The sequence below is a fragment of the Anaerostipes rhamnosivorans genome, from assembly GCF_005280655.1.
Lineage (GTDB): Bacteria > Bacillota > Clostridia > Lachnospirales > Lachnospiraceae > Anaerostipes > Anaerostipes rhamnosivorans.
Genome location: NZ_CP040058.1, coordinates 17,501 through 75,171, shown reverse-complemented (window position 1 = coordinate 75,171; position 57,671 = coordinate 17,501). Strand labels below are relative to the sequence as shown.

Below are 57,671 nucleotides of genomic sequence, written 5' to 3'. Positions count from 1 at the left end.
TGGGCATCCAGGTCAATGGATGTATGGATCTGATATCCCGCACTGTACAAGGTTCTCTTACATTCAGCGTAAGCCTTGTTATATTTCTCATCGTAATCCTGTTTATCCTCATCGGAATCAAACACATAGCGGAACTCGAATCCCTGCTTTTCCATCAGTGCTTTGGTAGCGCTGTGGATGACATAAGTTTCAATATAATTTCGTTTCTGTTCTGTTTTTTTCTTTTTCAGAGTGATCGTTTCTTTTAATGCTTCATCTCTCTGGGACTTCGTGATCAGCTTCTGCTTATACATATCTTTCAAAATCTTGTCACGCCTGGTCATCGTCTTGTCCTTATGGTGATAAGGCTCATACATATTCGGCGCATTTGGGACAGCACACAAAAATGCTGCTTCTGACATAGTCAGGTCTTTGGCATCCTTGTCAAAGTATCCTTTGCTGGCAGCCTGGATTCCGTAATAGCCGTTAGCAAAGTAAACATTGTTCAGATAAAATTCCATGATCTGGTCCTTGGAATACTGCTTTTCCAAATCCCAGGCTACAAACATCTCTTTGACCTTACGCTGCCAGGAGACCTCTCTGGTCAGAAAGACACCTCTTGCCAGTTGCTGGGTAATGGTACTTCCGCCCTGGGTCACCGATCCCTTATTCGTGACAAAAGACACCGCAGCTCTGGCGATCCCTCTGAAATCCACTCCATTATGTTTGTAAAAGTTATTGTCCTCCACGGAAATCATCGCCGCCACCGCATAGACAGGTAAATCCTTATACTTCAGATAGTAGACATCCTTTTCCCCCTTCAGCTTGGTGATCACCTTGCCGTTGGTGTCATAGACAACACTTGTCTGGGTTGCCTTAAATGTCTGTTCTGAAGCGTTGGCCACCAGATCTTTTGCTTCTGATCTCAGTTTCATGACTTTGATTCCTACGGTGAACCATCCGACCACGACCAGAAAAAGAAAAACAATAGAGATCTTCAACAGGATCTTTCTTTTCTTTTTCTTCTTCTTGGGCTTTTTCTCTTTGGAAATGACTTTTTTTGTCTCTTTTGTTTCTTCAGCCATATTCTTCACCTTTCATTATTCTCTGGATTCCTCAAGGGAGATCCAGTGGATTTTCTGATTCCTCCGGTCCAACTGATGAAACAGTTCCTTTTTGCATGTAAACAAAATCAGCTGCCTTCCGGAATGCCGGCTCAGATACTCAAGAGCCCTGCGTGTCCGTTCATCATCAAAGTTGCCGAAAATATCGTCCATCAGAACCGGAACCGGCTCCTTTGGATATAGAATCTCTCCCGCGGCGAGCCTCACAGCCAGGCAAATCTGCTCTACGGTTCCCGCGCTTAAATATTTCAGATCAATAAACCTGTTTTTATATTTTACCATAAAAGACAGTGATTCATCAATTTTTACTTTTTCGTACACTCCTCCCGTAAGATAACTGACGATTTCACTGACCTTTTCATTAAATTGTTCTCCGAGATGTTCCCGGAACTCCTTTGCGGCATCCATCACAGCCTGAATGGCCGCATCTGCCTGATTTATATTATATTCTGTCCGTTCCGCCTGTTCTTTAAGAATTTGGTACTCTCTTCTTAATTCTTCCTTAAAATCAGCCTGCTCCGTCTTCTCCCGCTGTCCAGACTGAAGAGACAAGAAACTCAGGACTAAAAATACAGCGCAGCCTGCAAAAAATCCAGGATGGACAAATCCTGCAGCCGCAAACACCACTGCTGCCAAAAGAAATAAATATACAGACCTGGGCTGTCTGTCTTTCTTTTCCGGTTCCGGAGCTTTTAGATAGCGTTCTCTTTTTTCAGATAGAAGAACCGCTTCCTCCCTGTTTTTGCGCCGGAGTACACTCTTTTCTTCTTTTAAAGCTTTCAGGGCCAGGTCAATCTTAACATCCGCTGTATTGCTGCCTGTCAGATTGGATGTATAGTTCATAAGTTCCATTGATAGATTTCCTGACGGAGGAATGTCCCCTTCCTGAATGCAGAAGGTGTCCGTATAAGCACCAAGGCTTAAGGAGAGCAAACTGGAAAGAGGGATCTCTTCTCCTGTTTCTTTACCATACACTTCACAGGACTTCTCACCTGTGCGGAAACTTCTCTCGAGCAGATAAGCATGTCCATCTGATTCGATCTCCATGATGCCCCCGTAATTTCCTCCATAAACCGGCATATAAATAGTATATGCATCAGATCTCGCCGCAATGCCTCTGGATTTCTCTAATCCAAACAGCATATGCATGAGAAACCGTTTGACCGTTGTCTTTCCACTCTCATTGGGGCCGTAGACAATGTTCAGTCCCGGCTCAAAGGAAATCTCTTTCCCACAGAACTTTCCAAACCCATCAATGTGGATATTCCTGATAGAAAAACTCCTTTTTTCTTCCTGCTCCTGAGTCCGGCGCCGCTGTTTCAGCCCTCTGGATGCCTGCTCAAATGCCGTCTGCGCATATCTCTCTGCCTCTGGCATGCCTTCCAGCCTGCGTAAAACCGCACCGATAATATTGTCTTTATTATCCTCCAGCAATGATTCAGTATCAGTTTCGTTCTGCGTCTGGTCGACAATATCTACAATGTGATATTTTGCGCAAAGCAGATCAAAATCGGGCTGGATGCCTTCTGCTTTTTCTCCCCGGAGCACCAGGGTAAACATCTGGTTTTCTCCCTGCATTTTAATTTCTTCTTCCGCCGCTGAGAGTATCTCATCTTCATCCATCTGGGCCGTTAAATCCACCTGTACATCCACATAGCTTTTTTGATTTACCGGAAGAAAATGGACCACCTTTTTTTCCTCAGTGATCTCACCTAAAAAGACTCCTCTCCGTCCTGTCTCTGTACGGTTTAAGGGTTCCAGACTTCCTCCGTAGGCGATCAGATCTTCTGCGACCATCTCCGGTTTGTGGATATGCCCCAAGGCAGCATAATCAAATCCCGACCATTTCAGACTGTGAAAATCAATGGGGATATGGGTACTGTCCCCGCCGTGCCCGAGAAGGATGTGAATCCCATATTCTGTACCCGGCTTCATGCCGTCATAAAGCGGCTCTGTGATCTCCCTGCTGTGATAGCTAAACCCATAGATATAAGTGTTCTGTTTTTCCTCATACACCCTTTCCGGATCACTGCCCAAAAATAAATGTACGTCAGCAGAAAAACGGTACTTGAGGTATGCCGAATTTTTGTCTATAAAATCGTGGTTTCCCGCAATCATAAACACCTTGGTGCAGACCAGCTGGGAAAGAAACGAATCTAAATATTTAAGATCCCGCAATGCCGGTCTCTTATGAAAAATATCGCCGCAGAGAAATAAAAAATCTGCCTGTTCTTCATTTGCCAGGGCAATGACCTGGCTTAAACTCTGTTCAATATCTTTCTTCCGTTCTGTCTCCCATCCCCTCTCTGTTTCCGGACAGGCTCCGAAATGGAGGTCTCCAACGTGTATAAACTTCATGTCTCACCTTCTTTATTTGGCATAGCTGTAAAATACACTTCCTGCCTTTTTAAATTCCTTTTCCATAGAGGACCGGTCTGCCTGGACAGATTCCTCCTTTAACGGGTCGTAATATCTGATCTTTGTATTGTTATAGCTGATCACCAAAATATATGTGCCGTTGGCCCGTTTCGCGATGACCGGGCGTCCCTTGCTGATGCAATAGAGCACATCTTCAAACTTACATCCTGTATAATCCGCCGCCATCTTATCCATAGATTCATAGAGCATGCCGTAAACGTCCTTTTTGCTGCGTTTCAGCTGTCCGTAAGTGACATCTTTTCCTTCTGAATCTGTAATCATCTTGACACAGGCAATTCCGGTCTCGTCTTTGGATTCCGCTTTCACGATTGGTATATTAGCCACCTTGCCGTAGCTTTTCATGACACCCTTTTCCCAAAGGTAAAGCTGGCTTGAATTAACCACCACTCCCGCGTTCTTTTCTGCTTCCTTCACAGCTTGCGCCATATCTGTATAAGTTCCTTTGAGTGAACCTCCCGCATAAACATATGCATTCTTATATCTCTGGTCATTTTCTGCAAAGGTTATGCTGCATTCTTTTTCCGTCTGGCTCATTGCCGCTGACAGATACTTGGGTACCGTCTGCACATAGACATAATCAGGAAAAGAGAGATATACCTGATTCAGACGGTCGCTTGTATATCCATATTCAAGGGATGCTTTATCCTCGGTTTTATCTTTGTAGCGGATATAGTCTTCTTTTATAGTCTTGTACCCGGACCCTGAACGTTTGGCTGTGCTTAGGACTACGACAGTACCGTCTACTCTGGCATCCGTTACATAAATTCCGCTCTTTTCAAACTTTGCAAGTTCCTGATTCTTTTCATTCACAATGGATACTTTTTTCATCGGGAACTGAAGGGAACCATCTTTCTTTTTCTTTACATCCCCAGCATCTGCGACACCGTAGACAAGATCTTCTTTTACAAAACCTATAGGCTTAATCTTCTCCCCCTTTTCACAGCTGATCTTGTGTTCCTTATTATTTTCCAGATCTATGATCCGTATGGTCATTTCATTCTCCGTAATCGCAAGCATTCCCGTACCGGAAACCGCTACCATTCCATTACTGATATTTTTGGCGATGGTCTTTGACTCTCTGTTATCTAAGTCTACCTGATAATAAGCTCCATCCAACTCAAAATAGAACTTTCCGCTGTCGCTTAAGTATGCACCTTTTTCAATCTCATCCTTAAGATTTTCATATTGGATTTTTACGGGTATAAATGCTTTTTCATCTACCTTGCCGCTGTCCGCATCATACTCATAAACACCAATACCGTTCTTTCCTTCATGTTCTCCACGGTTCATATATCCATAGACAATAAATTTGATATTCCCGCTTTTATCCATCTCCATCACATGAATGCCATGCTGAGGATAATTGTTTCTGGACTCTCTGTAGTCCTCTCCTACGAATGAGAACACTCTAGTCATTGAGGCATTCTTGTAATCGTAATACCAAAGCTCATTCTCCTGGACAAAGGCTGCCTTGCGCCCGCTGTTTCTACTGACCAACTCTTCAGGATTCATCTGAGTGATGCCCATCAAGATCCTGTTGTTAGAGCGGTCCAGTGCGTCATATCGAAAATAAGCATTTTGGGTTCGCTCATAGTTGAGTAGATACATCCTGTCTTTGGAGTACCGAACACGAAAATACTCTTTTACCTGATAATACTGCTTGATTCCTTTGCTGTTTTCCGCAGATAGAATAAATCTGTACTCAAGCGACGTTACATTGGAGCTGGCCTCTTTAATCACCGGCGCATACATGCGTTCTACTTTTGGTTTCAGAGATGCATAGCAGACAGCCTCCTGATTGGAAGATATATCTACAGAAGAAAGGTCATTTGCCGTTGTCCCTTCCTTTGCCTCCAAATATTTTTTTACATACTCTGAATTTCCATCTGACAGTGTGGCATCGTGGAATTCTTTTGCAAACCTCAAACACTCTGTAAAATGCAGATCTGTCCCATAGATGATTCTTGTATAGTAGGTAATGCTATCTCCATCATTCTCCAGTGTCAGAGCCAGCAGATATGTCTTTCCGGAATCCAGACGGCTTTTGAGTTTGATATCTGCCTCTGTTCCTTTTTTTGTCTGCTTAAAAGAAACCACTCCTTTTTCCAGAGTGGAACGGTTATTTTCTTTATATATCTTGTAATTCAGCGCTTCAATGGAGCTATTTCCATTTTTCATAATTACCTGGAACTGATCTCCCTTGAGGGGCGTGATAGAGTCTCTCATCAAAGACGCATCCACAGTCTCTCTGAATCCGTGCAATTCATTGATGTCCTCTCCTCCGGTGTTTACTGTCAAAACCGGCAGGGAGGCCTGGCTAGTCTCGCTGACTCCCTGATTATTTTTTCCTATCAATACATAATTCCATATCCCAAGAGCAAGAATAAAAATCAGCCCGAAGGCTGCTGCTGGTATGGCTTTTTCCCGCTTCATAAGCTCCTCCTAACATTCTCTCTGTCCTATCTGTATATTTTATCCGTTTTTCTGGGGAAACACAACAAATTTAAGGAAAGTTTAAGAGCGGCGCAGAGGGATCTCTTATATACGCTGCTTTTTGTTATGTTCATTAGTATATTTTGGGTTTTTAATTTTTAAATAAAAATGGTAAGATAATGATGATGAATATAATTTCAGCAAACACAAGAAGGAGGGCGGAAAGCATATGCTTGATCCTATCGTTATTGCTGCATAGCAAAGGCTAATGCAGCCAGTCTGAATGGCCTTTGCTGTTCCTATGTACTATTTTTCATTTAGGAGAGCAATATGAGCTATAAGAAGGCAGAACAAATACTACCCGCAGGTCTTTTGAAAGAAGTCCAGAAATATGCGGAAGGTGAATATATCTACATACCTAAAAATCCCAGCAGCAAATGTGCCTGGGGCGCCGCTAGCGGAACACGGCAGTATTTAAAAAGACGGAACAGAGAAATATATAGGGAATACCTTGCAGGACAGAGACCGGATGCTCTGTCTGAAGAATATTTTCTGTCTCTGAAAAGTATTCAGAGAATTATCCGTCAGGAAAAACGAAATCAATGACTTGAAAGACATGAGCCTATACGGAATGATACCGTATAGGCTCATGTTCTTTTTAGAAAAGAATATGAGGTTTCGGATACAGATTCCCCATGCTACAATTTTTTCATCCACAAAGAGTCAGGAGGTGTCTGTATGAAAAAATTATTTGAAAATCCGCCTTTTTCTTTTTCCTATTCTAACTAGAACAGGAGTGAGTATGTATGGAGAATAAAACCCGCACGATAAAGGTCTGGGAGGTAGAACTTTTATCTCCGCCTCCCGCAGTGCGGCATTGTAAAAAATGCGGGAAAAAAACTGAATTTCTTAGTTCCGGGCTGTTCAGAATAAATGCCCAGAGAAAATATCTGGACATATGGCTGATCTATAAGTGTTCAAACTGCCAGACCACATGGAATCTGCCAATCTTTTCACGGATCAGCCCTAAATCCTTAGATCCAGAACTTTTAGATAAATTTCATAACAATGACATAACACTTGCCAAACAATATGCCTTGGATTTTGACCTTCTGCGCCGGAACGGGGCTGCTATCGGTTCATACGACTACAGGGTAACCGGAGACAGTTTCTTTAACGGCCCTGTTGAACTGCATATAAGAAGCATCGGTTCTGCTCATCTCAAAGTATCAGCGGTCTTACGGAAAAAACTGAATCTGTCCAGAAAAGAACTGGAAGAAAAGATTTCTGACGGCAGAATTCAGAGTAAAACAGGACAAGATATCATGAGGTGCAGAATGACGGATGAGATTGTATTAATTGTTTTATAGTTGTTTATCATAGATTATTACATTATTTGACATCTGAGTATGTTTATTGTAAAATTATAGGTGATATTGAAAAAACTTTCCATATATGATAAGCTGAAGGAGACAACAGAAGATGAAGAAAGCAAATACGATCTCATTAAAAAATGACTATGCCTTTACTCAAATCATGAAACAGCCTAAAGTACTCCGTGGATTCTTAAGCAGCATTCTGGATATTCCCCCGGAGACAATCGGAAAGATCCATGTAAAAGACCGCTATCTTTCTAAGGATTTTCTGGAGGGGAAGCTATCCATACTTGATCTATACACCATAGTCGAGGACACTGGTAAGATCAATATTGAGATGCAGCTGCTTCCCTACACATACTGGGACAGACGGGCTTTGTCTTATTTGGCAAAGGTCTATACACAGGATTTAAAGTCCGGAGATACTTATGGGAGCTGTGTTAAAACCATTCACATCAGTATCCTGGGCTTTAATCAGTTGAATGACACCGATTATTTCTATTCCTCCTTTCACATGAGGGAGGATAACAGACACAGCCTATACAGCGACCAATGGGAGATTCATGTGATAGAATTAAGAAAACTGCGCACTTCCCAGGTAAAAAAGGAACATAAAAAGCTGTATCAATGGGCATGTTTTATTTGTGCAGAGGGAGAGGAGGAACGTGCCATGATAGAAAAAGACCCCTATATCGAGGAAGCGATCAAAGAATTAGAATTACTGGAACGCGATCCTGAGCGCATGGATGAATATCTATTCCGTCAAAAAAACCTGTCTGATTATGTTACCCAGATGGAATCCAGCAGAGAAGAAGGACTGAAAGCAGGTTTACAACTGAAACTAATCGGACAAGTTCAAAAGAAACTCCAAAAAGGCCTGTCCGAAAAGGAGATCGCTGAAGCTTTGGAAGAACCCCAGGAGACGATCGCCGGTATCTGCCGTCTGATCAAACTTCATCCTTCAGCCCCAAAAGAAGAACTTCTTAAGATATTAAAAAAAAGTTCCTAAAAGAGATGCCGCAAACCAATCAACGATAAGAATTGGTTTGCGGCATCTCTGTTTTTTTAGCTGGAACGTTCCCGCGGAATAACCTCTTAATCTGAGAACATTCCTCTTTTTCTCCTGTAACGACAACGGCGGTGATAGAGTTCCCCGCCCAGCAATGTGCAGACCATCTGATAGAGAAGACGGTCCTTTTTAATACAGTCTTCTTTGTCCTTTTCCTTGATCTTGTCATAGATATGGTCGGCAAGAACAAGCATTCCGGTCCGGTCCATATACTGGTCGAACATCATGCTTCCATTATACTCTAGTTGGTCACATGCATCCTCAATATGCTCAAGTACTTCTCTTGCAACCGGTCCGTACATCCTCGTAATGTACTGGTAATCATCCTCATCCTGCTCATCCATCATTACCATAGGTTTTCTGGACAGAGTATCCATATCGAATGTAGGCAGATCACCTAAGCCTTCACGATCCATCATTTACGCTGCTCCTTTTCTCTACTGATAATATACTATGAGAAAGAAAAGGAAAAAGGTACATTTTTTTAAAGTTCTTCCCGCATATCATCCTGCTTCAGGCTGTGAATCTCCTCATTGATGGCCAGCATCTTGCTGTCCAGGAAGCTGATCATTTCTGCACACTCACGTAGTTCTGTTCGGATATACTCAGGAGCATGTCCGTCATATTTATAATAAATCTTATGCTCCAAAGATGCCCAGAAGTCCATCGCCACTGTACGAATCTGAATCTCCACTCTCGTGGGAACGACTGTATCGGAGAGGAAAATCGGGACCTTTACAATCATATGGTAGCTCCTGTACCCGCTTGGTTTTGGGTTTACCATATAATCCTTGGTCCTCACTACCTCAATATCATCCTGATTGGAGATCATGTCTACGATCCTATAAATATCCGGTGTAAAGGAACAGATAACCCGGATGCCTGCCACATCGTCTATATATCTCTCAATATTTTCTACCGTGATATCCTGTCCCTTTTTCATAAGCTTGCGGACAATACTCTCCTCACTTTTCATACGGGATTCAATATGTTCAATGGGATTATATTTGTGTACAAACTTAAATTCATCGTTCAGGATCTCAAGCTTTGTCCCGATCTCTTTCAGCGCTGACTGATACAATAACTGCATTTTCCGGTATTCTAGAAAAATATCCTTTACATCAGGTAATTCAATCTTTGCCATAGAATTCACACCTCTTTCTGTATTATTGATCGCTGGCACACTGATGATCACCAGCTCTAAAGAATATTTTATCACGTCATAGACAAGCTTTCAAACTTACAAGTGTGAAATTTTTGTAACCGTTTTAGCACATCAGCATCCCGCCTGTGGCATCAAATGTAGTGCCTGTGAAATAAGATGCCCGCTCTGATACAAGAAATGCAGCTGCGTAAGCTACTTCTTTCGGGTCTGCAATCCTGCCTATGGGTATTTTTTTATTCTGTTCCTCTTCGTCCTTTTTGTCTTTAAAAGATTTCATCAACATCTCTGTCCTCATATAACCCGGTGCAATGGCATTTACCGTGATCCCATGCTCCGCAGTCTCCATAGCAAGAGATTTGGTGAGGCCGATAAGCCCGGCCTTAGAGGAGGCATAATGGGAGTGATTCCTTTTGGATCCCATAATTCCTGCCTTAGATACCACGTTCAGAATGCTGCCCTTTTTTCCGTTCTCCATGAGATGGCTGATCAGCTTCCTGGATAAAAGGAACGGGACGGTCAGATTCATCTCAAGTATTCTTCGGAAATCTTCTTCTGGCATGTCCGCTGCCATAGCCGTAGTCCATGCTGCTGCATTATTTACAAGGATATCTGCCCCTCCAAATACTTCACAAGCAGCTTTAAAAAGCCCTTCCCTGTCTGCTTCCTCCATTATATCCCCCTGGAATCCGTAGATGCTCCCCGGACACTCCTGATTCATCCTGCTGATCATAGATTCTGCTTCGTCCTTTCCAGACCGGTAATTCAAGACCACATTGGCGCCCTCCTCTGCCAGAACCTGGCAGAGGGCTCTGCCGAAGCCTTTTCCGCCTCCGGTGACAATGGCCGTTTTTCCCACTAACCCTAACTCCATGTGTACCTCCCTTTTAACCGCCGATATCTCCGGAACGCCACTATGGCGTCCCGGAGATATAAGATCCAAACTTATTCAGTTACTTGAAACTTCTTCCATGGTATATCAAGCATTGATCCATGCTGTAGAATATCGTCGATATGGAGGATCAGAGGATAATCCTCTTTACGGACTTTACCGTTTTCGGACAGTATCCTTATGGCCTTTGCTGCTCTTTTTGCAATCACTACGGATTCCAGAGTTACACCTTTCAGTTCTTCCATAGCTTTGTCATATGGCATGCCCGCTCCAAGTCTTTTTCCAATCTCCTTTGAGCGCCCGCCCATCACGGTCACATACAGATCACCGATCCCGTGAATGGAGTTTTCGACGTTCCCTCCCATGTACTGGACATATTTCATGATTTCATAAGAACTCTGTCCAAAGAGTGCAGACTGGGTATTACACATGTACTTCTGCTGTTTTTCTTCCAGACCAATCCCAAGGCTGACACCAAGTGCATATGCATTTTTTAAAGCTACTGCGATCTCCAGGCCGGCTACATCCTGTGTTAAGTCAATGTGATAATAATCCCTCTCTAAAAGTTTCTTAAAGAACTTAAGAACTTCCATATTCCTTCCGCAGAATGCAACTCTTGTATCGTCATGGTCCGCCAATTCATAACACCTGCACGGTCCACCGATTGCACAGAACTCGTGGCTCTTTCCATTCTCCACCTTTGATTCAAACAGTTCAGGGAAGGTCTGGATCGTTCCGTCATCATAAACCTCAACTCCCTTTGTCACTGCAATCACCGGAATCTTATCAGGAATCTTCGCAAGGGCATTTTCAATAAACCAATCCACCCCAAAACTACTGACTCCCAGGATCACCGCATCACAGCCATCCAGTGCCGCATCCAGCTCTTCGATCTGATATGCTTTTACCCCCTCCGGCAGCGTTCTTTTTAATGTGGGATGATAGCGGTTATCCTTTACCGATTCAATAATCTCCCTGTCCAGCGGCGTACCTGTAAGACGCATCTCATTTCCATTTTCCATAGCAGGAAAAGAAAGGCTGGAAGCCATCACCCCTGCTCCAATCACCGTAATTGTACTCATAAAGGCCCTCCATTTCAAACACAACAAATACAAACATAATTATACCTTATCGCGCAAAGCGCGCCAAGCCCGAAGGGCATAAAATGCGGGATGCCCTTTTGGGTATACCTTATCGCGCGAAGCGCGCCAAGCCCGTTTCTCCCCTAAGGGATAATTGCGTATTTGATGCCTTCCTGCCTGCCGATGCTTTCCAGGGCATCGATGGCTTTTTCTAATGGATAGTGTCCTGTGATAAACAGGCTTCCGTCGATTTGTCCGTTGGAAAGCAGCTTCAGAGCCAGCTGTACATGATATGGTGTGTGATGATATACGGCTTTCAATGTGATTTCTTCATAGTGGAATTTCTGGCAGTCTAGGGTAATGCTTGTGCCTGCCTTAGTTCCTCCGAATGCAAGAACCGTTCCTCCCGGTCTGACCATGTTGACGGCATTTTCCCAGACCTCAGGGAATCCAGTAGCTTCCACGACTACATCAGCTCCCTGCCCATTGCAGAGATCTCTCACTTCTTTTATATGTTCTTCTCCAGAAGCATTGACGGTTTCCCATACACCAAATTTCTTAGACTGCTCAAGACGGTAATCTGAGAGATCTACGGCAATGACTCTGCAGCCTTTCAGGCTTAAAAGCTTCATAAACATAAGTCCGATCGGACCTGCCCCGATAACGGCAACCGTATCTCCAACTTTAGCTGGTATCCTGTCGCTTCCGTGAACCGCGCATGCCAGAGGCTCCAGCAATGCCGCCTGTTCAAACGGCAGATGATCTGGTACACGATAAAAGTTATATTTCAGGATGTGTGCCGGCACCGCCACATACTCAGAGTAAGCGCCGTTCAGATACTGCAGATTTTCACAAAGGCTGTATCTCTTATTTTTACAATGCTCACACTCAAAACATGGGGCTGTATTAGCTCCTACGATTCGGTCTCCTACCTTAAATTTTGTAACGTCTTTTCCTGCCTCCACGACCACTCCAGAAAATTCATGCCCGAATGTGGAAGGAACGGAAGTGATGATCGTCGGATGTCCCCTCCTGTATGTTTTCAGGTCTGTGCCGCAGGTCAATGCCGCTTTTACCTGTACTAACACTTCATCATCTTTAATCTGAGGAATGTCTGTCTCCTCAAACCTTACATCTCCTGGTGCATAAAACATCTGTGCTTTCATTTTCCCCTGCATGTTACCATCCTCCTAAATCTTATTTCTGTCCATAGTTTTGATCTGTATCTTCTTTCAAGAATTTACACATCTGGTCTTCCAGCGTGTTGACATTCCCCATCTGGTAAGCCAGATATGCCACCTTGGCACTCTCCTCCAGAACAATTGCGTCATTGTATGCCTTATCAATCGTCTCATCGATGCAGATTGCCCCGTGATTTCCCATCAGGACTGCTTTGTCATCTCCGATCGCCTCTGAGGTCACTTCTGCCAGTTCATCGCTTCCAGGCGGTACAAAAGCGGCACAGCGGATATTTCCGCCAACCAGTCCTGCTGCCTCTGAGGTAATACACGGCATTCCTCCGTCCACACAGGCCCACGCTGTACAATAGGTTGAGTGGGTATGGACCACTCCGAACACATCCGGCCGTCTCCGGTACATGGCGGTGTGAAGCGGCATTTCAATGGATGGACGGCGTTCTCCGTCTATAATCTGGTTATCTATGCTCACAACTACAATGTCGGAAGGATGCAGGGTCTCATAGGGCATCCCGCTGGGAGTAATGCACACATACCCTGTCTCTGGGTCCCTCAGGCTGAAGTTTCCGAAAGTAAGAGGGATCAGCTTCTCCTTCTGTATCTTAAGTGCAATCTCGATAACCTTGGTTCTTTCTTTTTCTAATAACATATTGCCTCCTTATGTGAAAAGATTAAAACAGCATTTGGAAAAATTCTGCAATCTTATAAATAATGTACGGTACCAAATGTGCTCCTGTATCCAGGGAAGAAATTGCTTTTGCCCCCGCCGGGAATGTAAAGTCTGTTGACTGTGCGATCAGTGTGGCAGTTCCTGCCAAGTTGGTAGCGATATATAAGATTGCCACCATCATCAGCGTTCCTGTGATCAGTGAACGGAACAGGTTTCCTTTGGAAGCCACTACAGGCCAGATCATAAAGAACGGAAGTGTCGCAAGATCTACCAGCGGAAGCACTCTGTTTCCAGGAAGAATTACTGCCAACAGCAGTGTAACAGGGATCATGATCAGGGCAGCTGAAATAACCATAGGAGATCCTGTTGCAATCGCTGCGTCCATACCGATGTTGACTTCTTTTCCCGGGAACTTCTTCGCCAAGAATTTTTTTGCGTCTTCACTTAAAGGCATCAGGCCTTCCATAAGAATCCGCACCATCCTCGGCAGGATAAACATAACTGCAGCCATATTGACTCCGAGGGTGATAATCTTATTCGGCTCATATCCTGCCAAGGCTCCAAGGCCTGCTCCAAGGATCAGTCCTAAGACCATCGGTTCCCCGATAATTCCGAATCTCTTCTGAATCGTTTCTCCATCGAAATGAATTTTATTAAAGCCAGGTATTTTATCATAAACCTTATCCAGTAAAATACATATCGGCGCCCAGCTTACGGTCTCTGTATGAGGCAGAGAAACTCCCGGAAGCCCAAAATAATCCTGTACTCTTGGTGCAGAGTAGTCTGCAAGTTTCATGATAATGATAAATGTGATACCAGACGCGATCACTCCTGCCACCATGCTTCCAGTCAAAAACTGTACTAATGCTCCAGTCAGAATGAAATGCCAATAGTTCCAGATATCAATATTCAGTGTCTTTGTAGTATTGGTTGCCAGCATAATGATATTTAAGACAAAACAGACAAGGAACACAAACGGTACGATCTGTGTACCGAAGGCAATGGATGCGCTGACCGGCCATCCAACGTCAATCACTGACAGGTTCATTCCAAACCTTTGTGTCATCGCCTGCGCGGCTGGGCTTACGAAATCCCCCATCAGTCCGATGACAAGATTGATTCCTATAAATCCGATTCCAATAGTCATACCGGATCTGAATGCCTTGGAGAATTTCTGTCCCAAGATCAGGCCGAGAATGGTTATGATCAATGGCATGACTACAGATGAACCTAAATCCAAGATGTATTGTAAAACGCTCATAGTTTTCCTCCCTTTCTAACTCAATTACTCTAATGATTTCAGATATTCAGAGATTTCATCAGCTTTTTCTTCTGCCCCGAACCCCGTGATAAATTCTAGTGTACGGTATGTCTGGTATCCTTTCAGTTCATTCACCGGTATTTCTGCAGTATGAATGATCACATCGGGATTAAATATTTCAGCTCTCCCCACTACTTCCAGGGCCTTACATTCTGAGATGTCCACTGATGGGATTCCCCGTTCTGCTAAAAGCCGTTTGCACGTCTCAGATGCCACCGTTGATGTTGCGATCCCTGTTCCGCAGGCTGATAAGATTCTGTAAGTCCTCATAATGACTCCTCCTTATTTTGAATAATTTGAATGATCTCTTTCGGATTCTTGGCTTCCACAAGCTTTCTCAGAACCTCTGCATCCTGAATTAAAAGAATTGCTTTCTGAAGCACTTCCAAATGCTGTTTTCCCGCAATTGCCAACATCATGACAAACTTCACCGGGACCTTCACATTTTCTTTCGGGTTTGTTCCCATATGGAAAAATGACACCGGCTCTTTCAGTACAGCAATAGCAATTCCGGTTGTCTCTACATAACACGGATCCGTGTGTGGGATCGCCACTCCGATATCCCCGGCCATGACTCCAGTGGGATAAACCTTTTCCCTCTCGTTTAATGCCTCCACATAACTTTCTTTGCAATATCCTTCCTGAACTAATACACCTCCTAACTGTTCAAATACTTCCTGTTCACTTTCTGCCTTCATATCTGTCTTTACTAATGTGTCTTTTAAGTTTTCCCAGATCATGCTGTCCTCCGATCCAAAAACGTGTTTTTCAAAACTGTTATGTTAAGTTCATTATAGATACCCATGAACGTCCTATAAAGGCCAAGAGATGTCTCAGGAGAGCGCACAAAATTGTACTAACATATATACAATCAGCATGCATATCCAAAGTACTGTTCAAATATAATGATCTAAAACGAAAAAGACAGAACCTTTCTGGTATGATAAGGTTCTGTCTTCTTCTCTTTATGATAGACTCATCAGCAATATTGGTGTTCTAATCTTCGAATCGTGTTAATGAGTTCCTCCGGTGTCTCCTGTGCTTCCATCTGACGTTTTGCTTCCTCCTGCCCAAACATCCTGACCAAGTTGTATATGGCGCAATTAATGCTGTTGGAATTTAATATGCTCAGACCGATAATGTAAGAAACCGGATCATTTTCACTGTTACCGAAAACTACAGGGGTTTTCAGCCTGACAAGGCTGGCTGCCTCCCTGATGGCCCCCTTTTCCTGCTCAGCGTGTGGTATGGCAATACCGGGATAGATCACCACATAGGATCCATTTACGCGGATATTTTCTACCATTGCATCGATATACTCATAAGACACAGCACCGGAATCATAGAGCAGCTGTCCGGCAGCTCTGACTCCTTCTTCCCAGTCTCTGGCTTCCCTGTTGATCTCGATTCGGTCCGCTGACAGCATCTCAGCTAGAAAGTTACGCTCTGCTTTGGTCTCTGAACCGATATTGTTTCCAATTTCATCTCTGCGGCTTTCCTCAGGGATATCAGACCAGTTTTCACGGAGTTTTGTGGCCTTCCGCCTGATCCTGTATAAATCATCCTGTTCCAGCATAGGGGTAACCATAAGCAGATTGGGCAGCTCTCCTTCTTGAAATGGAACGGTAGTGATCACCAGCTGATCTTTAATCTGTTCCATATCCTTCAGTTCATGGGCTGATCTGACATCTGTCACATGGATTACATCTTCCAACTGCTTTAATTTCGCCAGCATAAGCTGCACAGTGCCTCTGCCCATGGCGCAGACGAGCACTGCCGGGACTCTCTGCTCCTTCATCCTCTCCAATTTATCTCTCTCCAGCATTGATGCAATGTACATGACCAAAAAAGAAACTTCATCTCTAGGCACCTTCACTTCCAGATAGTCTTCCAGCGGTCTCAGACACTCCTCCACCACTGAAAATACCTCCGGGTAACCCTTCTCGATTTCTGAACGGAAAGGATTCTCCAGCACTTCCCCGGAAGCCATACGGTAGATGGCAGACTTCATGTGGTCGACCAAAAGGTCATAGAGGGCGAAATCCAGGTAAAAGTTTATCTGAAAACGGCTGGTGATCCGGTAGATGACTTCTCCTATCAACACTGGGATCACCAGCTGGTCCACATTGTTGGTACCGCTTTTCAAATAGCTTTTTCTTCTCAGACAAAATACAAAATTCTCCACTTCCGCCTCTGGCACTTGAAATGAAAACTCTCTGCCCAGCCGGTCCAATACCGCTCTGCTCAACGGATATTTTGAGCTCTGCACCGTACTGCCCCATTCTTTCTGTCTTTCATGTTCAAGAGTCTTTCCCTTTTTGATCCTGTTCACCAATATGACAAGTTCATACACTGCCACAGAAAAGGAAAAGTCGGACAGAAAACAATCATGTCTTGTCTCTTCTTCCTTTAGGATCCTCTGAATCTGTTCGTAGCATCCCTGATACTGGATCTCTTTAAGCAAAAGATGTCCAAAGGCATGATATGCCCCCATCATGCCATATTTCTCTTCATCCAGATTCAGCTCTAAAAGCTTCAGCATGCCGGAACGGATATCCCCCTCAGAGGCATGGACCACATAACCTTTCTGAACCTGCGAGATCAGGTTCATATTATTCTTCTGAAACCAGTCTTTTAGATCATTCAGATCACTGATAATCGTATTTCTGCTGGTGCTCACATACTCCGAGATCCATGCTGCCGTCACATACTCATCTGCGTTTAAAAGTAGCATAGCCAGGATGGTCTTTCTTTCATTTTTCGATAAATGATATGTATAGAAATTATTCTCTTTTATAAATTGACGGAACTGTTCCCTGAGATCTTCCCCTCGGTCCTCCAGGCGCAGAACCCCTTCACTGTTAATGTCGATCAAAGCCAATCCGTTTGCTCTAAGCTCGTCATTCAGTTCCTTTATTTTTCTGCGTATAATACGTTCGGATACCTGGTATTGCTTGGACGCCTCTTTAAGTTCCAGTTCCCCTTCCTTTAAAAGCTGATTTAAAATCTGATTGCTTCTTTTGTCCAAATGACTTCCCTCTCTTCAACTTTGAATGTGATTCGCCGCTATTTTATCATACATATATATTATAAAAAATTTCGATCTATGCATATAGCACAAATCCTGGCAAAACCCCAGGAGGGCAATTGTACTATGCCAGAAAGAACCATAAGGCCTGCAAGATTTTATTCAGATTCAAAGAACGTTCCTTGGCGCATCATGACCGGAGGACTTATTTATTTCATAGGACGCTCTTTCCTATGAAATGAAATAAGAAAGAATCCCACTTGCGGGATTCTCCGCCTGCGGCGGGTCGCTTTAGCGACATGATTCCTTACCGCCGCAGTGCGATCCTCGCGGAGCTTTTTGTATTTCATAGGACGCACTTTCCTATGAAATAAAAAAACAGGCATCGTCTGCCTGTCTGTTTGTTCTGGATATATAATTATTAAATTCCGTGCGGCCTGTGTCGAACTCTCTTCACAGACGTTACCTCTACAGTTAACTCAGCTCAGGCACCCTTACGGCACATGAGAGGTTCTACTTAGTGCTGCTTCGTTCCCGACCTGACACGGTTCATAGATTCTCATTGCGCAAGACCCAAACATCAACGCCACTTATAAAGGGCAGCTCCACAAAGAAAAGCCCTAAACAGGCCATCACCTCTGCTATAGCGGATTGCAGATACAGGGCACCGCTGCCTCCCCGGCTGCACGGAAGCTTTTTGACGTAAAAAGTTTTATTACATGTGCAAATTTGATTATACTAAATAATGTTTACATTCGTCAACTTTTATTTTCTATTTTATTTTTTCTCTGAGAGACTATACTGAAAGGCACACCGCATTTCATATCCTTCGGATGGACGCGCTTCGCGCGATAAGGTATAATTGTAAAGATGAAAGAAGGTGAATCCATGGTTTACTCCATACAGAACAACACCGCAGAGCTGCTTACGACTGAACAATATTTAACAAAATATCCGTTCCTCTGCCCCTATCAGCCGTTTGTTGATACCATCAAGAACCACGGGATCAACAGCTGCAAGGCAGACATCTTTTCTGATTTTATCTGCGGTACCCTGTTGATCCCCGATAAAAGAAATCCAGCGGAAAAGGAATTTTGCCTTTCTTATTATCTTTCAAAAGATCTTCTGGTGCTAATCGAGGATAAAAAACATATAAATAACTTAGAGACAATCATAGAGCAGCGAAAAATAATGAATGTCTCGTCCCTTCCGCAGTTTTTATTTTTGTTAGCGGAATCGCTCATCAAGGATGATATGGTAAGACTTCAGGACTATGAGACACATCTGGCTGAGATAGAGGATGTCATACTGTCCGGTAAGGACTTAAATATGAACCATTCACTGATCGATGTCCGAAGAAAGCTTCTGCGCATCAACGCCTATTACCAGCAGCTTAGTGACTTTGGAAGTGAATTAGAAGAAAATGCATCGGATTTCTTTTCACCAGCTGATATCCAGCACTTTTCCGTGCTCAGCAACCGTGCAGAGCGGCTTCTTAACTATACACAGTTCCTACGGGAATATGCCCTGCAGATCCGTGAAATGTACCAGTCCCAGGTTGATATCAAACAGAATGAGACCATGAAGATCCTGACTGTCGTTACCACGATCTTTTTCCCTCTCTCCCTGATCACAGGTTGGTATGGCATGAACTTTAGAAACATGCCGGAATTGCGTTTTCCGTACAGTTATTTTATCCTCATCGGAATCTGTCTGATCATGGTTATCGCAGAGATCTGGTTCTACAAAAAGAAAAAATGGATCTGAGAATGCTTAACTCTTTTTTCTCAACTGCCTGAAAAAGTCACTCATCATCTGACTGCACTCTTCCCCCAGGATTCCGGATTCTATTTCGGCCTGGTGGTTAAATTCCTCCCTCTGGAGAATGTTCAGGATAGAGCCAGCACATCCGGCTTTGGGATTCATGGCGCCGATCACTACTTTAGGTATCCGGGCCTGGACAATGGCTCCCGCACACATCTGGCATGGCTCCAGAGTGACATACATCGTGCATTCTTCAAGCCTCCAGTCTCCGGTTTTTTTACTGGCTTTTTCAATGGCAAGAAGCTCTGCATGGGCCAGGGTGGTTTTCCTCTTATTTCTCTGGTTGTATGCCCTTGCAATGACCTTTCCTTCTGAGACGATCACACAGCCGATAGGCACGTCCCCAATGGCCGCAGCTTTTTTAGCCTGCTTTATGGCTTCTTTCATAAATTTTTCTTTTTCGTTCATTTCGTCTTCCCCCGGTCATATTTTTTCTGCCCCATTCATAGAATAAATCAAAAAGAGAGTATCACATTGGCTGAATATCAACGAATCGTTTCATATCTATACGAATATAGCAATGGCATGAAAGGCGAAAATGCAGGGTTTGCCAAGATTGAAAAACGCCAGAAGCAGCTTCGGTTATACTTCCATGTCAAAACAAATGATGAGGCATTAACTTACAAAATCTATTTTTATAGGTTCCGCCATGGAACCATGGAAGGCATCCTGCTGGATTCATTCCAGCGCAATGACACCATCATTGAGTTTAAGAATACTTATCCTCTGGTCGTAGACTTAGACCAGGTGGACGGCTTTTTGATTTATCACTCCAACAGCCACTTCTTTGGTTCTGAATGGAATGATAAACCGATCACGATCCGCAACTTCCTGCCTGCAGATGATACATCAGGGCCAAGTGAAGTTGTTGAAGCAGAAGAAACCAGGCCCCCGGAACCGGCTCCTGAAGAAAGTCCTGTTCCTGAGGAGACAACACAGCCTGAGACGGCTCCAATGAAAACAGAGCGTCCGCAGACGACCCAGAGAGATCGAATTCCTGACTCTGCTCATGCACGGACTTCCACTTCTACAGTGACAGAACGTCCACAGCCAGCTCAAGGAGAACGTATTCCTGGAACTCCTCCTGCCCAGACAGCAACTCCTGCGGTGACAGAACGTCCGCAGCCAGCTCAGGGAGAACGCATTCCTGGAACTCCTCCTGCTCAAACAGCAACTCCTATGGTCTCAGAACGGCCTGAACCAGCTCAAGGGGAACGCATTCCTGGAACCTCTACAACACAGCCCGCTGCTCCTGCGGCCTCAGAACGTCCGCAGCCAGCTCAAGGAGAAAGTGTCCCCGGCAATGCTCCCGCACAGAATCCTGTTCCGATGGTCACAGCAGAACCATATGAGGATGAGGAAGAACCGCCGGCCAGCGCTCCAGATCCGCCTCCTGTCAGGGATCCTTTTGATGAACTCCCGCAGGAAATTCCAATCCCGGAGGGAACCCCTGATACGGAATCCACAGTGCCGGAGCCGGCACCTGTTCCGGCAGGAACGCCTCCCCGGGTCTATGTAGAACCAGACATTCCAGAACCGGAGCCTATGAATGCCGAGTCTGTGGCCGAAGAGGAACCGCCAAAAGAAGAAAGTTCTGCTGACGCTAATTCAAAGCTGGCAGAATATATTGAGGCCCTTCAACTTGAAAAGAACGCCAAAGAACAGGGAATATCAGGCACTCCCGGTCTCTTTGACTGGAAGGAGTATCCCACCTTGCCCTTACCTCCTTCTTATATGCTGGATCCTAGCATCAAACTCAAAGTAGATGACCTGCAGAATATTCCAGATGTGCCAGAGAATCTAAAGACCAACGGATTTCTTCTGCTCAACTATGGCAACTACGGACATTTGATGCTCTGCCAGAATAAACGCACCAAAATGCTTTACCTGGGAATTCCAGGAGTTTTTGATAATGAGAAGAACTTCATTGCTAAGTTATTTGGATTTAAGAACTTTTTGACAGTGCCCGAAGCCCGTCAGAAGACAGGAAATTTCGGTTATTGGATCTTAGCCCTTTAATTCTTCCAGCAGGTCGCTGAGCCTTGCAAACTGTTCAAGGCTCAGTGCCTCTCCACGGATCGTAGGTGAAAGCTCCATTTTTTCAAGGGCTTCCACCACCTGTTCCTTGGAGAAATTCAGCGAACCGCTGTTATTGATCCCGTTCTGCAGAGTCTTTCTTCTCTGGTTAAAGGAAGCCCTGATGATGGAAAACATCAGCTTTTCATTTTTTACTTTAACCGGCATCTCCTGGTATCTGGTCAGACGGATAACTGCTGAGCCGACTTTGGGACGTGGCATAAAACAGTTGGGAGGTACATTGGCTACAATATAAGGCTCTGCATAAAACTGTACTGCCAGCGACAATGCACCATAATCCTTTGTCCCAGGACCTGCCTGCATTCTCTGGGCCACTTCCTTCTGAACCATGACAGTGAGACTGTCCATGGGGACATTCTTTTCAAACAGCCCCATGATGATCGGTGTCGTGATATAGTACGGCAAATTTGCCACTACCTTGATCGGTTTTCCCTTGTTTTTCTCCTGTGCTATCTTTCCGATATCAACCTTCAGGATATCATCGTTCAGCACTTCAACATTGTCATACCCTGACAGCGTATCATGAAGGATTGGGATCAGATTATGATCGATCTCCACCGCCAAAACCGCTCCTGCATGTTCTGAAAGATACTGGGTCATCGTACCGATGCCCGGCCCGATCTCCAGTACAAAATCATCCTTTGTAATATGTGCTGCGTCTATGATCTTTTCCAGCACATGGCTGTCAATCAAAAAATTCTGTCCGAACTTCTTCTGAAAATCAAAATGATACTTCTGAATGACTTCTATCGTTCTTTTTGGGTTGCTTAATTTCTCCATCTAAACCTCTTTCATTCGATACATGATCTTGGCATTTTGTTCTGTAACCTCGATAACCTCTTTGGCACTGACTCCTTTAATTGAAGCGATCTGCTCCGCCACAAACGGCAGATTTAAAGAGGAATTCCGTTTCCCCCGGTTCGGTTCCGGTGAGAGATAGGGGCTGTCCGTTTCCAACAGAATCCTGTCCAGCGGCGCATAAGAAACTACCTCCTTTAATGTTCGGCTATTCTTAAACGTGACAACTCCTCCGATCCCAAGATAAAATCCCATATCTAAAAACTTCCTGGCCATCTCCTTTGGATAAGAGAAGCAATGGACAACTCCTCCGATTTCTTCTGCATGGACTGCACGCATCATATCTTCCGTATCCTTTGCGGCATCCCGGCTGTGGATCACCATAGGAAGATTGGTCTCCCTTGCAAGCTCCATCTGTGCTTCAAACCACTTTTTCTGTATTGGACGCTCCGGCTCATTCCAGTAGTAGTCAAGCCCTATCTCTCCTATGGCGACAATCTTGGGCAGTTCTGCATACTGCTTAAGTTCGCCAAGGTCCTCAGGCTTCATATCACCGCTGTCTGACGGATGAACTCCCACCGCTCCATAGAGAAACGGATATTTTTCTGTCGCTTTGGCTGTCCACCGGGATGTTTCCATATTGGATCCTATATTTACGATCGTACCGATACCATTCTCCTCCATAGAAGCCAGCAGTTCTTCCCGGTCTTTGTCAAACTGCTTATCATCATAATGGGCGTGGGTTTCAAATATCATAACTCTTCCTCCAAAAATTGTTTTCATGCTGATACAATTTCTCATTCATATGGTATAATAAGAATAATTCTTATTTCATTGCAAGGCTGTCTCTATAACAAAAGACAATATTTTTTATTATAACACGAAACGGAGGATTTTTATGAGTATTTTTAAATGCAGTATCTGCGGCTATGTCTATGATGATGAGGCAGAATCCGCTCCTTTTTCCCAGCTGGAAGCTGATTATACATGCCCTGTCTGCAAGGCATCCAAAGATAAGTTTGACCCAGTAGAAGACGGACCTGTTTCCTCTCCCAATAAGGACAACCCATTGGCTTACCCAGACGCCTTTTCCAAAACTGATTCCAAGGAGTTCCCGCAGATGGATGCCATTCATCAGATGGCTGTCACAGGCTCTTCTGTCGTTGATGCCATGGGAACCTTAAAACCGATCATTTCGTGGGATGATATTCTGATTATGGGGGCACAGCTAAACCCTGCCCCCCTCAATGCCAAAGATCCGGTGAACACCAAGACAGTCATCGGCAAGAAGGCGAAAAAACCTATGGAGATCTATCATCCGGTATACGTATCCCATATGTCTTTTGGGGCCTTGTCCAAAGAATTAAAAACTGCTCTGGCTAAAGGTAGTGCCATGTCTAAGACCGCCATGTGCAGCGGTGAAGGCGGGATTCTTCCCGAAGAACGTCAGGCGGCTTATAAGTACATATTTGAGTATGTTCCCAACCTGTACAGCGTCACAGACGAGAACCTCCGGAATGCGGATGCCATAGAGATTAAGATCGGCCAGGGAACCAAACCGGGCATGGGTGGACACCTTCCAGGGGATAAAGTGACACCAGAGATCGCAAGAATCAGAAATAAACCCCTGGGTGAGGATGTGATCAGCCCTTCCAAGTTTCCGAACGTCAATTCCAAAGAGGATTTAAAGACTATGGTAGACTGGCTTAAAGATGTCTCCGGAGGAAGACCTGTGGGTGTTAAGATCGCTGCCGGACATATTGAACAGGATCTGGAATGGATCGCTTACGCTGACGCCGACTTTGTTACCATAGACGGACGGGGCGGTGCCACGGGGGCAAGTCCCCGAACCTTAAAGGACAATACCTCCATTCCTACAATCTTTGCTTTGTCCAGAGCCAGAAAGTATCTGGACCGCCATCACATTTCCATGGATCTGGTCATCACCGGCGGGCTCAGGCTTCCTGGCGATTTCGCAAAGGCTCTTGCGATGGGAGCCGATGCTGTGGCCATAGCTTCTGCTGCTCTTGTGGCTGCTGCCTGCCAGCAGTACCGCATCTGCAACACCGGTCAATGCCCTGTAGGCGTGGCCACCCAGGATGAAGAATTGAGAAAACGGCTTCATATAGACCATTCGGCCGAGAGGCTCTGCAATTATCTAAACGTATGCAGGTCAGAGCTTGAAATGTTCGGACGCATTACCGGACATGCCGATATCCATGATCTGAGTGTCTCAGATCTAAGAACCACCAACCGTGAAATATCAGAGTTTACAGATATAGAACATGTATAAACCAAGAAAAGGCCGTCAAAAATCTGATGGCCTTTTCTTTATGTCTCAATATCAACCTGGCACATCTTAAGTGCATTTAAAGCATTTTCATGGCTCTCCGGCGTCACCCCGGCACAAAGTCCTGCGTGAACGATAAGCTTAGCTTCTGGAAGTGCAGCCTTTACCATGAGAACATTGGAGATGACACAGATGTCCGTGCATAATCCAAGGAATTCAATCTCAACTTCTTTTCCCTCGTATCTTTGCTTCAGAAGTTCACAGAGCTCAATGGAGCCAAAGGTATCCTTTCTGCAAAAATCCATGACCTCTGCCTCTGTATCAGAGATAGCATCCATAATGTCAGAATGCAGTGCCCATCCTTCTTCTCCTAAAATACAGTGGGGAACCGGAAGACTTTTGCCTTCCTGTGTGTTTAAGTAATCCTCTGTGTGGGTATCCAGCGTTCCGTATATACTGCCCTTAAATCCCCTGATCTTCTCTGCTGCCCCGTCAACGATCTCCTGGGCTTCCTTGGTGCCAAGAGAACCGTCAATAAAGTCATTCTGCATGTCTATGACAACCAATATATGTTCCATACGGCCTCCTACTGGATCCTTGCAGCCACCAGCTGGTTCACCAGCTTTCCATCTGCTTTTCCCTTGACTCTCGGCATAAGACTCTTCATGATCTTACCCTTATCTTTCCCTGTCGGAGCATCAATTCCCAGTTCATTCAGCACCGCATCAATTTCCGCGTTGATCTTCTCTTCGCTCATCTCCTCAGGAGCAAATTCTTTGATCACTGCAAGACGGATGTTGCATTCCTCAATGATGTCTGTCCGGTCCTCCGGGCAGGATTCCAGAGTTTCTTTTGTCTGTTTCAATTCCTTTGCGATGATCGTATTTTCTTCGGCCTCAGTAAGATCCTCTCTTTTATCGATCTGTGCATTTTTAAGTGCGCTTAACAGCATGGATAAGGCTTCTTTTCTCGCTTTATCCTTATTTTTCATCGCTGCTACCATTTCTTTTCTGATCTCATCAATCTTGCTCATAATATCCTCCTGATTTTTTGTTTTTATTCTATCATATATTCCAGGAGAAATCACTTCCTTCTACGGTTTCTTCCTCCGTACAGATCAGCCAGTAGTCACCGTATCTGCGCATTTCCTTGTATGGTTTCTCAAGCTTCGGAAATCCCACACTGGAAAATGCATGGACGAACATTGGAGTTTTCTCTTTCTTTTCAACAACCGTCTCCGCTGTAATATAAACACTTCCTGTGTCCAGTTTATTTCCCTTTCGCCCCAATACCTGCATTTGCTCATAGACATCGATTCCTTCTGTCATAAACAAAAACAGTTTCAGCGGATGAACCCAGATACAGTTGTTGGACTCCACAACCATGTCACACGGAATATTTCTTCCTTCAATATAATCTCTTAATCTGTGGAGATCTTTAATCTCTTCTTTTGTCTCCCCTTTTATGATCCCCATTCCTCCCAGATCTGTCATATCTGCGATGCTTCTTTCTTCCATAATCATAACAGTCTTTCCCTGCTCTTTTTGAAAATGTGCTTCCACCGCATTTTGCAGTGATGCCTCCAGATACAAAATATCTACCTGTTTATCAGTCTTTAAAATTGGGTAATATGGGAATTCTATTTTTTCCTGCCATAAGGAATGCATCAAACCACCTCTTTTTTCCTAGTATGTGTATATCCCTTCATTGTATACAAATAGTTTTTGTCAAAAATATTACCATAATTATACACAATACCGCTTCAGAGTATAGGGTTCCTAAACCTGAGACGATCATTCCTGCTTTTGAAGGTATGAATAGTACGATATTCAGCAAAACAAACTCAAAGATTCCTCAGAGAATGGAATGAACTTATAATTATGCGCTCCGTGTTGTATATTCTTGACTTTAAATATCCCCTGTGATACTATTTTTTTGATAATCAGATAATAATCTGCCACCGGGTAGTTGAATGTAGAAAGCATTTGTAAGCATATCGTTAGGTCTTAGAAGATATGTTTACGGGTGCTTTTTTGGAGGATATAATGACGAAATTAAAAACATGGATAAACTATTTTTCAAAAACCGAAATTGTATTATGGTGTTGCTCTGTTATCTTGATCGTTCTTTCATTTTGTATCTTTGACCATGAAAATTATTTTACTCTTTTAGCGTCTCTGATCGGTGTAACATCGCTTATCTTTAATGCAAAAGGCAATCCGTTGGGACAGCTGCTCATGATCATTTTTAGTTTGTTATATGGGATGATATCGTTCATGTTTTCCTATTATGGAGAAATGCTGACTTATCTTGGTATGACACTTCCTATGGCGGTATTTTCTTTTATTACGTGGCTTAAAAACCCTTATAACGGAAATAAAGCTGAGGTAGAAGTGAATGATCTAGACAAAAATGAAATCATTGTGATGTGCATGTGTACGATTCTCGTAACTATCGTATTTTATTTTATATTAGATGTTTTTCAGACGGCAAATTTAATTCCAAGTACACTTTCCGTTACAACAAGCTTTCTTGCTGTATATCTTACCTTTAAAAGAAGTTCCTTTTATGCTGCGGCATACGCTGGGAATGATATCGTGTTGATCATTTTATGGTGTCTGGCAAGCATTGACGATATGAAATATTTTTCTGTTGTTGTTTGTTTTATAGCATTTTTTATCAATGACGTATACGGTTTTGCGAACTGGCAGAAAATGAAGAAACGGCAAACAGCTAATGAAAATTAAACATTTGTCAGGAAAAGAAACATCAGAATTAATTCGGCTTTAGAAATCTTAACAAATTATCTTGATGCGAAAAAGATCCGAAATTCATAACACTGTATAGTGCTATGGATTTCAGATCTTTTAATCTTATTGATAAAATAAACCTATTACCTTAATATTCACATTTCCCCACAGTTCTCGGAAAAGGGATCACATCACGAATATTTGCCATTCCCGTCACATACATGACCATCCGTTCAAATCCAAGACCAAAACCTGAATGCCTGGTGGACCCGTATTTCCTCAAATCCATATAAAAATCATAGTCAGAAAGATTCATTTGAAGCTCTTCCATTCTCTTTTGAAGCTTTTCTAAATCATCCTCCCTCTGGCTTCCGCCGATGATCTCCCCGATTCCCGGCACCAGAAGATCCACTGCTGCCACAGTTTTTCCGTCCGGATTCTGTTTCATGTAAAATGCTTTGATCTCCTTGGGATAATCCGTCACAAATACAGGCTTTTTATAAACCTTCTCTGTGAGATACCGCTCATGCTCTGTCTGTAGATCTGTTCCCCACGAAACCGGATATTGGAACTTATCATTATGCTGTTTTAATATTTCAACAGCCTCCGTGTAAGTGATCCTGGCAAACTCAGATTCCGCCACATGATGCAGACGATCCAAAAGACCTTTGTCCACAAACTGATGAAAGAACTTCATTTCCTCAGGCGCCTGTTCCAGTACATAATGAATAATATACTTAATCATACTCTCCGCCAGCAGCATATTATCTTCTAAGTCGGCAAATGCCATTTCCGGTTCTATCATCCAGAATTCTGCAGCATGTCTGGTGGTGTTAGATTCCTCTGCCCGGAACGTGGGGCCGAACGTATAAATATTTCGGAAAGCCTGTGCAAAGGCCTCCCCATTCAGTTGGCCGCTGACTGTGAGATTCGTTTCCTTTTCAAAAAAGTCTTCCCTGTAATCCAGTTTCTTTCCCTCAGAGAGCTCTTTAAGATCCAGAGTTGTCACCTGGAACATTTCTCCCGCACCTTCGCAGTCCTGTCCAGAAATAATCGGTGTATGCACATAAATAAAATCCCGTTCCATAAAAAATTTATGGATTGCATAGGCGATAAGGGACCGGACCCTGTATACAGCCTGGAATATGTTGGCCCTCGGTCTCAGATGGGCAATGGTTCTCAAGTACTCAAACGAATGTCTTTTCTTTTGCAGCGGATAATCTGAAGGAGACTCTCCCTCTACCTCTATACTGGAAGCCTGAATCTCAAATGGCTGTCTGGCATCCGGTGTTTCCGCCAAAACTCCTTTGACAATCACTGCCGTTCCCACAGACAGCTTCTTGATCTGGTTAAAATTTGTGAGCTTTTTTTCATACACAATCTGAATGGGTTCAAAAAAAGTCCCGTCATTGATGACAAGAAATCCAAAGTCCCTGGAATCCCGGTTGCTCTTCACCCATCCGCACAAGCTTAGTTCCTTCCCACTGTATTCTTTAAAATGTTTATATATCTGTCTCCCTGTTAATATCTGCACTCTGCGCTTCTCCTCTTAAAATTTTAATAAGTTCAACCCAATCTCGTCACTGTATTCACGGTCCACCGTACCCTCGATCCTGGTAAGTACCAGTTCTCCCGTGGCACTGATAAAAGCTTCCGTCAAATGTCCTCCCCGGACTTCTCCTGCCTCGTTGGCGACGCTAATGTGGAAGTGTAAATAGGTTTCCCCATTCATCAAAGAAACATTACCTCCCAGTGAGACGATCTCCATATCCTCCTCATAAGTCTTGCTTACATACTTCTTCTCTTTCGTTTGAAACAGGCCTGCCGTTACCTTATTTACAGCTCCGATTCCGCTTAAAGATGCCAGTTTCACATCCTCTTTTTCACATAATTCTTTTACCTTCGCAACAATTTCTTCGCCCTTTTCCAGTCTTATAACATAATGATTTCCAAACTTCCGGTATTCCATGAGAAATCCTCCTTATTATTTTATGTTCTTAAACAAGCTGTATCTTTCTTCATTATAGAACCAGATCTTTTATCTTTCAAGCCAAAAGGCGCCTTCCACACTGTGGAAAGCGCCTTCTGGATTATCAAGTTAATTTAAAACAGCCACCTGTAAAAGGTCAACAATTTATTCTTTGATCATTGTGAAGTCATCCCAAGGGATATTCACTTCTGCACCCTCATTGATGATGGAATCCACATGCATCAAAAGCGGGAATTCGTCTAATGAAACCACTCCGCGGTCAGCAAGCTTTCTGACGGCACGGGCTGTTCTTGTTGCAATGACAATGGATTCCAGAGTCACGCCCTGTAATTCTTCCATTGCCTCGTCAAAGCTTAATCCGCGTCCAAGAAGGGTTCCTATCTTTCTTGTTCTTCCTCCGAAGACTGTTACATATAAATCTCCGGCACCGTGCACGATATTTTCCGGACCTCCCCCGATCAGCTGCAGAAGCTTTGTCATCTCTTTAACGCTCTGTCCGAACAATGCAGCCTGGGAATTATAGTGCTGGATACCGATCTTTCCTTCCATCTTCTCGGAAAGGCCGACAGCCAGAGTAACACCAAGTGCATAAGCATTCTTCATAGCTACGGCACATTCCACTCCGACAACGTCCTTGGAGAGAGTAATGTGATAGTAGTCTGTTGCAAGCAGATCTTTGAACATCTTAAGAGTTTCCATGTTCTTTCCACAGAATGCAACATGGCTGTGGTCATGGTCTGCCAGCTCGTAGCTGGTGCAAGGTCCGCCGATGGCATTGATGTCAAGGTTCTTGCCTTCTGGCTGGCGTTCCTCAAAGATCACCGGATAAGGTACCAATGTTCCATCATCCAGATCAACCATTCCCTTTGTCACTGAAAGCAGAGGTACACTTTCCGGAATCACCGGCAGGATCTCATCGCAGAACCAGTCTAAACCAAAGCTGCTGACGCCGCAGAGCGCTGCGTCCGCTCCTTCAAGAGCCTCCTCTAATTCTTCGATCTGATAGTATTTGATACCGTCATGTAAAGTTCTCTTTAATGTGATATGGAAGTTATCTTTTTTTAATCCGTCAATGATCTCCCTATCCAGCGGAGAACCTACCAAACGGACCTCGTGTCCGTTTTCCATTGCCGGAAATGTAATTGCTGATGCCATCTGTCCTGCACAAATAAATGTAATAACGCTCATGTTTTCCTCCTAAAATGCTTATGCTGTAACTTTCTTTGTTGCCACAATATCTACTCCCAGTCCAAGAACGTCCTTAATGATGACATCTCCGACATTTACCGGGGCCTTCGCTGTTACTTTGGTCAGCTCATCCATGATATCATATATCTTTCCTTTTGGAATATCGCCATTTGTTTTGATCGGAACTCTTCTGGCCGTCTTTGCGTCTACTCTGACAGTAGATGTAATGACTCTGGTAGGGTTGACTAATTCTTTTTCTCCGTAAACGGCTCCTCTCGGGCATCCGTTTCCGGTTACTTTATATCCATTTTCCTCATCGACCTTTAAATGACATCCTTTCGGACAAACAATACAAATTAAATCTGTCATGTTAAGCACCTACCTTTTCTACAGACACAGTGATCTCGCCATTCTTCACCTTCTCCAAAAATGCCTTTGGAATCACGATTTTCTCCATCTCACCCGGAGCCATGTGTTCCCGCTTAAAGGAAGCCAATTCTTCTCCTCCGGAAGTAACCTTAATGGCCACGTCTTTGTATACGTTACGCACACGGAACATCACTTCCACCATCTTATCCACATTGGAAGGACGGACTTTCTGAGGAACCGTATATCCTACACAGTCACCGTTTTTCAGTTCAATATAAGTCTGGTCTTCGGTCTCACCGTTCTTTACATATGCAGCGGCACTTCTTCCTGCTTTCTGGCTCTCGGCAGTTACGAAGTCTACCAGGTCATGGACGTGCACAACATTTCCGCTTGCAAAAACACCTTCTGCGGATGTCTCCATATTTTCAAATACCACCGGCCCATTTGTCCTTGGGTCCATTGTGATACCTGCTGCCCTTGTAAGCTCATTCTCCGGAATCAGCCCTACAGATAACAGTACAGTATCTACGTCAAATGTGATCTCAGTACCCGGGATCGGCTGGTTCTTTTCATCCACCTTCTGTACGACAACCTGCTCTACTCTCTTATCCCCTTTGATATCCGTAATGGTGTGAGATAAGTATAGAGGGATATCATAATCTTCCAGGCACTGTACAATATTTCTAGTAAGACCATTAGAATATGGACAGAGTTCTACACATCCTACGACTTTAGCACCCTCTAAACTCATACGCCTTGCCATGATAAGGCCGATATCTCCTGAACCTAAGATCAGGACCTTTTTCCCGACCATGTATCCTTCAATGTTGACATATCTCTGAGCGGCACCGGCAGTGAATACTCCAGCCGGACGGTCTCCAGGAATTGCGATCGCTCCTCTGGTTCTCTCCCTGCAGCCCATATTTAAGATCAGGGCCTTGCCTTCCAGTACCATATATCCATTTTTCTTATTCATAGCGTGGACGCATTTCTTATCTTCATCCACATCCAGCACCATCGTATCCAGCATCACTTCAATGTTGGTCTGCTCTAACATCTCGATAAATTTATTGGCATATTCCGGTCCGGTCAGTTCCTCTTTAAAGTAATGAAGACCAAATCCATTGTGGATACACTGGTTTAAGATTCCGCCAAGTTCCTGGTCACGTTCTACCACTAAGATTTTATCGGCACCATTCTTGCTTGCTTCCACTGCGGCTGCAAGTCCTGCCGGTCCTCCTCCGACTACGATCACATCATACTTCATTATTTGGCACCTCCTGTTTTTGTTTCTCCTGTGATAATGTTCATTCCCACACGGTCCTGTGGAACGTTTTCCAATGGAATATTTAACTCTCTTGAGATGATCTCCTGCACTCTCGGACCACAGAAACCACCCTGGCATCTGCCCATACCTGCATTGCATCTTCTCTTGACCGCATCAATGGATGTTGCAGGGATTGGGCGGTGGATTGCATCTACGATCTCCCCTTCTGTCACTGTCTCGCAGCGGCAGATGATTTTTCCGTATAATGGATTTTCCTTGATCAAAGCAGCTCTTTCTTCATCGCTTAACTTCTTAAATCTGTTAACTTTTCTTTCATCCTTGAACTCTTCTTTTGCTTCCAGAGACAGTCCTGAAGCTTCCATCATCTTCAACAGGTCAACAGCGATTGCCGGTGCGGAAGAAAGTCCCGGGGAAGCCATTCCTGAGATATTAAAGAAGCCTTTGTTTTCTTCATCTTCAAAGATAAAGAAATCATCTTCCTTTGTTCTCGCACGGACTCCTGCAAAATTACGGATAGACTCCCTGAAGTTAATACCAGGAACAGATTTTAAAGCTGTATTTCTCACAAAGGATAGTCCATCGGTTGAGGTTGACACATCATCTCCATCTGTCGGCTGGGAGTTAGGCCCTACAATCAGGTTGCCATGGACGGTCGGTGAGACGAGGACACCTTTTCCGTCCTTGTTCGGACATTGGAAGATCACGTGATTCACCAGTTCTCCCTGGCTTTTATCTAATAAGTAGTATTCTCCTTTATTCGGTTCGATGGTAAAAGATTTTTTATTTGTGTATTCGTTTACTTTGTCGGCATTGACCCCTGCTGCATTGCAGATGTATTTTGCTTCCACAGTTCCGTTGTTTGTTTTGATCTCATAGGCGTCACCGTTCTTTTGGATGTCTGTAACTTCCGTATTCAGCTTAAACTCAATACCGTTTTCTACCGCCATCTCTCCCAGCGCAATCGCCAACTCCCACGGGCTGATGATTCCTACATTCGGGGAAAACAATGCTTTGATCGCTTTCTCGGAAACATTCGGCTCTTCTTTTCTCAATTTTTCCTGATCCCAGATCTCCATGTCAGGAACGCCGTTTTTCTCTCCGCGCTGTTTTAACTCTTCTAATGTTTTTTCTTCTTTTTCTTCAAAGGCAACAATCAGGGCTCCAATCTGTTTAAATGGAACATCCAGCTTTTTACACAGCTCTTTTATGTACTGATTTCCTCTGATATTATATTTTGCCATCAGAGATCCCGGTATCGGGTCATACCCTCCATGGATAATGGCACTGTTCGCTTTCGTTGTTCCCACAGCCACATCATTCTCTTTTTCAATGACCACTGCATTTACATTATACTTTCCTAATTCGTATGCGATGGAACATCCTGTAATCCCCGCACCTATAATCGCTACATCATACACTGTTCTTATCCTCCTTCGACTGAATCCCTGTTTGTCTTACTGACCTTATCTAATCATAATAATTTCACTGTGTCAAACCTGAGAAACGCCCATTTCATGCGGTTTTTGGCCACTTCTGATTAATCATTATCCGTTGATTAACTGCCCATTTTGGCTTTTGTTTTTTAGAAAACAAACCCTTTCCCCGTTTTTCCTTGTGTTTACTATTAATCATTAGTATAATATTAATAATCAATAAAAAGTTTCAATTAGTAATTTTTATTAATCAAAATAAATCGAAGATTTTTCCATTTCACAGGAGGGGGCAATATGGGAAAGAGAAATAAGGTCACTACAAGGGATATCGCAGAATACACAGGACTCTCCCAGTCCAGTGTTTCTATGATCTTAAGCAGCAAACCCCACGTATCATTTTCAAAGGAAACCGTAGATAAGGTAAGAGCTGCCGCCAAAGAACTTGGATATAAGAAACCGGAGAAGAATTCCTTAAAGAAAGCTTCTGCACTTTCCAAGACGATCATTGTGATCTGTCCGATCCTTTCCAATGGATACTACTCTATGCTGATCCATTCCATCACGGAACGCGCAAGGGAATATGGTTATACTGTTTTTTCCGTGTCCACGATCCGTGACGTTTCACAGGAGGAGTACTATATTAAGATGCTGTCTAATTTTGACTTAAGCGGCATTATCTTTTTATATCCTCCTTCCTCCAAGATCTCGGAGATCAATAACCTGTCTAAATCTGTCCCTATGGTATCCATCGGGGATAAGCCTGAGGGCTCCAGGTTTGATTCCGTTGAACTGGACAGCAAAAAGCCCGGCTTTATACTCGGGGAGTATTTAATCTCACTGGGACATACACATATTTCCTTTGTCTCAGCTCCGATCAAACAAAAGGAGATTGGAAGGCTCCACAGGCTTGAAGGGTTAAAGAATAGCTTTAAGGCTTACAACATGGACTTAAATAATATTGAAGTGCTGTCCTCCAAATTCTCTACTTATTCCAGATACACGCCGGATAATTCCGAGTATCTAAACGGTTATGATCTGGTCTCAAAAGCTCTCGAAAACAATACAAAGTCCACTGCCTTTGTAGGCAATAATGACATGACAGCCTTCGGTACCATGGCTGCCATCACAGACCACGGCTACAAGGTACCTGGAGACTTTTCAGTCTGCGGTTTTGATAATATCCCTCTCTCAGGCATGCCTCAGATCTCACTAACAACCATCGAGCACGCGGCTGCTTTTAAAGGCAAGGAAGCGGTGGATATTATTTATAAAAAGAATGCCCAAAAAGACGGCCTGTCCAAGCATCATTACATTATGAGACTGGAATATGAACCGGAGCTGATCGTCCGCAATTCTACTGGAAAAGCGAAAAACAATACCTAGAATTAAATACGCTTACATCCGCTGAGCATATATACAAAGAGAGGAAGCATTTTAAGGCTTCCTCTCTTTGTATAATTTCTATTTCGTCTTTATGCTTTTCCCACACTTCCACAAACCTTCATTTTACTCATAACATACTTTTTTACTTCTTTACGTCCTGCCGCACCATAATTTTTAGGATCAATGGTATCAGGATTTTCAGCGAGGATTTCTTTAACTCCTTTTGTATATGCAATGCGAAGGTCTGTAGCATAATTTACTTTGCAGATTCCTCGTTTAATACACTCTTTTACTGCTTCGTCCGGCACACCACTTGTTCCATGAAGAACGAGGGGAATGTCTACGACCTCTTTAATCTGGCTTAAGATGTCAAACTGAATGTTTGGTTCCCCTTTATATACCCCATGGGCCGTACCAATTCCAACTGCCAGAGAATCAACCCCTGTTCTCTCTACAAATTCCTTTGCCTCCTGTGGATCTGTATATGGATTGTCATCTCCACCATCTAAATCATCTTCTTTTCCTCCAACTTTTCCAAGTTCTGCTTCTACAGAAATTTCTGATGGATGACAGGCCTCTGTCACTGCCTTACTGACAGAAATATTCTTCTCAAATGACTCATGGGAACCATCAATCATGATTGAAGTATATCCTGCTCTCAATGCCTGCATCGCAAGCTCAAAACTATTTCCGTGATCTAAATGCATCACCACGGGTACAGATCCTCTCTTTGCAGCCGTCTTGACATTCGCAAGATAATAATCGAGTCCCGCATATGTTACAGTAGACGGGGTGGTCTGCATAATGACAGGTGACTTTAATTCCTCGGCTGCTTCTAAAACTGCCTGTACCATTTCCATGTTCTCTACATTGAATGCACCTACTGCATATCCCCCAGCCTGTGCTTTCAGCAATATTTCATTTGATGTTACCAACATAAGTCTATCCCCTTTCTGGATATCATACCTTATCTGGCAGGCCGCTACAAACTAAAATGCGCCACCTGCGATAGTTTTTCTTTATTGTTGGAAGGAGGCCTTTCTTTTGACAGAAACCCTTCTCCAGCAGACATTACGTCCATTTTCTACATGATTGGAGTGAAGCATTCTAAGAGCTGAACGGAAATTATGTGGAAAATGTCATAGTTTTATAATCTTAACATTTTGGATAATCTCATCTCTTTTCACAGGTTCAAGGGTTCCAGTCTTGGGGGAAAGTGCGTTAGCCGACGCAACGGCAACTGCATACTTTAAAATATCCTCCGGCTCCATATTGCGTTCTAATCCCACTGCAAAAGCCCCGACCATTGAGTCCCCGCATCCTACTGTATTTACCACTTCTATTTCGGGCGGCCTTCCTTGATAGATCCCTTTTTCGCATACAAGCAAAGCCCCATCTCCTCCGAGAGAAATAACCACATATGGAATTCCCTTTTCATAGATCTTCCTGGCATATTTAATAACATCTATCTGGCTGTGAATCTTAATATTAAAAAGCATTTCTATTTCATCTTTATTAGGCTTGACCATAGTCGGAATACTTTTGAGACCTTCTTCCAAATATTCTCCGCTAGTATCTAAGATAACCTTTTTTCCTTGATCTTTTACAATCTGCACCATCTTCTGGTATATATCCTTACCCATTCCGTTGGGCGCGCTTCCAGAAATTGTTATGACATCGCTATCTATGATAATTTCAGGAAATTTTTTTAGAAATGCAGTTTCCTCCTCTGGAGTGACATCACATCCCGCTTCCAGATACTCTGTAGAACCATAACCCGGATCCAAAATATTAATACAGCTTCTTGTTTCACCATTAATGTGTTCAAACTCAAAAGGAATGCCATCAGACTCCAAAAGTGATTCTAAATATTGGCCATTATATCCGCCGACAAGACCGGCTGCCTTTACATCAGCGCCGCAAAGCCTGGCCACCCTTGCCACGTTCAGCCCTTTTCCGCCGGCACTGTTGTATGTATTTGCTACACGCATTACAGTACCATTTTCAATTCTTTGGGTCAAATGATAGGCTTTATCGATAGAAGCATTTAACGTTACCGTTGTGATCATGCTTTTTTCCTCCAGTCACTATAAACTTCTTAAATATTTCACCCCTGCTGCAGCATCAGCGACAAGTCCGTCAATATCATCTGCCTTTTTGATAGTTCTCCAAAGCGAGACACTCTTTGCACTTGCAGACTTATCAAGAACAAATGGCTCCATTACTAACGGCCCTTCAAAACATATATCTTTTATTGTTTTTGCAATAGCCTGCCAATCAATATTAGTCTTCTTTTCTCCTACAGGGATTTTCCGGTTGCTCTCTCCGATATGCAGATATCCCAAATACCCTTTTTCATGGGCATTACGAATGGCTTCCGGAATATAATCTTCTTCAATGTTCATATGGAATGTATCCAAAAGCAGCTTACAATAGTCATTGTTGACAGCCTCGCATATTGCAATTCCCTCTTCGGCAGTATTGGCTGTATACTGTTCAAAACGATTCACAATCTCCAAACAGATGGTCACTCCAACTTCTTCTGCATGTTTAGCAACTTTTGTTAATCCTTTTATTGCATTTGCCGTACGGACCTTTTTAATTTCTGTAACATTCTCTCCATCGGGACGTGTATTCCATAGTCCATAAGGTATTCCAGAAAACAATTTCGCGCCCATCTCTGCACAAAGATCCAGCATATTACATAAATGTCTGATACCAGCCTCATGATATTCTTTTTCAGAACTGGAAACATCTCTTTCCGGCCTAAGTCCAGTCCCGTTAATCGTTACTGAAAGGCCTGCATCTTTAATATAATTACGAAGTTTGTCGCGTTCTTCTACAGTTAATGGTACAAAATCACCTGCTTTCAGTTCAATGGTATCCATATTAGATTTCTTTGTTAAATCAACTATTTGATAAATATCTAATTTAGGAGTTGTTCCATTCCAATATGCTGTTTGCAGCCCAATTTTATTTTTCATTTTGATTCTCCTCGTTTTCTTCCCAGATGATATATCTTCTGCTACTCCAGGCTTGCATGTCTCTTTGCCATATCATCATTACTTCCTTTATCTTCCTGACTCATTTCAAGAATTGCCGCGTCAAACACTATAAGCAGCATTTGTTCAAATAAACTTCCAAGCGGCTGTATACTTGCATCAGATGTCGAAAATTTTGTTGCAGAACTAATTGTAATGTCTGGTGTCTGAATTTTTCCCAATGTGGATTCTGATGATGCTGAAATCACAACCAAATCTGCACCCTGTTTCTTTGCAGACTGCACAGTCATACAGACACTGCTTGTTTCCCCCGAAGCAGAAGCTGCAATCAGTAAGTCTCCCTTTTCCACCGACGGTGTTGTTGTCTCTCCGACTACATATGCATCCAAACCGATCTGCATCAGTCTCATTGCAAGCGCTTTTAACATCAAACCTGATCTTCCTGTCCCATAAACAAAAATTCTTCGATGAGTCTTGATTTTTTGAATCAGATTTTGAATCTGATTCTCAGGAATTTTTTTAGCAGCTTGTTCAAGCTCTGTTATAATTACTCTCGTTCCCAAAATAACACCTTCTTTACATGATTTCTTCCGGATATAAAAGCACTTTTCCATATCCTTTAGGATTGGAAATAATCTTTTTAAACATGTGAGGACCTTCGCTCAGATTAACTCTATGAGTCACCATGCCAAGAACATCAACCTTCTTGTTTCCGATATACTCCACTGCATTCATCCATTCTTTTCCTGGATATGGTGCAGAAATAGTACACCAGGATCCGATAATATTTAATTCATTTCTCATAATTTTTTCAAAATAGAATCTTGGAATTGGTACATCCGCATATGGAATTCCCATATATACAACTTCTCCGCCTTTACGGGGCAATCCAAGCACTCTTGCAGCAGTAAAAGGGTTCCCTGCAGATTCGATAGCTAAGTCCACTCCATTTCCATACTTTCTGATTTCATCATGAAAATCAATATCTGTAGAATTAATTAACACATCGGCGCCAAATTTCTGTGCAACTTGTAATTGTGCAGCGTCAATATCAATGGCAAACACTTTCTTTGCTCCAAATGCTTTGGCCCATTGAATTGCCATAAGTCCAATATTTCCACATCCAACAACGGCAACTTCATATCCCATTTTAATTTTTGTCTGATATAATCCATGGATAGCAACCGTTGCCGGCTCTACTAACGCTCCTTGTTCGTATGTCATGCCTTCCACCATTTTAACAAGGTTGACAGCCGGCATTTTAATATACTCTGCAAATGCACCAGGTACATAAGCTCCAATTGTATTTAATGATTCACATCTTGACGGATGTCCGCTTTTACAATATCCACATTCATGGCAAACCATATTCGGACAGCCTACCACACGGTCACCTACTGTTAACTCTGTGACTGCAGAACCAATTTCTATAACTTCTCCTGAAAACTCATGCCCCCAGACATTCCCTTTTACGTAAGGTCCTAAACTACGGTATCTTGCAATATCCGAACCGCAAATCCCAACGGCCTTCACTTTTACAATAACGTCATCGTCTTTTTCAATTTTAGGATCGGGTACTTCTTCATATCTTAAATCTTGGACGTCATAAAATGTTAATGCTTTCATTCCTTCACAGCCTTTCTTAAAGTCTCTGTATGCTCCTTGATACCTTGGAATAAATATCCGCCGGATACAAATACATTTGCCCCCGCTTCATAACATGGCTTTATCGTCTTATTATCAATACTTCCATCTACTTCAATATCAATATCTCTATCTCCAACCATTGCTTTTACATTTTTTATTTTATCCACGACAGAACCTAAGAAGTGCTGACCGCCCTCTCCTGGATTTACACTCATTAAAAGAATCATATCCAAATCATCTAATAAATACTTGATCGTTTCTTCCGGTGTTCCCGGACTTAACACAATTCCTGCCTTGATACCTCTATTACGGATTTTATGTAAACAGCTTAATACCCTTGCTGTAGATTCTTGATGGATTGTTATAATATCCGCCCCTGCATCTGCAATGCTCTCAATATGCAGTTCCGGATGTTCTATCATTAAATGGACATCCAATGGGATATGAGTCATTGATTTTAATGCTTTGATGTGATCTGCTCCAAATGCCATTCTTTCTACAAAATGTCCATCCATCACATCCACATGGATAAAATCTATGTTACTGTCTTCTAATTCTTTGATCTGTTTTTTTAACTCTCCTAAGTCTGCTGCGAAGATTGACGGAGATAATTTCATATCTTTCACTGTCATACCTCTTTCTTTTATCGGTTCGGACATTTATCTTTCACTGTCGATTAAAATCTTTCCTTTTACTGCACCACGAGTCTTAAACATCTCAAAACCTTCTGAGATCCTGGATAACGGCAGCTTTTTAAAGATCAGGGATTCTTCCCCTTTTAGCTGTCCCGTTGCAAAATAATGTGCCACACAATTCCATTCGTGTCCGGGGAATGGCGCAGAATAAGATAACCAGGATCCGGTCAGAGTAAACTCCTTACGATTCATGTTTTCCCATTCTTCCACAGAAAATGTTAGTTCTCTTGTAGGCTTTCCTATATAACAGATTCCGGCTTTATTTGCTGCCAGTTCATACGCCATCTTCATCGTAATGGTACTTCCTGCAGTTTCATAAATATAATCAAAGCCTTTTTGGCCCGTCAGCTCCATTGCCTTTTCCATAAATCCTTCCTTCAAGGTGTTTATGCCATCGGCTGCGCCCATCTGTTTTGCCAGTTCAATTTTGTCATCATCAATATCAAATACAACGGTCTTTGCTGCTCCGAAAATATTTGCCCATTGCATGACAAGCAATCCGATGGTCCCGCCTCCCAGAACTGCAACCGTTTTTCCTCCTTCATAAGGAAGACACTGTAATCCATGAAGAGCAACTGCTGCGGGTTCAAACAATGCACCTTGTTCAAAAGATACTGTATCCTTAAAAGGAACCACATTTTGCTCTGGAAGACAGACATATTCTGCAAAGCTGCCTGCTTGTCTTGTCCCAATAAAACTATAATGCTTGCAAAGTGCATAATTACCCTTGAGACAATCTTCGCATTTCATACATGGAACCAGCGGAGCGCCAGCTACCCGCTGGCCTTTCCGGACTTTTGTCACGCCCTCTCCCGTTTCCTCGACAATTCCTGAAAACTCATGTCCAAGGATGACTGGGTAAAAATGCGCCCCGTTCTCATTCACTCTGGGTACATCTGATCCGCAGATCCCAGAATATTTTACTTTCACAAGTACTTCTCCAGCCTCCGGCCTGGGAGTCTGTACGTCTTCATATCTGATATCATCTCTTGCGTGTAAAACTCCTGCTTTCATCTATTTCCACCTGATCCTTTCCATCTTCAGCTTACTCTTACTCCTCTGAAATAGTTTTAAGCAACTCTTCAACTTTCTTCTTTGTTGCTTCTTTATTAATTCCAGAAACAAGCCCAAATACACTGAGATATGGTTTCTCAAGAGGATTACGGTAATTTGCAGTAGTAAATACTACATCTACATCTTTTTGCTTTGTGGGAACCTCAGAAATCGTCCCCTTCATCAATCTTATTTTAACGCCAGCATTTTTTGCAATTTCCTTAATTTCTTCCTGTGCGATTGTGGATGTTGCAACACCGCTGCCACACGCTACTAATACTTTTACCTCTTTTGCCATAATTCTTCTCCTTTACTATGACTTGTTCTCATCCTAATTGTTCCTGCAAATAAATCTCTGTTTCTTCATTTGAAAGGTTTTTGCATATTGATAAAACTTCAGGATTATTTAAAAATGCCATCATTTTTTGAAGTACTGTTAAATGCTCGTTTGCATCCTTAATCGCCAGATTAAAAATCATATCTGTTTTTACTTCCTCTGTATCATCATCCAACCTCTTAAATGTTACTGGACCGTCCAATTTCAGCAAACAAATTGCATTCTGTGAAATTCCTTCATCTTTTACATGAGGGATTGCCGTAGGAATTTCTGTAGGAAGTCCTGTTGGAAAATTTTTTTCACGCTCGGCACACAGATTCCCAAAATCTTTACTGACTATACCTGCTTTATATAAGGCGTCTCCACATAGTTTGATTGCTTGTTCACTACTGTCGGCTGATCCGTGAATAACCAAATATTTCGTTTTCATTGAACTCCCCTCTCTTATCCAATCATCATCATAATTCTATGAATAAATGATACGATTAGGTTGCCAGGATTCCATCCAAAGTGAGATGCTGTCACAAGTTTTCCAAAATCCACATTTGTAGCAGACATCATCTGTGTAGCTTCCGGAATAAACATATTTGCCAGGAAAAGTGTTAAGTACATCATAACAGTCATACCAAGAAGGGATCTGAATAGATTTCCTTTACTGCTTAATACGACCATCGGTGTCATATAACAGATTTCAGCTAAAAGGCTGAGCGGGAAAAATCTCATACCAGGTACCAAAAATACAAGAAGGATGGTAACCGGAATCATGATAGCAGTACATGTAATACATGCCGGATCTCCAAGACCAAGTGCAATATCCATACCTATGTATATATCTGCGTCTTCACCAATTTTTCTGTGCATATAGTCGTTCGCCGCCTGTCCCATTGGAGATAGACCTTCCATCATGATAGATACCATTCTCGGGATCAGTACCATGGCTGCCGCAACACCCATAGCCATTGTAAGAATCTCTCCTGGGCTTTGCTTTGTAATAATTCCCAGGAACGCACCTACAAACACACCGATCATCGCAGGGTCTCCAAACACGCCTAGTTTATCACCGATTTTTGTCATATCTAAATCTACTTTATTAAGGCCAGGAATTTTATCAATGATCTTATTCAATCCGTATGAGATTGGATATGCCCATGCGACAAAGCAGAGACAGGTACATGTTGTTCCTTCAAGCCCAAAGAACTCCTGCCAAGGTTTTGCAACCCACTGTCCAAAGAAGAGAACGATCACACCACATGCCAAAGCTGTTATAAATCCGATCACCGCGCTTCCGGATAAACTATAGGCAAGAGCACCCGGCACGAGAAAGTGCATGAAATTCCAAATATCAACATTTAATACCTTTGTGATTTTAAGACGAACTAGAATAAGATTTACAAAAATGATCGCCGGAATTACCAATACTGCAAATGGCACGGTCCAAGACGCTGCGCCAAGTGCCGCAAATCCTATCTCTAAAGTATCATAGCCGGATCCCAGCTTTTCGTAATACTCCATTGCAGGCGTCACCGATGTAATTAATAAATTTACTGCTAAAACGAGTCCTTGGAAACCAATCCCTACCAATAAACCTGCTTTGATCGCCCGCCCGATTTTCATACCAAAGAAAATGCCCAATATTGCAATTACCACCGGGAGAAGAACAACCGCTCCTAAATTTACGAACCCTTGAAAAAATTTTAATAGTATTTCCATATGTACCTCCAATTTTAATTTTCTCCGAGATTGTTGGCCAAACGTTTTATCTCTTGTTTACAGTTTCATATTATCATTCATATAAAATCAAAAACAGTGAAAGGTACTTCCCCTCTTAGGAAAGAATTTAGTCCGGTCAAATTCATTTCCACAGCTGGAAATAAAATAAATCAGCCGAATCTATTTCCCATCCAGGAAATAAATTCGACCATTTATTTCAACTTATTTAAACAGTGCTGTGTTCATATTTCTCAATAATTCTTGACATTTCTTCAGGGTCCTCTGCCTCATGAAGAAGCTGTCTGTAACCGTCATCCCTCAGCATATTTACCAAACTGAAAAAAGCCTTCAGGTAACTCTTATGATCAATGGCGCTCAAACAGCATACAAACTCTATGGGATCCAGTTCTTCCACACCAAATGGTACCGGCTCTTTTAAGCGAATCAGGTGCATGCCAAGACGGATACTGCCTTCTTCTACTTTTGCATGGGGCATGGCAAACCCTTTTGACAATACAACATAAGAGCCATATTCCTCTATACTGTGGACCATTGCATCTATGTATCTTGGTTCAATATAACCTCTTTCCACAAGCTTCTCACCTGACTTACGCACTGCATCCTTCCAGTCCTCACACTCTACATTTACTTCAATATTCGTAGCCGGCAGTAAATGATGCAGGTATGGCGATAAAATCTCCGCCTCATGTTCTGCAGACTGTTTAAAATAGCTTCGGATCACTCTTCGGAGTTCCTTCATAAAGTCCTTTGCTACATCATCTGGCTCAATCATGCTGTATACCAACGGACGGACTTCATCGATCAAACCTTTCGCACTCAGTCCATTTTCATCCATTCTGACTGGAAGATTTCTGCCATTCCTCAGTGCATCAATTCTATTACCTACACGAATATAATCTGCATCACTGAAAGCTGCTGAGACCACAACATGCTCTAACGGACAACATTCCAATGGCACTGTAGAAATTACGAAGTCAGCTGAATTAGGGTCAAGGTTCATTGCTTCATGGGCGGAAATCACATCCACAACCCGAAATTTAAAATGCCGTTTCAACTTTTCGAGTAGTAGTCTGGATGTTCCTATCCCTGCATGACAAGCCACGATCACACGGAAAGCTACCTCCTTATTTTTCTTTCGTTCAATGGCAGCACATACATGAACTGCAATATATTTTATTTCTATTTCATTCAATTTACGCTCTGTATATTGGTATATGACAGACATCTGATTAATGACTGCCTCAAGTACATCCTGGTTATCTTCAAGCACCTCATTTATCATATCCACTTCCTGATAGTCAATGGGGGGTGCAGAAAATATAGATTCCAGATGATTAGATAAATTTTCAAAAAAATCATAATCTGTATTCAAATCAATTCCTAGTTCTGAAGAAATATCAGAAATATATTGCCTTGTGATCATTTGAATAATAACTGTTTTTTTACTAAATTTGTTATTGTTCCTAAAGCGTACATTATCCATAAAGCTGCTAAGATACTTTATATCATTTTCTGTTGTAACGACATCACAATACTGGGAAATATATTTTAGTGTATCTAAAGCAAACATGTAATTTTCGCTATTGGTATCCACCTGTGGCTCTAAAAATTCTTCTGTTTGGTTACGATTCACCATAATTCTTAAATACAAAACAATCTCACGGAAAGAATTATCATCCAAATACTTTTTATAACGTTGTTCCTGCTCTCCAAGTATTTTTTGTATTACGCTGCTGTCACCTGCCTGTACACTGACATGTTTAGCTACAACATTTTTATGATTGTCATATAAACAAAGAGAAGGACGAAGAACATTAAAAAGGAATTCTCTTTTTTTACTTTCGGAACCTTCTATACGAAGCCCCTTATTGGCATGAGAAACCACCTCTAAGTTCCCTTCCCTTATAAATGCTTTGATATCTTTTAAATCATTGATCACTGTTGCTCTGCTCACAAATAAATGATCTGCAATGGTTGCAAGAGTGATATAATCTACAGAATTTACTATCATAGCCGATGCTACCTGCTTACGCTCCTCCTTTGATAATCTATAGCTGTATAGATCACCTTCCAGCAGTATCGGCAATGATTCTTTAAAGTTTCCAGGTGGATTGATCTTCCCGCCGCTGTTGATCAAAACTTCTTCTCTTTTATTCTGGTTTAGGATTGAATTAATCTCCTTCAGATCATTGCGAATGGTTTTTTGAGACACCTGAAAATATTCTGCAAATCTGGAGACCGTAATCTCATCTTTCTCTTTGCTCAATAATTGTACAATCTCAGTACTTCGCTGATTCATCCCAAATACCCCCATTTTCTCTCTAATAAAACCGTAACAGTCTAATTTAATACTACTCTAACAGTGAACATTAAAAAAGAATGATTTACTTCCATTAAAAGAAATTTTTTATATCATATCCTGTGATCCACATTAGCCGTAGAAAGCCAATAAAACCTTTTGATCCATAGTCTGAAACAAAATTATGTCACAACTCCCGATGAAAAAGATAGCATTAGTCTGTATTTACATTTGTACAATACATAAGCTATGATAAATACAGATAAACGTTTATAGCAAACAGCAGCCAACCGGGAAATGGCCGCTGCACAACAAAGGAGAGGTGAGCATGGCCGGCAAACTTCTTAATGATGAATTCTTAAACAACATAGCGTGGGGACTTCCAAGTGCGGCAAAACAAGAATCGATCCGCATTGCAGGCAGACTTCTTGTGTCAAACGGATATGTAAGACCTGGATATGAGGACAGCATGCTGGAACGTGAACTTGAACACAATACATATTTAGGGTTCGGCGTTGCAATCCCCCATGGGACTGAAAACTCCTTAAGCCAGGTATTAAGATCCGGAATCTGCATTGCACATTTTCCTGAAGGCATAGATTATAACGGAGAGACCGTGTTCTATGTGATCGGGATTGCATGTAAGGAAGATGACACAATACAAGAACTAATGCAGATCACTGATATTCTCTGCAAACCAGAAGAATGTGAAAAACTATTATCTGCCGCATCAAAAGAAGAATTCATTGAGATTATTAATGAGAATTATCTAAAAGAAGGAGAGTTATAGTATGGAACATGAAAAGACAACATTCTCCCAGAAGCTCCAGAAGTTTGGAGCGTTCCTGGCTGGAATGGTTATCCCAAATATCGGCGCATTTATCGGATTCGGTTTGATCACAGCATTTTTCCTTGAAACAGGATGGACACCAAATGCAAAACTTGCAAACCTTATCAGCCCAATCTTAAATTCACTGCTCCCAATTCTGATTGGTCATACCGGGGGTAAAATGGTCGGAGGTGACCGAGGCGGAGTCATCGGTGCTCTTGTTACAGTCGGTGCCATCGTTGCAGTGCCGGGAACCCCTATGTTCCTTGCAGCCATGATCTTAGGACCTGCATCTGGATGGTGCATTAAAAAGTTTGATGCGGCTGTAGATGGAAAAATCCCTGGCGGATTTGAGATGATCGTTAATAACTTCTCTTTAGGTATTATCGGCGGTATCCTCTGCTGTGTTGCTTACCTTGTATTCGGACCTGTCATGGATACCGTTACACAGGTGCTCACAAATGGTGTAAACTGGATCGTATCACACAATGTGCTTCCGCTCTCTGCAATCTTTGTAGAGCCTGCAAAAGTATTGTTCTTAAATAATGCATTAGACCACGGTATTTTTGGACCGATCGGTTACGAACAAGTTAAAACTTTAGGACATTCAGCATTATTCCTGTTAGTTCCTAACCCTGGAACCGGACTTGGACTTCTGCTTGCATACTGGTTCTTTGGAAAGGGTGAAATGAAAGAAGCCGCTCCTGGAATGATCCTCATTCATTTCTTTGGAGGTATCCATGAAGTTTACTTCCCATATGTATTAGCCAACCCTCTGACTATCATTGGTATGATCGCCGGTGGTATTGCAGGAACAGGTACCTTTACGCTGTTAAATGTAGGAACAGTGGCAACACCTTCTCCGGGCAGTATCTTCTCTGTCTTAGCATTGTCGCCAAAAACCTCAATGCTCGGTGTCATCGCCGGAGTTGTAATTTCCTGCCTCGTATCCTTTGTAATCAATGCATTCTTTGTAAAACGAATGGTCGCCAAAGGAAAAGGAGAAGTTTCCCTTGGACCGTCAGTAATTCCAAAAGAGGCTATGGGTTCTAGTGCTTCTGATGAAGCTTCTGCAGTAACCAATGACTCTTCCTTAGGTGTTGCAGGTTTAGATCTTAAAGACGTTAAAAAGATCGTGGTTGCCTGTGATGCAGGTATGGGGTCCAGCGCTATGTCAGCCGCTGCCCTTAAGAAAAAAGTAAAAGCAGCTGATCTTCCGGTGGAAGTCATTAATACAGCAATCTCCAAGATCCCGGATGACACAGACTTAGTCATCACGCATAAGGAACTGACCGGTACCGCAAAAGCAGCCCAGCCAAACAAACAGCACTTATCTATCACAAACTATCTCCAGGCTCCGGAATATGATGAACTGGTAGAGCGTTTAAAAAACCGTTAAACCAAGTACGTTTCGTACTGTCCAAATAATCAGCATAGCAATCGGAATGGGCGTTTCCTTCTGGGGAAATGCCCTGTTCCAATATTTTGGGAGGGAATCAAAATGAAAACAGTTATGTATGGGGCCGGAAACATCGGACGCGGATTTATCGGTGCCCTGCTCTCACAGACCGGTTATGAAGTGGTCTTTGTGGATGTAAATGACGAAGTTGTAAATACCATCAACAGGGATAAGACATATCCCCAGGAGATTGTTGGGGAACATGGAAAAACCGTATGGATTCAAAACATAAGAGCTGTTGACGGAAAAGACACCTCGTCTGTCAGCAATGAAATTGCATCTGCAGATCTTCTAGCCACCTCCGTGGGAGTCAGTGTTCTGGAAAAAATTGTTCCTGTCATATGTGAGGGCCTCACAAAACGCTGGGACCAGGATCCGGACAATGTCCTGGATCTCCTGATCTGTGAAAATTTAATGGATGCGGACAAGTTCCTTAGAGAAAGGATCTATAAAACTCTGCCAGCTCGGCATAAAGAGACAATGTCCCAGAGCCTGGGACTTGTGGAGACTTCCATCGGACGTATGGTCCCTGTCATGACAGATGATATGAAGAAAGGCGATCCTCTCCGGATCTGTGTGGAAGAGTATGATTTTCTTCCTGTTGACCGGAATGCATTTAAAGGGCCAATTCCAGATTACGATAAGATCGTACCCTACAGCCCCTTTTCTTTTTATCTGGAACGCAAGCTTTACATCCACAACATGGCTCATGCTTTCACTGCATTTCTTGGAAAAATCAAAGGATATACCTATATTGACGAAAGTATCAATGATATCTATATACGAAAGCTGGTAGAAGGTGCTATGATAGAAAGTGCCATGATGATTTCAAAAAAATATCAAGTGGAATTTTCTGAACTGAAAGCCCATATCGATGACCTGTTGCTGCGTTTTCAAAACTCTGATCTTCATGATACTGTGGAGCGTGTGGGAAGAGAACCATTGCGCAAGCTAAAACCAGATGACCGCTTAGTCGGAGCTCTCCGTGGCTGTGAACACGCGGGGATTCTTCCTGTATATCTGTCATTTGCAGTTGCCTGCGCACTTTACAATGTGACAAAGGATTCTGCTTCTGAGCTTCTCGCCGAAACCAGCCAGATATCAACTCAGGAACCCTGCGGTAAATATATTATGGGATTTTATGAACAGCTTAAAAGTGCACCTAAGGATTTTCCATCTATTTTAAAAATGACTGATACTTTATATTCTGAAATCAGAGGGCCTGTTGTTTAAACGCACAATATGATTTTAACAGAGAGGAATATAGGTGAGGACATGGTTATTTCTGACCGCGCAAAAGAAATAATAGAATATCTACTGGATGCGACCGGTTATGTGAAGGTTTCTGAAATTGCAAAGGAACTGGGTGTCACAGAGCGTACCGTTTACCGTGAAATGCCCGAGATCAATGAGATCATAGAATCCTGTGACTTAAAACTGGAATCTGAGTCCGGCAGGGGAATGCAGATCTACGGTTCCCTCTATAATATGAAACGGCTGGAATCCCTGTTTGAGGAATCCAAGGTTGAACAGAACTATACTGCAAAAGAACGGAATGATCTGATCCTTCTTTTGCTTCTTCATGAGAATGATTACGTCAAGACCCAGTCGCTGGCCATCGACCTGAATACGTCTACCCAGACGATCAGAAACAGCCTGCGCCAGCTGCAGAATTTCCTTGAAAATGATGATATCACTTTGATTACAAAACGCAGCGAAGGTGTTATACTGGAAGGGAAGGAAATATCGAAACGGCATCTGCTGATCAGCATACTTCTGAGAAATATCCCTCTGGATAATTTCTTTGAATGGATGAAGAACAAAAAGTACAAAAATTGTGCATTTATTGATCTGCTCATCCGCTGGGATTATGAAGATACACTTGCTGTGATCTATGATTTCCTGAATCCTCTTATATCAAAAAAGAGACTCAATATTTCCGATAAAGAATTCCAGGAATTTTTGTTTCTCTTATGCATCTTTATCAAGAGACATTCCCTGATTAATGAGAATGGTGAGGAATTAAAGCTCTCTGTGGATATACCGAATCCAGAACAGGAACTTTACAAAAGCATCAAACATTTATTGGAACATAAATTCCAGATAAAGCTCTATGACCCAGAGCTCAATTATTTCAACTGGATGATCAATTTATATACGGGACGCACCCACTATCATGTCTCAAATGATTCCAGCATATTAAAACAGCTGGATCTGGTCACCCAGATGATCGCCAAGGTAGAGGAACGGTTTGGTTTCCCATACAGTGAAGATGAGAACCTTGCCGAAAATCTAATGCTTCACATTAATATGGCGTTGGAGAGGATCCGAAGCGGAATGAATGTATCAAATCCACTCAATGATGACATCTACCAGTCCCATCCAAAGCTCTATGATATCGTAAAGCAAAGTTTTATAGAAGTTTTTAAACACAGCTCCGTCCCGGTGCCCGACGACGAGATAGGATATATCGTCATCTATTTTATCGCCTCGATGGAGTACTTAACCAAGCAATCCATTGCAGTCCTGGTCGTATGTGCCTCAGGCATGGGTTCCTCCAAGATGTTAAGAAGCCGTCTGGAGCGGGAATTTGCAGAGATTGATGTGGAGAAGATCATTTCACTCCACAAGCTCTCCGAGGAGAATCTTTCCCGGTATGATCTGATCATCTCCACCGTGCCGCTTAGTTTAAGCGAAGACAAATACATCTGTGTATCCCCACTGCTCAACGACAGGGACAAGGAAGAAACCAGAAAACGCATTAAACACCTCAATAAAAAAGGAGAACATCATGAATAAGATTTTCAACGCAGACAACATTGTTTTAAACAAACGCCTCCGAAATAAGGAAGACGCTATTGACGTGGCCGGCAAAGTTTTGGTGGAACAGGGTTATGTAGATCCTGAATACGTGGACTGCATGCATAAAAGAGAGGAAGTCATCTCTACCTACATCGGCAATAATGTAGCCATCCCTCATGGTATCGACGGTTCTGAAAAATACATAAAAGAATCCGGTATATCCTTTATCCAGGTACCGGAAGGAGTCAAATATGGCGAGGATACCGCTTATATCATCATGGGTGTCGCAGGAAAAGACGGAACACATCTGGATATTCTCATGAAGCTTTATGAGGTAATCTGTGAAGAAGAAAACATTACAAAATTAAAAGAGGCCCAGACAAAGGAAGAAATTCTGGACATCATTGGAGACTTGACCGTTTAATCTGATTTACTAAAGCAGCTATAAAGAATAAAAAGGAGATATATTATGTTAATTTTAATTGATGACGCAGACTTAGGAAAAATTGAGGAACTCTATGCAAAATACCCATATGACGGAGTTACCACAAACCCAACGATCTTGGGCAAGACAGGAAATCCTGATCCTATGGATCAGTTAAAGAAAATCCGCGCGATGATCCCAGAAGAAGCTATGCTCCATGCACAGGTACTGTCAACAGAGACAGACGATATGGTAAAAGAAGCTAAGCATATGGTGGATACCATCGGTGGTAACATGTACATCAAAGTTCCTGTTACGGCAAACGGTTTAAAGGCAATCTCAATCTTAAGCAAAGAGGGCATCAATATTACTGCAACTGCCATCTACGGTGTTATGCCTGCATTTATGGCAGCCAAGGCAGGAGCTAAGTTCCTTGCCCCTTATGTAAACCGTCTGGATAACTTAGGCTACAACGGAGTCCAGATCTCAAAGGATATCCATACTATGGTAAAAGCGTCCGGATATGATGCAGAAGTGCTTGGTGCATCCTTTAAGAATTCCCAGCAGGTATTGGAGATGGGTAAATTCGGTATCGGATCTGTCACCGTCAATCCAGATACCTTAAAGACCCTTGCATTTAATCAGGTTGCAGAAGGAGCTGTAAAAGACTTTATCCGTGACTTTGAAAACTGCTGCGGTGAAGGAAAGACAATGCTTGACTTTTAATTTACTGTAATAAAATAACCTGGAATCAATCATAAGATTCCAGGTTATTTTTATTTGTTAGTACAAGTTTTAAAAGCTTATGAATCCTATAACAAATCTTTTCTGAGTTCTGCTCCTGTCCTTGCGCTAAGATATGCGGGGGCAATGTCAAATACCGTCTTGCAGCCTGTCTGTCCCTCTTCTGCCAGCTTATATGCTGCCCTTGCATAGGCCACAATGACACTAGATGTAAACTCAGGGTTGGAGTCCAGCTTCAGGCTGTACTCGATCAGATGCTTGTTTTCCCCGTCCCATCCAGTCTTTCCGCTTCTAAGTACAAATCCTCCGTGCGGTATGTTACTGTGATCTCTTTTTAATTCTTCTTCGCTGATAAAATGAACAGTTGTATCATAGTCAGCAAAGTAATTCGGCATTGTCTTGATCTCTTCTTCAATCTTAGATGTATCCGCTCCGTCTTCTAAGACAACAAAACACTCCCTTGTATGCTTTTCTCTAGTAGAAAGTTCAGGATCCTCACCGCTTCGCACTGCTTCCAGAGCAGATTCCACTGGTATTGTATATTGCTTTCCATCTTTTACACCTTCTATGCGGCGGATCGCATCGGAATGTCCCTGGCTGACCCCTCTACCCCAGAAAGTATAATCCTTCCCTTCCGGAAGAATCGCATTGGCATACATTCTGTTTAAAGAGAACATACCTGGGTCCCAGCCCACAGAAATAATTCCTACTTTCCCGCTCTGTTTTGCAGCTGCATCCACATTGGCAAAATGCTCCGGAATCTTTGCATGGGTATCAAAGCTATCCACTACGTTAAACATAGAGACATACTCTGGTGTCTGAACCGGAAGGTCTGTGGCACTTCCTCCGCATAAAATCATTACATCAATCTTATCTTTCCATTCTGGTGCATCCGCTACATTGCATACTGCAGCAGACTCTGTGAGAATTGTGACATCTTCCGGGTTCCTTCTTGTAAATACCGCTGCCAATTCCATATCAGGATTCTGTCGAATCGCACATTCAACGCCGCGTCCAAGATTACCATAACCTAAAATACCAATTCGTATACTCATCTTATTTTCTCCTGTCTGTTTTTTATCTTTTTTTGATTATACTTGCTGAACTGAAATTCTGCAAGATAAAATAGTCCGTTAATTCATTTTCTTCCTTTTTTCAACAATATTTTTCTATATCTGCTCACGACCGTGGCTGAATGTAACAGGATATTTCCGATAAAGATAAAAACTGAATATCACGGTAATCGTTTCTGCTGCTAGGAATGACCACCATATTCCTTTCATGCCGATAAAATGAGACAACATCATCATAAAAGGAAGCAGGAGCACCAGCTGGCGCAATATATTTATCAGCATACTGAATCCCACTCTTTTTGTGGACTGCATAAATGATGCAATCATCGTGGCCGCCGCGGCAAACACATAGCTTGTACACATAATCTTTAATGCAGGTATACCAAACGACATCATTTCATCTGATGCGTTAAAAATCCTTAAGATCTGTCCTGGAAACATCCAGAAGATAACAATGCTGGCACCTGTAAGAGCCACTCCTATCCCTGTACCATATTTGAGAGCCTGATAAAGTCTCTGTTTATTTCCGGCTCCGTAGTTATAGCTCATAATAGGAATACATCCCTGTACCAGGCCATTTAAAGTCATGATTACGATCTGCTGCAGTTTAAAATATGCCCCAAAAAATGCAACTGCCGTAGTAGAGTATAATACTAAAAACATATTCGTAAAGTACGTCATAAATGCCCCTAAAGCATTCATTATAAAAGATGGAAACCCAATCACAAAAATATCTCTGAAGATCTTAAAATCAATATGGAAACCTTTGATTTTCATCCTTACTTTCTGTTTTCTAAATAAAAGTACATAGAATGCAAGAATCATAGAAAACGTATATCCGCATACGGTCGATACAGCTGCTCCTTCAACTCCCATTTTCGGAAACCCAAAGTATCCGAAAATAAGAATAGGGTCCAGTACAAAATTCAACACCACTCCTGCAATTTGAAACCACATAGGAGCAATCATATTTCCGGTACCCTGAAGGATCTTTTGAATACAGATATGTACCATACTGGATACTTCCAAAAAAGCACAGACTCTCATATAGCGAACTGCCAGAGCATAGATTTCCGGATCATCTGTAAAAGAAGCAAAAAAGGGTTCTGTAATCAGAAGTATAATAACCGTTACAATGGCTCCCATGACAGCAGAAAGTATAATGCCATTTGTCACCACACTGTCAGCTTTATCCTGGTTCTTCTGCCCCAGGCTGTTGGCAATCAATACATTCACGCCCACGCCAATCCAAATGGACATAGCAACCATTAAGGTTGTGATTGGAAATGCCAGTGATACAGCCGTCAGAGCTTTCTCACCAATCCATGATACAAACATACAGTCTACAAAATTATATGTATACTGCATGAACATAGAAATAAGCGGCGGAACCGCCATAGATACAATTAAAGGAAACATTGGCCTTGTCTCCATCTTATTTACACCACTCATAACCTCTCCCCCTGTATGAATCTTTATTCCATAGGGAAAACCTTCCTATAGAATAAAAAATCTGGATATCATAAGATATCCAGACTATTTTAGAGTTGCGGGGGCCGGATTTGAACCAACGACCTTCGGGTTATGAGCCCGACGAGCTACCAGACTGCTCCACCCCGCGATATAAAAGTAAAAAGGCGCCAACCAGATTTGAACTGGTGATCAGGGAGTTGCAGTCCCATGCCTTACCACTTGGCTATGGCGCCATATAATATAGTATATGCAGACGTATCTAAATTATGATACGAAAAAATGACTCCAACGGGATTTGAACCCGTGTTACCGCCGTGAAAGGGCGGTGTCTTAACCACTTGACCATGGAGCCTTGTTTCTCTGACCGCTTCACGGCCTTTCTTTCACTAACCTCAAGTTCTGCCTTCCGGCTCCCTCTCACTCAGTGTTCCGACCTCCCCGAGCTGGGCTCGAACCAGCGACAACACGGTTAACAGCCGTGCGCTCTACCTACTGAGCTATCGAGGATCATTCTCTTCTATTCTCTGCCTTTTGGCTTTCAAATATTCAATATACCTTATAACGCAAAGCGTACCGTCCGTAGGACCTAAAATACGGGATGCCCTTTGGGTATACCTTCAAAACTACATACAGAACCTTTCATCAAACATCTTCCTTACCTTCTTTGGTTAAAGCCTCGACCGATTAGTAACAGTCAGCTCCATACGTTGCCGCACTTCCACCTCTGCCCTATCTACCTCGTCGTCTTCAAGGGGTCTTACTAGATTACTCTATGGGAAATCTTATCTTTAGGGGGGCTTCACGCTTAGATGCCTTCAGCGTTTATCCCTTCCAGACTTGGCTACTCTGCTATGCATTTGGTAATACAACAGATCCACCAGTGGTCCGTCCATCCCGGTCCTCTCGTACTAAGGACAGCTCCTATCAAATTTCCTCCGCCTGCGCCGGATAGGGACCGAACTGTCTCACGACGTTCTGAACCCAGCTCGCGTACCGCTTTAATGGGCGAACAGCCCAACCCTTGGAACCTGCTACAGCTCCAGGATGCGATGAGCCGACATCGAGGTGCCAAACCACTCCGTCGATGTGAACTCTTGGGAGTGATAAGCCTGTTATCCCCAGGGTAGCTTTTATCCGTTGAGCGATGGCAATCCCACGTTATACCACCGGATCACTAAGTCCTACTTTCGTACCTGCTCCACCCGTCGGTGTCACAGTCAAGCCTTCTTCTGCCTTTGCACTCTGCGAATGGTTTCCGACCATTCTGAGAAGACCTTTGAGCGCCTCCGATACCCTTTCGGAGGCGACCGCCCCAGTCAAACTCCCCACCTGACATTGTCCCCCAGCCGGATCACGGCTGTTGGTTAGAAATCCAATACTGCAAGGGTGGTATCCCAACAGCGGCTCCAGAAGGACTGGCGTCCTTCCTTCACAGCCTCCCACCTATCCTGTACATGCAGTACCGAATCCCAGTATCAAGCTGGAGTAAAGCTCCATGGGGTCTTTCCGTCCTGGCGCAGGTAACCAGCATCTTCACTGGTATTTCAATTTCACCGGGTGTGTTGTTGAGACAGTGCCCAAATCATTACGCCTTTCGTGCGGGTCGGAACTTACCCGACAAGGAATTTCGCTACCTTAGGACCGTTATAGTTACGGCCGCCGTTTACTGGGGCTTAAGTTCAGACCTTCGCGATCACTCGCTAAGCCCTCCCCTTAACCTTCCAGCACCGGGCAGGCGTCAGCCCATATACTTCACCTTGCGGTTTTGCATAGACCTGTGTTTTTGCTAAACAGTTGCTTGGGCCAATTCTCTGCGGCCATCTTTCGATGGCACTCCTTCTCCCGAAGTTACGGAGTCATTTTGCCGAGTTCCTTAACAACACTTCTCCCGTCGGCCTTAGGATTCTCTCCTCATCCACCTGTGTCGGTTTACGGTACGGGCGCATAAAAAACAATAGTGGCTTTTCTTGACAGCCGGGGGCCTGGGCTTCCCTACTTTTGTTCGGTCCGCGTCACAGCTTTGCCTTGCATGAGGGATTTTCCTCCCATACGGCTCCTCTGCTTGCGCCAGTCTTTCCATTCCTGGCTCCCATTTCCCTTCTGTGTCCCCACAGTTCTGTTTTTATGCGGTACTGGAATTTCAACCAGTTGTCCATCGACTACGGCTCTCGCCCTCGCCTTAGGTCCCGACTTACCCAGAGCAGATCAGCTTTACTCTGGAAACCTTAGATATTCGGCCGGAAGGATTCTCACCTTCCTCTCGCTACTCATTCCGGCATTCTCTCTTCTAAACAGTCCACCACTCCTTACGGTATGGCTTCATCCCGTTTACAATGCTCCTCTACCAATGTATCAATACATTCCACAGCTTCGGTGTCGTGTTTTAGCCCCGGACATTTTCGGCGCAGGATCTCTCGACTAGTGAGCTATTACGCACTCTTTCAATGTATGGCTGCTTCTAAGCCAACGTCCTAGTTGTCTCTGAAATCCCACATCCTTTTCCACTTAACACGTACTTTGGGACCTTAGCTGGTGGTCTGGGCTGTTTCCCTTTCGACTGTCCAACTTATCTCGTACAGTCTGACTCCCTGGCATCATCTGTATGGCATTCGGAGTTTGATATGTTTTGGTAAGCTTTGACGCCCCCTAGACAATTCAGTGCTCTACCTCCACCAGACTCTTACCAGAGGCTAGCCCTAAAGCTATTTCGAGGAGAACCAGCTATCTCCGGGTTCGATTGGAATTTCTCCGCTATCCACACCTCATCCCCACCCTTTTCAACGGATGTGGGTTCGGTCCTCCACTTCCTCTTACGGAAGCTTCAACCTGGACATGGATAGGTCACCCGGTTTCGGGTCTACCCTCACTGACTTAAAACGCGCTCTTAACGCTCGCTTTCACTTCGGCTCCAGACCTTAAGTC

Annotated in this window: 52 protein-coding genes, 4 tRNA genes, 1 rRNA gene and 1 other RNA gene (2 of these 58 running past the window's edge); 14 read left to right on the top strand and 44 right to left on the bottom strand. The window is 43.1% G+C overall.

What is annotated here, in order from left to right:
* The 3 genes in view from AR1Y2_RS00370 to AR1Y2_RS00360 are tightly spaced (at most 15 nt apart) and all read right to left on the bottom strand, a layout consistent with a single transcriptional unit that may run on beyond the window.
* A protein-coding gene (locus AR1Y2_RS00370) for a transglycosylase domain-containing protein (protein ID WP_137327184.1) crosses the window boundary here: on the bottom strand, nucleotides 1-1,064 show its beginning. It extends 1,165 nt beyond the left edge of the window; 1,064 of the gene's 2,229 nt are visible here — the first part of the coding sequence; the start codon lies at nucleotides 1,062-1,064; the stop codon falls past the left edge of the window.
* 15 nt (nucleotides 1,065-1,079) lie between these two features.
* Nucleotides 1,080-3,461 (bottom strand): DNA repair exonuclease, encoded by a 2,382-nt coding sequence (locus tag AR1Y2_RS00365; RefSeq protein ID WP_137327183.1) that lies wholly within the window; start codon nucleotides 3,459-3,461, stop codon nucleotides 1,080-1,082.
* A gap of 12 nt (nucleotides 3,462-3,473) precedes the next feature.
* Nucleotides 3,474-5,975, bottom strand: coding sequence for a hypothetical protein (locus tag AR1Y2_RS00360; RefSeq protein ID WP_137327182.1), 2,502 nt, complete (start codon nucleotides 5,973-5,975; stop codon nucleotides 3,474-3,476).
* Between the two features lie 330 nt (nucleotides 5,976-6,305).
* Between AR1Y2_RS00360 and AR1Y2_RS00355 the strand changes: the two genes are divergently transcribed.
* The 3 genes from AR1Y2_RS00355 to AR1Y2_RS00345 all read left to right on the top strand — a co-directional run bounded on the left by AR1Y2_RS00355 (nucleotide 6,306) and on the right by AR1Y2_RS00345 (nucleotide 8,360).
* Entirely contained in the window at nucleotides 6,306-6,581 is a 276-nt protein-coding gene (locus AR1Y2_RS00355) for a CD3324 family protein (RefSeq protein ID WP_137327181.1), read from the top strand.
* Between the two features lie 200 nt (nucleotides 6,582-6,781).
* The gene (locus tag AR1Y2_RS00350) at nucleotides 6,782-7,345 is read left to right on the top strand and encodes a DUF1062 domain-containing protein (protein ID WP_137327180.1); all 564 of its coding nucleotides are present in this window, start codon (nucleotides 6,782-6,784) and stop codon (nucleotides 7,343-7,345) included.
* Nucleotides 7,346-7,457: 112 nt separating this feature from the next.
* Entirely contained in the window at nucleotides 7,458-8,360 is a 903-nt protein-coding gene (locus AR1Y2_RS00345) for an Rpn family recombination-promoting nuclease/putative transposase (protein WP_137327179.1), read from the top strand.
* An 86-nt stretch (nucleotides 8,361-8,446) separates the two neighbouring features.
* Here the strand turns inward: AR1Y2_RS00345 and AR1Y2_RS00340 are convergent, their stop codons facing one another.
* From AR1Y2_RS00340 to ffs, 11 genes are all read right to left on the bottom strand, one after another.
* On the bottom strand, nucleotides 8,447-8,839 hold the full coding sequence (locus AR1Y2_RS00340; RefSeq protein WP_137327178.1) for a hypothetical protein: 393 nt from the start codon (nucleotides 8,837-8,839) through the stop codon (nucleotides 8,447-8,449).
* 65 nt (nucleotides 8,840-8,904) lie between these two features.
* Nucleotides 8,905-9,564 (bottom strand): GTP pyrophosphokinase, encoded by a 660-nt coding sequence (locus AR1Y2_RS00335; protein ID WP_137327177.1) that lies wholly within the window; start codon nucleotides 9,562-9,564, stop codon nucleotides 8,905-8,907.
* Nucleotides 9,565-9,688: 124 nt separating this feature from the next.
* The gene (locus tag AR1Y2_RS00330; RefSeq protein ID WP_137327176.1) at nucleotides 9,689-10,456 is read right to left on the bottom strand and encodes an SDR family NAD(P)-dependent oxidoreductase; all 768 of its coding nucleotides are present in this window, start codon (nucleotides 10,454-10,456) and stop codon (nucleotides 9,689-9,691) included.
* 71 nt (nucleotides 10,457-10,527) lie between these two features.
* Nucleotides 10,528-11,556 carry a glycerol-3-phosphate dehydrogenase gene (locus AR1Y2_RS00325; protein WP_137327175.1) on the bottom strand — a complete coding sequence of 343 codons (1,029 nt, stop codon included), beginning with the start codon at nucleotides 11,554-11,556 and terminating at the stop codon, nucleotides 10,528-10,530.
* Nucleotides 11,557-11,699: 143 nt separating this feature from the next.
* Nucleotides 11,700-12,734, bottom strand: coding sequence for a zinc-dependent alcohol dehydrogenase (locus tag AR1Y2_RS00320; protein ID WP_137327174.1), 1,035 nt, complete (start codon nucleotides 12,732-12,734; stop codon nucleotides 11,700-11,702).
* 19 nt (nucleotides 12,735-12,753) lie between these two features.
* A complete protein-coding gene (locus AR1Y2_RS00315) occupies nucleotides 12,754-13,401 on the bottom strand; it encodes a class II aldolase/adducin family protein (RefSeq protein ID WP_137327173.1) in 648 nt (215 codons plus the stop codon).
* Nucleotides 13,402-13,423: 22 nt separating this feature from the next.
* A complete protein-coding gene (locus AR1Y2_RS00310) occupies nucleotides 13,424-14,683 on the bottom strand; it encodes a PTS galactitol transporter subunit IIC (protein WP_137327172.1) in 1,260 nt (419 codons plus the stop codon).
* A gap of 24 nt (nucleotides 14,684-14,707) precedes the next feature.
* Nucleotides 14,708-15,013 (bottom strand): PTS sugar transporter subunit IIB, encoded by a 306-nt coding sequence (locus AR1Y2_RS00305; RefSeq protein WP_137327171.1) that lies wholly within the window; start codon nucleotides 15,011-15,013, stop codon nucleotides 14,708-14,710.
* Entirely contained in the window at nucleotides 15,010-15,483 is a 474-nt protein-coding gene (locus tag AR1Y2_RS00300) for a PTS sugar transporter subunit IIA (RefSeq protein WP_137327170.1), read from the bottom strand. The genes AR1Y2_RS00305 and AR1Y2_RS00300 overlap by 4 nt, the downstream gene beginning before the upstream one ends.
* A gap of 239 nt (nucleotides 15,484-15,722) precedes the next feature.
* Nucleotides 15,723-17,771, bottom strand: coding sequence for a BglG family transcription antiterminator (locus tag AR1Y2_RS00295; RefSeq protein WP_137327169.1), 2,049 nt, complete (start codon nucleotides 17,769-17,771; stop codon nucleotides 15,723-15,725).
* A gap of 428 nt (nucleotides 17,772-18,199) precedes the next feature.
* An RNA gene (gene ffs, locus AR1Y2_RS00290) (signal recognition particle sRNA large type) lies at nucleotides 18,200-18,461 on the bottom strand.
* A 180-nt stretch (nucleotides 18,462-18,641) separates the two neighbouring features.
* On the opposite strand from ffs, the gene AR1Y2_RS00285 reads away from it, so the two are divergent.
* Nucleotides 18,642-19,538, top strand: a complete 897-nt coding sequence (locus tag AR1Y2_RS00285; protein WP_243118809.1) for a magnesium transporter CorA family protein — start codon at nucleotides 18,642-18,644, stop codon at nucleotides 19,536-19,538.
* Between the two features lie 6 nt (nucleotides 19,539-19,544).
* On the opposite strand, the gene tadA is transcribed toward AR1Y2_RS00285, so the two are convergent.
* Nucleotides 19,545-20,003, bottom strand: a complete 459-nt coding sequence (gene tadA / locus AR1Y2_RS00280; RefSeq protein WP_137327168.1) for a tRNA adenosine(34) deaminase TadA — start codon at nucleotides 20,001-20,003, stop codon at nucleotides 19,545-19,547.
* A gap of 66 nt (nucleotides 20,004-20,069) precedes the next feature.
* On the opposite strand from tadA, the gene AR1Y2_RS00275 reads away from it, so the two are divergent.
* On the top strand, nucleotides 20,070-21,614 hold the full coding sequence (locus tag AR1Y2_RS00275) for a DUF6128 domain-containing protein (RefSeq protein ID WP_243118808.1): 1,545 nt from the start codon (nucleotides 20,070-20,072) through the stop codon (nucleotides 21,612-21,614).
* On the opposite strand, the gene rsmA is transcribed toward AR1Y2_RS00275, so the two are convergent.
* Together rsmA and AR1Y2_RS00265 are read right to left on the bottom strand one after the other, a co-directional pair.
* Nucleotides 21,603-22,472 (bottom strand): 16S rRNA (adenine(1518)-N(6)/adenine(1519)-N(6))-dimethyltransferase RsmA, encoded by an 870-nt coding sequence (rsmA, locus tag AR1Y2_RS00270; protein WP_137327167.1) that lies wholly within the window; start codon nucleotides 22,470-22,472, stop codon nucleotides 21,603-21,605. The two genes, AR1Y2_RS00275 and rsmA, sit on opposite strands and share 12 nt — an antisense overlap.
* Nucleotides 22,473-23,246, bottom strand: coding sequence for a TatD family hydrolase (locus AR1Y2_RS00265; RefSeq protein ID WP_137327166.1), 774 nt, complete (start codon nucleotides 23,244-23,246; stop codon nucleotides 22,473-22,475). It lies immediately after the preceding gene.
* A 142-nt stretch (nucleotides 23,247-23,388) separates the two neighbouring features.
* Between AR1Y2_RS00265 and AR1Y2_RS00260 the strand changes: the two genes are divergently transcribed.
* On the top strand, nucleotides 23,389-24,783 hold the full coding sequence (locus AR1Y2_RS00260; RefSeq protein WP_137327165.1) for a glutamate synthase-related protein: 1,395 nt from the start codon (nucleotides 23,389-23,391) through the stop codon (nucleotides 24,781-24,783).
* A 38-nt stretch (nucleotides 24,784-24,821) separates the two neighbouring features.
* Here the strand turns inward: AR1Y2_RS00260 and AR1Y2_RS00255 are convergent, their stop codons facing one another.
* From AR1Y2_RS00255 to AR1Y2_RS00245, 3 genes are read right to left on the bottom strand one after another with little or no spacing between them, the layout of a single operon-like run.
* Nucleotides 24,822-25,358 carry a cysteine hydrolase family protein gene (locus tag AR1Y2_RS00255; RefSeq protein WP_137327164.1) on the bottom strand — a complete coding sequence of 179 codons (537 nt, stop codon included), beginning with the start codon at nucleotides 25,356-25,358 and terminating at the stop codon, nucleotides 24,822-24,824.
* Nucleotides 25,359-25,366: 8 nt separating this feature from the next.
* Complete coding sequence (locus AR1Y2_RS00250) at nucleotides 25,367-25,813, bottom strand: GatB/YqeY domain-containing protein (RefSeq protein WP_137327163.1); 447 nt, start codon at nucleotides 25,811-25,813, stop codon at nucleotides 25,367-25,369.
* A gap of 31 nt (nucleotides 25,814-25,844) precedes the next feature.
* Entirely contained in the window at nucleotides 25,845-26,447 is a 603-nt protein-coding gene (locus tag AR1Y2_RS00245) for a hypothetical protein (RefSeq protein ID WP_137327162.1), read from the bottom strand.
* Nucleotides 26,448-26,825: 378 nt separating this feature from the next.
* Between AR1Y2_RS00245 and pnuC the strand changes: the two genes are divergently transcribed.
* Complete coding sequence (pnuC, locus tag AR1Y2_RS00240; RefSeq protein WP_243118807.1) at nucleotides 26,826-27,527, top strand: nicotinamide riboside transporter PnuC; 702 nt, start codon at nucleotides 26,826-26,828, stop codon at nucleotides 27,525-27,527.
* A gap of 151 nt (nucleotides 27,528-27,678) precedes the next feature.
* On the opposite strand, the gene asnS is transcribed toward pnuC, so the two are convergent.
* The 6 genes from asnS to AR1Y2_RS00210 form a co-directional block, all read right to left on the bottom strand.
* Nucleotides 27,679-29,064 (bottom strand): asparagine--tRNA ligase, encoded by a 1,386-nt coding sequence (asnS, locus tag AR1Y2_RS00235; RefSeq protein ID WP_137327160.1) that lies wholly within the window; start codon nucleotides 29,062-29,064, stop codon nucleotides 27,679-27,681.
* 15 nt (nucleotides 29,065-29,079) lie between these two features.
* Entirely contained in the window at nucleotides 29,080-29,499 is a 420-nt protein-coding gene (locus AR1Y2_RS00230; protein ID WP_137327159.1) for a PPC domain-containing DNA-binding protein, read from the bottom strand.
* Nucleotides 29,500-29,664: 165 nt separating this feature from the next.
* Nucleotides 29,665-30,708, bottom strand: a complete 1,044-nt coding sequence (locus tag AR1Y2_RS00225) for a glycerol-3-phosphate dehydrogenase (RefSeq protein ID WP_137327158.1) — start codon at nucleotides 30,706-30,708, stop codon at nucleotides 29,665-29,667.
* Between the two features lie 18 nt (nucleotides 30,709-30,726).
* Nucleotides 30,727-31,077, bottom strand: coding sequence for a DUF1667 domain-containing protein (locus AR1Y2_RS00220; RefSeq protein ID WP_137327157.1), 351 nt, complete (start codon nucleotides 31,075-31,077; stop codon nucleotides 30,727-30,729).
* A 1-nt stretch (nucleotide 31,078) separates the two neighbouring features.
* The gene (locus AR1Y2_RS00215) at nucleotides 31,079-32,344 is read right to left on the bottom strand and encodes an NAD(P)/FAD-dependent oxidoreductase (protein ID WP_137327156.1); all 1,266 of its coding nucleotides are present in this window, start codon (nucleotides 32,342-32,344) and stop codon (nucleotides 31,079-31,081) included.
* On the bottom strand, nucleotides 32,344-33,783 hold the full coding sequence (locus AR1Y2_RS00210; RefSeq protein WP_137327155.1) for an NAD(P)/FAD-dependent oxidoreductase: 1,440 nt from the start codon (nucleotides 33,781-33,783) through the stop codon (nucleotides 32,344-32,346). Before AR1Y2_RS00210 ends, AR1Y2_RS00215 begins: the two co-directional genes overlap by 1 nt.
* Before the next feature lie 309 nt (nucleotides 33,784-34,092).
* Between AR1Y2_RS00210 and AR1Y2_RS00205 the strand changes: the two genes are divergently transcribed.
* A complete protein-coding gene (locus AR1Y2_RS00205) occupies nucleotides 34,093-35,181 on the top strand; it encodes a LacI family DNA-binding transcriptional regulator (protein WP_137327154.1) in 1,089 nt (362 codons plus the stop codon).
* 89 nt (nucleotides 35,182-35,270) lie between these two features.
* Here AR1Y2_RS00205 and fba read toward each other — a convergent pair whose 3' ends face one another.
* The 11 genes from fba to AR1Y2_RS00150 all read right to left on the bottom strand — a co-directional run bounded on the left by fba (nucleotide 35,271) and on the right by AR1Y2_RS00150 (nucleotide 45,945).
* Nucleotides 35,271-36,119: a class II fructose-1,6-bisphosphate aldolase gene (gene fba, locus AR1Y2_RS00200; protein ID WP_137327153.1), complete on the bottom strand. Its 849-nt coding sequence runs from the start codon at nucleotides 36,117-36,119 to the stop codon at nucleotides 35,271-35,273.
* Nucleotides 36,120-36,320: 201 nt separating this feature from the next.
* On the bottom strand, nucleotides 36,321-37,250 hold the full coding sequence (gene pfkB, locus AR1Y2_RS00195) for a 1-phosphofructokinase (protein WP_137327152.1): 930 nt from the start codon (nucleotides 37,248-37,250) through the stop codon (nucleotides 36,321-36,323).
* An 18-nt stretch (nucleotides 37,251-37,268) separates the two neighbouring features.
* The gene (locus AR1Y2_RS00190) at nucleotides 37,269-38,165 is read right to left on the bottom strand and encodes a sugar phosphate isomerase/epimerase family protein (protein WP_137327151.1); all 897 of its coding nucleotides are present in this window, start codon (nucleotides 38,163-38,165) and stop codon (nucleotides 37,269-37,271) included.
* 41 nt (nucleotides 38,166-38,206) lie between these two features.
* Nucleotides 38,207-38,746: a 6-phospho-3-hexuloisomerase gene (gene hxlB, locus AR1Y2_RS00185; protein ID WP_243118806.1), complete on the bottom strand. Its 540-nt coding sequence runs from the start codon at nucleotides 38,744-38,746 to the stop codon at nucleotides 38,207-38,209.
* 13 nt (nucleotides 38,747-38,759) lie between these two features.
* Nucleotides 38,760-39,809 (bottom strand): galactitol-1-phosphate 5-dehydrogenase, encoded by a 1,050-nt coding sequence (locus tag AR1Y2_RS00180; protein ID WP_137327149.1) that lies wholly within the window; start codon nucleotides 39,807-39,809, stop codon nucleotides 38,760-38,762.
* A complete protein-coding gene (rpe, locus tag AR1Y2_RS00175; RefSeq protein WP_175403691.1) occupies nucleotides 39,806-40,447 on the bottom strand; it encodes a ribulose-phosphate 3-epimerase in 642 nt (213 codons plus the stop codon). Before rpe ends, AR1Y2_RS00180 begins: the two co-directional genes overlap by 4 nt.
* A gap of 42 nt (nucleotides 40,448-40,489) precedes the next feature.
* On the bottom strand, nucleotides 40,490-41,539 hold the full coding sequence (locus AR1Y2_RS00170) for a galactitol-1-phosphate 5-dehydrogenase (RefSeq protein ID WP_137327147.1): 1,050 nt from the start codon (nucleotides 41,537-41,539) through the stop codon (nucleotides 40,490-40,492).
* 37 nt (nucleotides 41,540-41,576) lie between these two features.
* The gene (locus AR1Y2_RS00165) at nucleotides 41,577-41,876 is read right to left on the bottom strand and encodes a PTS sugar transporter subunit IIB (protein ID WP_137327146.1); all 300 of its coding nucleotides are present in this window, start codon (nucleotides 41,874-41,876) and stop codon (nucleotides 41,577-41,579) included.
* A gap of 28 nt (nucleotides 41,877-41,904) precedes the next feature.
* Nucleotides 41,905-42,345: a PTS sugar transporter subunit IIA gene (locus tag AR1Y2_RS00160; RefSeq protein ID WP_137327145.1), complete on the bottom strand. Its 441-nt coding sequence runs from the start codon at nucleotides 42,343-42,345 to the stop codon at nucleotides 41,905-41,907.
* Nucleotides 42,346-42,359: 14 nt separating this feature from the next.
* Complete coding sequence (locus AR1Y2_RS00155) at nucleotides 42,360-43,625, bottom strand: PTS transporter subunit IIC (protein WP_137327144.1); 1,266 nt, start codon at nucleotides 43,623-43,625, stop codon at nucleotides 42,360-42,362.
* A 226-nt stretch (nucleotides 43,626-43,851) separates the two neighbouring features.
* Entirely contained in the window at nucleotides 43,852-45,945 is a 2,094-nt protein-coding gene (locus tag AR1Y2_RS00150) for a BglG family transcription antiterminator (RefSeq protein WP_137327143.1), read from the bottom strand.
* Nucleotides 45,946-46,273: 328 nt separating this feature from the next.
* Between AR1Y2_RS00150 and AR1Y2_RS00145 the strand changes: the two genes are divergently transcribed.
* The 6 genes from AR1Y2_RS00145 (at nucleotide 46,274) to AR1Y2_RS00120 (ending at nucleotide 52,185) form a co-directional block, all read left to right on the top strand.
* Nucleotides 46,274-46,735: a PTS sugar transporter subunit IIA gene (locus tag AR1Y2_RS00145; RefSeq protein WP_137327142.1), complete on the top strand. Its 462-nt coding sequence runs from the start codon at nucleotides 46,274-46,276 to the stop codon at nucleotides 46,733-46,735.
* 1 nt (nucleotide 46,736) lies between these two features.
* Complete coding sequence (locus tag AR1Y2_RS00140; protein ID WP_137327141.1) at nucleotides 46,737-48,173, top strand: PTS mannitol transporter subunit IICB; 1,437 nt, start codon at nucleotides 46,737-46,739, stop codon at nucleotides 48,171-48,173.
* A gap of 102 nt (nucleotides 48,174-48,275) precedes the next feature.
* Complete coding sequence (locus AR1Y2_RS00135) at nucleotides 48,276-49,466, top strand: mannitol dehydrogenase family protein (RefSeq protein ID WP_137327140.1); 1,191 nt, start codon at nucleotides 48,276-48,278, stop codon at nucleotides 49,464-49,466.
* Between the two features lie 42 nt (nucleotides 49,467-49,508).
* A complete protein-coding gene (locus AR1Y2_RS00130; RefSeq protein ID WP_137327139.1) occupies nucleotides 49,509-51,032 on the top strand; it encodes a BglG family transcription antiterminator in 1,524 nt (507 codons plus the stop codon).
* A complete protein-coding gene (locus tag AR1Y2_RS00125; RefSeq protein ID WP_137327138.1) occupies nucleotides 51,025-51,459 on the top strand; it encodes a PTS sugar transporter subunit IIA in 435 nt (144 codons plus the stop codon). The genes AR1Y2_RS00130 and AR1Y2_RS00125 overlap by 8 nt, the downstream gene beginning before the upstream one ends.
* Before the next feature lie 45 nt (nucleotides 51,460-51,504).
* Nucleotides 51,505-52,185, top strand: a complete 681-nt coding sequence (locus AR1Y2_RS00120) for a transaldolase family protein (RefSeq protein WP_137327137.1) — start codon at nucleotides 51,505-51,507, stop codon at nucleotides 52,183-52,185.
* A gap of 86 nt (nucleotides 52,186-52,271) precedes the next feature.
* On the opposite strand, the gene AR1Y2_RS00115 is transcribed toward AR1Y2_RS00120, so the two are convergent.
* The 7 genes from AR1Y2_RS00115 to AR1Y2_RS00085 form a co-directional block, all read right to left on the bottom strand.
* Nucleotides 52,272-53,258 carry a diaminopimelate dehydrogenase gene (locus AR1Y2_RS00115; protein WP_137327136.1) on the bottom strand — a complete coding sequence of 329 codons (987 nt, stop codon included), beginning with the start codon at nucleotides 53,256-53,258 and terminating at the stop codon, nucleotides 52,272-52,274.
* A 114-nt stretch (nucleotides 53,259-53,372) separates the two neighbouring features.
* Nucleotides 53,373-54,728, bottom strand: a complete 1,356-nt coding sequence (locus tag AR1Y2_RS00110) for an MATE family efflux transporter (protein ID WP_137327135.1) — start codon at nucleotides 54,726-54,728, stop codon at nucleotides 53,373-53,375.
* 95 nt (nucleotides 54,729-54,823) lie between these two features.
* Nucleotides 54,824-54,897 (bottom strand) — tRNA-Met (locus tag AR1Y2_RS00105).
* A 14-nt stretch (nucleotides 54,898-54,911) separates the two neighbouring features.
* A tRNA-Cys gene (locus AR1Y2_RS00100) sits at nucleotides 54,912-54,982 on the bottom strand.
* Nucleotides 54,983-55,029: 47 nt separating this feature from the next.
* A tRNA-Glu gene (locus tag AR1Y2_RS00095) sits at nucleotides 55,030-55,101 on the bottom strand.
* Between the two features lie 82 nt (nucleotides 55,102-55,183).
* Nucleotides 55,184-55,256 (bottom strand) — tRNA-Asn (locus tag AR1Y2_RS00090).
* Between the two features lie 157 nt (nucleotides 55,257-55,413).
* Nucleotides 55,414-57,671: ribosomal RNA gene (locus tag AR1Y2_RS00085) — 23S ribosomal RNA — on the bottom strand (it continues 640 nt past the right edge of the window).

What these genes read in the sequence shown, in the direction of transcription:
- AR1Y2_RS00365 (WP_137327183.1), bottom strand. Translation starts at nt 3,461, where the DNA reads ATGAAGTTTATACACGTTGGAGACCTCCATTTCGGAGCCTGTCCGGAA.
- AR1Y2_RS00360 (WP_137327182.1), bottom strand. Translation starts at nt 5,975, where the DNA reads ATGAAGCGGGAAAAAGCCATACCAGCAGCAGCCTTCGGGCTGATTTTT.
- AR1Y2_RS00355 (WP_137327181.1), top strand. Translation starts at nt 6,306, where the DNA reads ATGAGCTATAAGAAGGCAGAACAAATACTACCCGCAGGTCTTTTGAAA.
- AR1Y2_RS00350 (WP_137327180.1), top strand. Translation starts at nt 6,782, where the DNA reads ATGGAGAATAAAACCCGCACGATAAAGGTCTGGGAGGTAGAACTTTTA.
- AR1Y2_RS00345 (WP_137327179.1), top strand. Translation starts at nt 7,458, where the DNA reads ATGAAGAAAGCAAATACGATCTCATTAAAAAATGACTATGCCTTTACT.
- AR1Y2_RS00340 (WP_137327178.1), bottom strand. Translation starts at nt 8,839, where the DNA reads ATGATGGATCGTGAAGGCTTAGGTGATCTGCCTACATTCGATATGGAT.
- AR1Y2_RS00335 (WP_137327177.1), bottom strand. Translation starts at nt 9,564, where the DNA reads ATGGCAAAGATTGAATTACCTGATGTAAAGGATATTTTTCTAGAATAC.
- AR1Y2_RS00330 (WP_137327176.1), bottom strand. Translation starts at nt 10,456, where the DNA reads ATGGAGTTAGGGTTAGTGGGAAAAACGGCCATTGTCACCGGAGGCGGA.
- AR1Y2_RS00325 (WP_137327175.1), bottom strand. Translation starts at nt 11,556, where the DNA reads ATGAGTACAATTACGGTGATTGGAGCAGGGGTGATGGCTTCCAGCCTT.
- AR1Y2_RS00320 (WP_137327174.1), bottom strand. Translation starts at nt 12,734, where the DNA reads ATGCAGGGGAAAATGAAAGCACAGATGTTTTATGCACCAGGAGATGTA.
- AR1Y2_RS00315 (WP_137327173.1), bottom strand. Translation starts at nt 13,401, where the DNA reads ATGTTATTAGAAAAAGAAAGAACCAAGGTTATCGAGATTGCACTTAAG.
- AR1Y2_RS00310 (WP_137327172.1), bottom strand. Translation starts at nt 14,683, where the DNA reads ATGAGCGTTTTACAATACATCTTGGATTTAGGTTCATCTGTAGTCATG.
- AR1Y2_RS00305 (WP_137327171.1), bottom strand. Translation starts at nt 15,013, where the DNA reads ATGAGGACTTACAGAATCTTATCAGCCTGCGGAACAGGGATCGCAACA.
- AR1Y2_RS00300 (WP_137327170.1), bottom strand. Translation starts at nt 15,483, where the DNA reads ATGATCTGGGAAAACTTAAAAGACACATTAGTAAAGACAGATATGAAG.
- AR1Y2_RS00285 (WP_243118809.1), top strand. Translation starts at nt 18,642, where the DNA reads ATGAAAGAAGGTGAATCCATGGTTTACTCCATACAGAACAACACCGCA.
- tadA (WP_137327168.1), bottom strand. Translation starts at nt 20,003, where the DNA reads ATGAACGAAAAAGAAAAATTTATGAAAGAAGCCATAAAGCAGGCTAAA.
- rsmA (WP_137327167.1), bottom strand. Translation starts at nt 22,472, where the DNA reads ATGGAGAAATTAAGCAACCCAAAAAGAACGATAGAAGTCATTCAGAAG.
- AR1Y2_RS00265 (WP_137327166.1), bottom strand. Translation starts at nt 23,246, where the DNA reads ATGATATTTGAAACCCACGCCCATTATGATGATAAGCAGTTTGACAAA.
- AR1Y2_RS00260 (WP_137327165.1), top strand. Translation starts at nt 23,389, where the DNA reads ATGAGTATTTTTAAATGCAGTATCTGCGGCTATGTCTATGATGATGAG.
- AR1Y2_RS00255 (WP_137327164.1), bottom strand. Translation starts at nt 25,358, where the DNA reads ATGGAACATATATTGGTTGTCATAGACATGCAGAATGACTTTATTGAC.
- AR1Y2_RS00250 (WP_137327163.1), bottom strand. Translation starts at nt 25,813, where the DNA reads ATGAGCAAGATTGATGAGATCAGAAAAGAAATGGTAGCAGCGATGAAA.
- AR1Y2_RS00245 (WP_137327162.1), bottom strand. Translation starts at nt 26,447, where the DNA reads ATGCATTCCTTATGGCAGGAAAAAATAGAATTCCCATATTACCCAATT.
- pnuC (WP_243118807.1), top strand. Translation starts at nt 26,826, where the DNA reads ATGACGAAATTAAAAACATGGATAAACTATTTTTCAAAAACCGAAATT.
- AR1Y2_RS00230 (WP_137327159.1), bottom strand. Translation starts at nt 29,499, where the DNA reads ATGGAATACCGGAAGTTTGGAAATCATTATGTTATAAGACTGGAAAAG.
- AR1Y2_RS00225 (WP_137327158.1), bottom strand. Translation starts at nt 30,708, where the DNA reads ATGAGCGTTATTACATTTATTTGTGCAGGACAGATGGCATCAGCAATT.
- AR1Y2_RS00220 (WP_137327157.1), bottom strand. Translation starts at nt 31,077, where the DNA reads ATGACAGATTTAATTTGTATTGTTTGTCCGAAAGGATGTCATTTAAAG.
- AR1Y2_RS00215 (WP_137327156.1), bottom strand. Translation starts at nt 32,344, where the DNA reads ATGAAGTATGATGTGATCGTAGTCGGAGGAGGACCGGCAGGACTTGCA.
- AR1Y2_RS00205 (WP_137327154.1), top strand. Translation starts at nt 34,093, where the DNA reads ATGGGAAAGAGAAATAAGGTCACTACAAGGGATATCGCAGAATACACA.
- fba (WP_137327153.1), bottom strand. Translation starts at nt 36,119, where the DNA reads ATGTTGGTAACATCAAATGAAATATTGCTGAAAGCACAGGCTGGGGGA.
- pfkB (WP_137327152.1), bottom strand. Translation starts at nt 37,250, where the DNA reads ATGATCACAACGGTAACGTTAAATGCTTCTATCGATAAAGCCTATCAT.
- AR1Y2_RS00190 (WP_137327151.1), bottom strand. Translation starts at nt 38,165, where the DNA reads ATGAAAAATAAAATTGGGCTGCAAACAGCATATTGGAATGGAACAACT.
- AR1Y2_RS00180 (WP_137327149.1), bottom strand. Translation starts at nt 39,809, where the DNA reads ATGAAAGCATTAACATTTTATGACGTCCAAGATTTAAGATATGAAGAA.
- rpe (WP_175403691.1), bottom strand. Translation starts at nt 40,447, where the DNA reads ATGAAATTATCTCCGTCAATCTTCGCAGCAGACTTAGGAGAGTTAAAA.
- AR1Y2_RS00170 (WP_137327147.1), bottom strand. Translation starts at nt 41,539, where the DNA reads ATGAAAGCAGGAGTTTTACACGCAAGAGATGATATCAGATATGAAGAC.
- AR1Y2_RS00165 (WP_137327146.1), bottom strand. Translation starts at nt 41,876, where the DNA reads ATGGCAAAAGAGGTAAAAGTATTAGTAGCGTGTGGCAGCGGTGTTGCA.
- AR1Y2_RS00160 (WP_137327145.1), bottom strand. Translation starts at nt 42,345, where the DNA reads ATGAAAACGAAATATTTGGTTATTCACGGATCAGCCGACAGTAGTGAA.
- AR1Y2_RS00155 (WP_137327144.1), bottom strand. Translation starts at nt 43,625, where the DNA reads ATGGAAATACTATTAAAATTTTTTCAAGGGTTCGTAAATTTAGGAGCG.
- AR1Y2_RS00150 (WP_137327143.1), bottom strand. Translation starts at nt 45,945, where the DNA reads ATGAATCAGCGAAGTACTGAGATTGTACAATTATTGAGCAAAGAGAAA.
- AR1Y2_RS00145 (WP_137327142.1), top strand. Translation starts at nt 46,274, where the DNA reads ATGGCCGGCAAACTTCTTAATGATGAATTCTTAAACAACATAGCGTGG.
- AR1Y2_RS00140 (WP_137327141.1), top strand. Translation starts at nt 46,737, where the DNA reads ATGGAACATGAAAAGACAACATTCTCCCAGAAGCTCCAGAAGTTTGGA.
- AR1Y2_RS00135 (WP_137327140.1), top strand. Translation starts at nt 48,276, where the DNA reads ATGAAAACAGTTATGTATGGGGCCGGAAACATCGGACGCGGATTTATC.
- AR1Y2_RS00130 (WP_137327139.1), top strand. Translation starts at nt 49,509, where the DNA reads ATGGTTATTTCTGACCGCGCAAAAGAAATAATAGAATATCTACTGGAT.
- AR1Y2_RS00125 (WP_137327138.1), top strand. Translation starts at nt 51,025, where the DNA reads ATGAATAAGATTTTCAACGCAGACAACATTGTTTTAAACAAACGCCTC.
- AR1Y2_RS00120 (WP_137327137.1), top strand. Translation starts at nt 51,505, where the DNA reads ATGTTAATTTTAATTGATGACGCAGACTTAGGAAAAATTGAGGAACTC.
- AR1Y2_RS00115 (WP_137327136.1), bottom strand. Translation starts at nt 53,258, where the DNA reads ATGAGTATACGAATTGGTATTTTAGGTTATGGTAATCTTGGACGCGGC.
- AR1Y2_RS00110 (WP_137327135.1), bottom strand. Translation starts at nt 54,728, where the DNA reads ATGAGTGGTGTAAATAAGATGGAGACAAGGCCAATGTTTCCTTTAATT.